This is a genomic window from Nocardia brevicatena NBRC 12119, assembly GCF_000308495.1.
GTDB lineage: Bacteria > Actinomycetota > Actinomycetes > Mycobacteriales > Mycobacteriaceae > Nocardia > Nocardia brevicatena.
The window spans coordinates 1-46,435 of the sequence record NZ_BAFU01000048.1; the positions used below are offsets into that span (position 1 = coordinate 1).

39 protein-coding genes, 2 pseudogenes and 1 riboswitch are annotated in these 46,435 nt (G+C 67.1%); of the genes and pseudogenes, 25 read left to right on the forward strand and 16 right to left on the reverse strand.

The window, feature by feature from the left end:
* The 5 genes and pseudogenes from ON20_RS10240 to ON20_RS10260 form a co-directional block, all read left to right on the forward strand.
* Positions 1-239, forward strand: a pseudogene (locus tag ON20_RS10240) (hydantoinase/oxoprolinase family protein); the annotation flags it as partial.
* Positions 240-274: 35 nt separating this feature from the next.
* Positions 275-2,593 (forward strand): hydantoinase B/oxoprolinase family protein, encoded by a 2,319-nt coding sequence (locus tag ON20_RS10245; RefSeq protein ID WP_040834908.1) that lies wholly within the window; start codon positions 275-277, stop codon positions 2,591-2,593.
* The gene (locus tag ON20_RS10250; protein ID WP_040834909.1) at positions 2,590-4,275 is read left to right on the forward strand and encodes a (2,3-dihydroxybenzoyl)adenylate synthase; all 1,686 of its coding nucleotides are present in this window, start codon (positions 2,590-2,592) and stop codon (positions 4,273-4,275) included. Before ON20_RS10245 ends, ON20_RS10250 begins: the two co-directional genes overlap by 4 nt.
* 28 nt (positions 4,276-4,303) lie before the next feature.
* On the forward strand, positions 4,304-5,884 hold the full coding sequence (locus ON20_RS10255) for an FAD-dependent monooxygenase (RefSeq protein WP_051162110.1): 1,581 nt from the start codon (positions 4,304-4,306) through the stop codon (positions 5,882-5,884).
* Between the two features lie 20 nt (positions 5,885-5,904).
* Positions 5,905-6,681: a TetR/AcrR family transcriptional regulator gene (locus ON20_RS10260; RefSeq protein ID WP_040834930.1), complete on the forward strand. Its 777-nt coding sequence runs from the start codon at positions 5,905-5,907 to the stop codon at positions 6,679-6,681.
* Between the two features lie 330 nt (positions 6,682-7,011).
* Here the strand turns inward: ON20_RS10260 and ON20_RS34260 are convergent, their stop codons facing one another.
* Positions 7,012-8,130: a dihydrofolate reductase family protein gene (locus tag ON20_RS34260; protein ID WP_083864813.1), complete on the reverse strand. Its 1,119-nt coding sequence runs from the start codon at positions 8,128-8,130 to the stop codon at positions 7,012-7,014.
* A 128-nt stretch (positions 8,131-8,258) separates the two neighbouring features.
* Here ON20_RS34260 and ON20_RS10270 point away from each other — a divergent pair, with 128 nt between their 5' ends.
* Together ON20_RS10270 and ON20_RS10280 are read left to right on the forward strand one after the other, a co-directional pair.
* Entirely contained in the window at positions 8,259-11,018 is a 2,760-nt protein-coding gene (locus ON20_RS10270) for a LuxR C-terminal-related transcriptional regulator (RefSeq protein ID WP_051162112.1), read from the forward strand.
* An 809-nt stretch (positions 11,019-11,827) separates the two neighbouring features.
* Complete coding sequence (locus tag ON20_RS10280) at positions 11,828-12,823, forward strand: WD40 repeat domain-containing protein (RefSeq protein ID WP_218002486.1); 996 nt, start codon at positions 11,828-11,830, stop codon at positions 12,821-12,823.
* Between the two features lie 379 nt (positions 12,824-13,202).
* On the opposite strand, the gene ON20_RS36245 is transcribed toward ON20_RS10280, so the two are convergent.
* The 9 genes from ON20_RS36245 to ON20_RS10325 form a co-directional block, all read right to left on the reverse strand.
* Positions 13,203-13,715 (reverse strand): hypothetical protein, encoded by a 513-nt coding sequence (locus ON20_RS36245; RefSeq protein WP_040834911.1) that lies wholly within the window; start codon positions 13,713-13,715, stop codon positions 13,203-13,205.
* 32 nt (positions 13,716-13,747) lie between these two features.
* Positions 13,748-13,927 (reverse strand): hypothetical protein, encoded by a 180-nt coding sequence (locus tag ON20_RS10290; RefSeq protein ID WP_040834912.1) that lies wholly within the window; start codon positions 13,925-13,927, stop codon positions 13,748-13,750.
* A 19-nt stretch (positions 13,928-13,946) separates the two neighbouring features.
* Positions 13,947-14,210 carry a hypothetical protein gene (locus ON20_RS10295; RefSeq protein WP_040834913.1) on the reverse strand — a complete coding sequence of 88 codons (264 nt, stop codon included), beginning with the start codon at positions 14,208-14,210 and terminating at the stop codon, positions 13,947-13,949.
* A complete protein-coding gene (locus ON20_RS10300) occupies positions 14,191-14,523 on the reverse strand; it encodes a hypothetical protein (RefSeq protein WP_040834914.1) in 333 nt (110 codons plus the stop codon). The genes ON20_RS10295 and ON20_RS10300 overlap by 20 nt, the downstream gene beginning before the upstream one ends.
* Before the next feature lie 272 nt (positions 14,524-14,795).
* A complete protein-coding gene (locus tag ON20_RS10305) occupies positions 14,796-15,899 on the reverse strand; it encodes an FAD-dependent monooxygenase (RefSeq protein ID WP_218002487.1) in 1,104 nt (367 codons plus the stop codon).
* 521 nt (positions 15,900-16,420) lie between these two features.
* Entirely contained in the window at positions 16,421-18,679 is a 2,259-nt protein-coding gene (locus tag ON20_RS33000) for an ABC transporter ATP-binding protein/permease (protein ID WP_051162113.1), read from the reverse strand.
* On the reverse strand, positions 18,676-19,650 hold the full coding sequence (locus ON20_RS10315) for an ABC transporter permease (protein WP_040834915.1): 975 nt from the start codon (positions 19,648-19,650) through the stop codon (positions 18,676-18,678). The genes ON20_RS33000 and ON20_RS10315 overlap by 4 nt, the downstream gene beginning before the upstream one ends.
* A 6-nt stretch (positions 19,651-19,656) precedes the next feature.
* Positions 19,657-21,258, reverse strand: a complete 1,602-nt coding sequence (locus ON20_RS10320) for an ABC transporter substrate-binding protein (protein ID WP_040834935.1) — start codon at positions 21,256-21,258, stop codon at positions 19,657-19,659.
* A gap of 17 nt (positions 21,259-21,275) precedes the next feature.
* Positions 21,276-21,446: riboswitch (cobalamin riboswitch) on the reverse strand.
* Between the two features lie 313 nt (positions 21,447-21,759).
* The gene (locus ON20_RS10325; RefSeq protein ID WP_040834916.1) at positions 21,760-22,533 is read right to left on the reverse strand and encodes an IclR family transcriptional regulator; all 774 of its coding nucleotides are present in this window, start codon (positions 22,531-22,533) and stop codon (positions 21,760-21,762) included.
* Between the two features lie 171 nt (positions 22,534-22,704).
* Between ON20_RS10325 and accB the strand changes: the two genes are divergently transcribed.
* The 11 genes from accB (at position 22,705) to ON20_RS10375 (ending at position 35,171) form a co-directional block, all read left to right on the forward strand.
* Positions 22,705-23,187, forward strand: coding sequence for an acetyl-CoA carboxylase biotin carboxyl carrier protein (accB, locus tag ON20_RS10330; RefSeq protein WP_040834917.1), 483 nt, complete (start codon positions 22,705-22,707; stop codon positions 23,185-23,187).
* Complete coding sequence (locus tag ON20_RS10335; RefSeq protein WP_040834918.1) at positions 23,184-24,536, forward strand: acetyl-CoA carboxylase biotin carboxylase subunit; 1,353 nt, start codon at positions 23,184-23,186, stop codon at positions 24,534-24,536. Before accB ends, ON20_RS10335 begins: the two co-directional genes overlap by 4 nt.
* Positions 24,533-26,005, forward strand: coding sequence for an acetyl-CoA carboxylase (locus tag ON20_RS10340; protein ID WP_040834919.1), 1,473 nt, complete (start codon positions 24,533-24,535; stop codon positions 26,003-26,005). The genes ON20_RS10335 and ON20_RS10340 overlap by 4 nt, the downstream gene beginning before the upstream one ends.
* Positions 26,002-26,868, forward strand: a complete 867-nt coding sequence (locus tag ON20_RS10345) for an HAD-IIA family hydrolase (protein WP_051162115.1) — start codon at positions 26,002-26,004, stop codon at positions 26,866-26,868. Before ON20_RS10340 ends, ON20_RS10345 begins: the two co-directional genes overlap by 4 nt.
* Positions 26,865-28,730: a PEP-utilizing enzyme gene (locus tag ON20_RS10350; protein WP_040834920.1), complete on the forward strand. Its 1,866-nt coding sequence runs from the start codon at positions 26,865-26,867 to the stop codon at positions 28,728-28,730. Before ON20_RS10345 ends, ON20_RS10350 begins: the two co-directional genes overlap by 4 nt.
* Before the next feature lie 49 nt (positions 28,731-28,779).
* Complete coding sequence (locus ON20_RS10355) at positions 28,780-29,820, forward strand: PEP/pyruvate-binding domain-containing protein (RefSeq protein WP_157228775.1); 1,041 nt, start codon at positions 28,780-28,782, stop codon at positions 29,818-29,820.
* A gap of 13 nt (positions 29,821-29,833) precedes the next feature.
* A complete protein-coding gene (locus tag ON20_RS10360; protein ID WP_051162118.1) occupies positions 29,834-31,843 on the forward strand; it encodes an acetoacetate--CoA ligase in 2,010 nt (669 codons plus the stop codon).
* A 106-nt stretch (positions 31,844-31,949) separates the two neighbouring features.
* Positions 31,950-32,837: a 4-hydroxyphenyl-beta-ketoacyl-CoA hydrolase gene (gene couO, locus ON20_RS10365; RefSeq protein ID WP_040834922.1), complete on the forward strand. Its 888-nt coding sequence runs from the start codon at positions 31,950-31,952 to the stop codon at positions 32,835-32,837.
* 678 nt (positions 32,838-33,515) lie between these two features.
* Complete coding sequence (locus tag ON20_RS10370; RefSeq protein WP_040834923.1) at positions 33,516-33,956, forward strand: hypothetical protein; 441 nt, start codon at positions 33,516-33,518, stop codon at positions 33,954-33,956.
* Positions 33,953-34,783, forward strand: coding sequence for a hypothetical protein (locus ON20_RS36250; protein ID WP_157228776.1), 831 nt, complete (start codon positions 33,953-33,955; stop codon positions 34,781-34,783). The genes ON20_RS10370 and ON20_RS36250 overlap by 4 nt, the downstream gene beginning before the upstream one ends.
* A gap of 100 nt (positions 34,784-34,883) precedes the next feature.
* Entirely contained in the window at positions 34,884-35,171 is a 288-nt protein-coding gene (locus ON20_RS10375) for a hypothetical protein (RefSeq protein ID WP_218002488.1), read from the forward strand.
* Positions 35,172-35,299: 128 nt separating this feature from the next.
* Here the strand turns inward: ON20_RS10375 and ON20_RS10380 are convergent, their stop codons facing one another.
* The 3 genes from ON20_RS10380 to ON20_RS10385 all read right to left on the reverse strand — a co-directional run bounded on the left by ON20_RS10380 (position 35,300) and on the right by ON20_RS10385 (position 38,735).
* A complete protein-coding gene (locus ON20_RS10380; protein WP_083864815.1) occupies positions 35,300-37,762 on the reverse strand; it encodes a phosphoketolase family protein in 2,463 nt (820 codons plus the stop codon).
* A 128-nt stretch (positions 37,763-37,890) separates the two neighbouring features.
* Positions 37,891-38,181, reverse strand: a complete 291-nt coding sequence (locus tag ON20_RS38695; protein WP_245547158.1) for a hypothetical protein — start codon at positions 38,179-38,181, stop codon at positions 37,891-37,893.
* On the reverse strand, positions 38,178-38,735 hold the full coding sequence (locus tag ON20_RS10385; protein WP_245547159.1) for a class I SAM-dependent methyltransferase: 558 nt from the start codon (positions 38,733-38,735) through the stop codon (positions 38,178-38,180). Before ON20_RS10385 ends, ON20_RS38695 begins: the two co-directional genes overlap by 4 nt.
* 64 nt (positions 38,736-38,799) lie before the next feature.
* On the opposite strand from ON20_RS10385, the gene ON20_RS10390 reads away from it, so the two are divergent.
* Together ON20_RS10390 and ON20_RS10395 are read left to right on the forward strand one after the other, a co-directional pair.
* Positions 38,800-39,402: a TetR/AcrR family transcriptional regulator gene (locus ON20_RS10390; protein ID WP_040834939.1), complete on the forward strand. Its 603-nt coding sequence runs from the start codon at positions 38,800-38,802 to the stop codon at positions 39,400-39,402.
* A gap of 65 nt (positions 39,403-39,467) precedes the next feature.
* A complete protein-coding gene (locus ON20_RS10395; protein WP_051162119.1) occupies positions 39,468-40,439 on the forward strand; it encodes a serine/threonine-protein kinase in 972 nt (323 codons plus the stop codon).
* A 274-nt stretch (positions 40,440-40,713) separates the two neighbouring features.
* Here ON20_RS10395 and ON20_RS10400 read toward each other — a convergent pair whose 3' ends face one another.
* Positions 40,714-41,193, reverse strand: a complete 480-nt coding sequence (locus ON20_RS10400; RefSeq protein WP_040834925.1) for a MarR family winged helix-turn-helix transcriptional regulator — start codon at positions 41,191-41,193, stop codon at positions 40,714-40,716.
* Between the two features lie 112 nt (positions 41,194-41,305).
* Between ON20_RS10400 and ON20_RS40495 the strand changes: the two are divergent.
* Together ON20_RS40495 and ON20_RS39840 are read left to right on the forward strand one after the other, a co-directional pair.
* Positions 41,306-41,602 (forward strand): annotated as a pseudogene (locus tag ON20_RS40495) (FAD-dependent monooxygenase); the annotation flags it as partial.
* Between the two features lie 8 nt (positions 41,603-41,610).
* On the forward strand, positions 41,611-42,018 hold the full coding sequence (locus ON20_RS39840) for an FAD-dependent monooxygenase (RefSeq protein WP_218002489.1): 408 nt from the start codon (positions 41,611-41,613) through the stop codon (positions 42,016-42,018).
* A gap of 346 nt (positions 42,019-42,364) precedes the next feature.
* On the opposite strand, the gene ON20_RS10410 is transcribed toward ON20_RS39840, so the two are convergent.
* Positions 42,365-43,348, reverse strand: coding sequence for a squalene/phytoene synthase family protein (locus ON20_RS10410; protein WP_157228779.1), 984 nt, complete (start codon positions 43,346-43,348; stop codon positions 42,365-42,367).
* A 29-nt stretch (positions 43,349-43,377) separates the two neighbouring features.
* On the opposite strand from ON20_RS10410, the gene ON20_RS10415 reads away from it, so the two are divergent.
* Positions 43,378-43,632 (forward strand): transposase, encoded by a 255-nt coding sequence (locus tag ON20_RS10415; RefSeq protein WP_218002490.1) that lies wholly within the window; start codon positions 43,378-43,380, stop codon positions 43,630-43,632.
* Between the two features lie 7 nt (positions 43,633-43,639).
* On the opposite strand, the gene ON20_RS10420 is transcribed toward ON20_RS10415, so the two are convergent.
* Positions 43,640-44,275 (reverse strand): TetR/AcrR family transcriptional regulator, encoded by a 636-nt coding sequence (locus ON20_RS10420; RefSeq protein ID WP_083864816.1) that lies wholly within the window; start codon positions 44,273-44,275, stop codon positions 43,640-43,642.
* A gap of 100 nt (positions 44,276-44,375) precedes the next feature.
* Between ON20_RS10420 and ON20_RS10425 the strand changes: the two genes are divergently transcribed.
* Both ON20_RS10425 and ON20_RS10430 read left to right on the forward strand, forming a co-directional pair.
* The gene (locus ON20_RS10425; protein WP_040834927.1) at positions 44,376-45,206 is read left to right on the forward strand and encodes an oxidoreductase; all 831 of its coding nucleotides are present in this window, start codon (positions 44,376-44,378) and stop codon (positions 45,204-45,206) included.
* A 90-nt stretch (positions 45,207-45,296) separates the two neighbouring features.
* A complete protein-coding gene (locus tag ON20_RS10430; RefSeq protein WP_040834928.1) occupies positions 45,297-45,632 on the forward strand; it encodes a hypothetical protein in 336 nt (111 codons plus the stop codon).
* The last annotated feature ends 803 nt before the right edge of the window (positions 45,633-46,435 follow it).

Here is a 46,435-nt window from a genome sequence, read left to right on the forward strand (position 1 = left end):
ACCTCGCGGCCGCCGACTCGACCGACCCGAGCCGGGCACGGCTGGGCACCCGGAAAGTGTGTCTCGACGGGCGCCGCGGCTACGTGGACACCGATATCTACGACTACACCATATTGCGGGCCGGCCATGTGCTGCGTGGCCCCGCGGTTATCGAGGTGCCCACCACAACGGTGGTGGTGCCACACGACACGACCGGAACCATCGACCGGCTCGGCAACCTGAAGATCACCGTCGACTAGCCCGTCCCGCAGAGCATCGCACCAGGAGAACCACCATGACCGCACCCATCCCCGGCTCCGAAGTATTCGCGAGTCGCCCGATCGACCCGGACACGCTGCAACGCTCACTGCCGCCGTCGGTGCCGATCCACACCGTGACCCAGGAGCAGATCGACGGCCTCGACCCGCTCACCTACGAGGTGATCCGCCATCGGCTCTGGTCGGTGACCGACGAAATGGGCGATGCCCTCAAGCGGATGTCGGGATCGCCGATCGTCACCGACGCCAACGACTTCGACTTCGCCATCAGCGACGAGTTGGGCCAAGAAGTGCAGGTCGGCCTGTACAACACGATGCTGGTCGGCGCTGTCGACATGGCCATCTACTGGACTCTGCGGAATCGTTCCACCAACCCCGGCATCGTCGAGGGGGACATGTTCCTGTGCAACGACCCCTGGGTCGGTGGGGGACTGCACCAAAGTGACGTCATCGTCTACCAGCCGGTCTTCCACGACGGCAAACTGTTCGCCTGGACGAGCGCCATCTGCCACGAGCCGGACCTCGGCGGCTCCGGCCTGGGCTCCTTCGACCCGGCAGCCAAGGACGTGTTCTCCGAATCGCTTCCGACACCGCCGATCAAGGTCGTCCGTGATTACGAACTGCAACGCGACGTCGCGGACGTATGGGTGCGCCGCTCGCGCGTCCCGATGCTGGTGGGGCTGGATCTGCGGGCCAAGATCGGCGCGAACACGGTCGGGCGCAACCGGTTGCTCGCGGTGATCGAGCAATACGGCGCCGATACCGTCAAGGCGGTCATGAAGCGCATGATGGCCGATGCCGAGGGACGGTTGCGCGCGAAGCTGGCCGATCTGCCCGACGGCACCTGGCGTGCCACCGGCTATCAGGACCAGGCGCATACCGGTGACCGCGCGGTACACAAGATCACCGTCGCGATGACCAAGAAACACGACCATCTCACCTTCGACTTCACCGGCACCGATCCCCAATGCGGCGTGATCAACTGCACCTATGCCGGTATGCGCGGAGGCGTGATGTTGGCGCTGCTCCCGATCCTGGCCGGCGACATCCCCTGGTCGGCGGGCGGTCTCATGCGGTGTTTCGACCTGATCTCGGAGGAGGGAACGATCAACAACGCCACCTTCCCCGCTGCCGTCAGCCGTGGCCCGATCGGGCCGGCCTGGCTGACCGGCAACCTGATCGCCGAATGCCTGGCCCAGATGCTGGATCAGCACATCGAACTGGGCAAGAACGTCCAGGCGTCGTGCTGCGGCACCTGGGACACCGCCGTCGTCGCCGGGCTCGACGAACGCTCGGAGCAACCCGTGCCGTTCCTCAACATCATGATGGAGCCGATGGCGGGAGGATACGGTGCGTGTCCGGTCGCCGACGGAATGGATACCGGCGGTCTGTTCTGTATTCCGATGGGCCGCATCCCCGACACCGAGATGACGGAATTCCTCTACCCGCTCCTCACCCTGTGGCGGCGAGAGGAACCCGACTCCGGCGGGCCGGGACGCCACCGCGGCGGCGTCAGTGCCTCGCTGGCCGTGACGCCCTACGGGACGAGCCTGCCGATGGGTCTGATCTTCGCCTCGGCGGGTAAGGCCGTCGCGCAGAACGGTGGTCTTGCCGGCGGGCTGCCGGGTAATACCGGACTGGAGATCCTTGCCCGCGAAGCCGGGGTGACAGCGATGCTGGCCGAGGGGAAGATCCCCGGCTCGCTCGACGAGCTGGCAGGTGCCCGGGAACTGGGCGCGTGCTATGCCGAAAGCCACCTTGCCCCTGGGGAAGTCCTGTACATGCATTGGCAGGGTGGTGGCGGCTACGGTGACCCGTTGCGCCGTGAGCCCGAGGCCGTGGCACTCGATGTCCGCAACGGCAAGGTCACCCCATCCGGCGCCGAGGCCGGATACGGCGTCGTCGTGGCCGACGGCGAGGTGGACCTCACGCGGACCGAAGCCCTTCGCGCCGCGGTGCTGGAGGAGCGGCGAACCCGATCGGTTCTCCCCACCGGTCGGGCCGCGACTCTCGACCTGACCAACGCCCGGCGGCTGGACGACAACCTCGTTGTGGTCACGATCGACGGCGCCCGGGTTATCGGGTGTGCGCACTGCGGCCGACTCTTGAGCGACAGCTCGACCGGCACAGTGGAGTTGGCGAGGTTCGAAGGCCCGTCGAGCCTCGCCGGACCGCAGGTCACGTCGGACCCGGGCGAGTACGTGGACACGCCGGTGGTGTTCCGGCAGCAATGCTGCCCAGGATGCTGGACAGCCGTCTACTCGGGCATCGTGCCTGCCGATCACCCGGATCATGTCTCGGAACTGGCGCAGCTGCTCCCGGCGGTGGGCCGGTGATCACGACTTCCCTGACCGGGCGAGCTCGATGGGGGGAACGGCTCGTCGCCTTCCCGAAAGATCGCGCCGAGCGCTACCGGCGTTCCGGGGCATGGACGGACAAGCCGCTGGGGGAGCAGCTGCACGATATCGCCGGCCGTTTTCCCGAGCGGACAGCCGTCGTCACCGCCGAGGCGTCGGTGTCCTTCACCGAACTCGATCGCCGAACCGACAGAATCGCCTACGGACTCGCCGAAATCGGGCTACAACCCGGCGACCCCGTCATCTTCCAGGTCACGAACCGCATCGAGACGGTGTACGCATGGTATGGATGCGTGAAGGCGGGTCTGATCCCGGTCGCGACGCTGGCCGCGCACCGTAGCCGTGAGATCGGATATATCAGTCGAAAGGTCGGCGCCGTCGCGCATCTGGTCGAGACAGGGACGCCGTTCGACCTCGTCGCGTTCGCTCGTGAACAGGCCGACGGACACCCCACGTTGCGCCATCTCGTGACGATCGGTGCGTCCGCCGGAAACGGAACGGTCTCCCTCGAGTCGCTCGGAGACGGGGTGCCGCCCGAGAAGGCACGTGCCCACGTCGAGCGGATCCAGGCCGAGATAGACCCGCTCGACGTAGCCGCCTTCCAGCTCTCGGGCGGGACGACCGGAGTCCCGAAAGTAATTCCCCGCATCCACGCGGAGTACTGGAACAACGCGCTGCTCTACGCGCGACGACTGACATGGACCGAAGAGAACCGCGTCGCGCACCTGATCCCGCTCATCCACAACGCGGGTATCACCTGCGGTCTGCACGGCGCGCACTCGGTGGGCGCGTGCCTGGTCCTGGCCACTTCGGACACCGCCGAGGCTTTCCCGCTGATGGCGCGGGCGCGCGCCACCGATGTCCTGATCGGGCACGGCCACTACCAGGCAGTGCTGACGCCGCACTTCGACCAGGCCCGGAAATTCCTCCGGAGGGTGATCCTGTCGGGGGCGAAACCCTCCGACGAACTGTTCGAACGCGCGGACGCCGGCGACGGACACTGGGCAGGACAACTGTTCGGCATGTCCGAGGGTCTCTTCACGGTGACGCCGCCGGCCGCCCCCGCCGCGGCTCGCGCAACGACGGTGGGCACCCCGATCGCCGAGGACGACGAGGTGCGGATCCTCGAACCAGGGACCGAAACCGAGCTCTCGGACGGGAGCATCGGCGAACTCTGCTGCCGTGGCCCGTACACGATCCCCGGGTATTTCGACGCGCTCGACCACAATCGGACGGCTTTCACCTCCGACGGGTTCTACCGCACCGGCGACTTGGCGAAGATCGTCGTGATCGAGGGCAGGCGGTACCTCTCGATCGAGGGACGGATAAAGGACTTGATCAACCGGGGCGGCGAGAAGATCAACGCCGGGGAATTGGAGCTCCTGTTGGTGAAGCATCCGAATATCGCGAACGCGGCCGTGGTGGCGATGCCCGATCTGCGACTGGGGGAGAAGACGTGCGCGTATCTCGTCGCCGAGAACGGGGTCCCGGTGACGTTGGCCGAAGTGCAGCACCATCTCGATGAGCTGGGTGTGGCGAAATTCAAGTGGCCCGAGCGTCTCGAATGGGTCGAGGCACTTCCCCAGACCAACGTGGGAAAGGTCGACAAGAAGCAACTGCGCAGCGACATCGGCCGGAAGGTGGCGTCGGAGTCGAAATGAACGTTTTTACCGGGAACCAGGAGCACTCATGAAGCTGCGAACAGTGGCGGTACTCGGGGGTGGCCCCGGTGGTCTGTACGCCGCCCGATTGTTGAAACGCAGCCATCCCGCCGCCGAGGTCACCGTCTACGAGCAGGGCTCTCCGGACAAGACCTTCGGATTCGGGGTGGGTCTCGCCTCGCGGACTCAGCGGAACCTGCGGGCCGCCGATACCGCCTCGCTCGAGGAGATCGTCGAGTGCGCACATCCCCACGGAATGTCGATGCGTGTCGGAGACGATGTCGCACGGCTCTCGCACGGAGGGCTTTTGGCCATCGCCCGGACAACCCTGTTGACGGTCCTGCAGCGACACGCCGAAGCAGCCGGAGCACGATTGCGTTTCGGTGAACGACGCTCTGTCGCAGAGCTCGACGCCGATCTCATCGTAGCGGCCGATGGCGTCAGCAGTGCCTCCCGTGCCGATCTCGCGGACGTCGTGAAACCGCGTATCGGCACCGGCTCCGGGCTGTACCTGTGGTGCGGTACCGATTTCGCATTGCCCAGCGCGGTGTTCACCCCCGTCACCACCGAGCACGGCACCTTTGTGGCCCACGCGTACCCGTACGCGGCCGATCGCAGCACATTTCTCATCGAGACCGACGAGCAGACCTGGGCCCGAGCAGGATTCGACCGGACGACCGAAAGCACAGCATCGGCGGAGACCGACCACGAGTCCCTGGCCTACCTCGAGAAGGCGTTCGGAGAGACTCTCGACGGACACCGCCTCATCGGCAACCGTACTCGTTGGCAGCGGTTCCGGACCGTCACCTGCCGGCAGTGGCATGCCGGCAATATCGTCCTGCTCGGCGACGCCGCGCATACGGCCCACTACTCCATCGGATCGGGTACCAAACTCGCGATGGAAGACGCCATCGCGCTCGATCGCGCGGTGAGCGAGGCGTCGTCCCTGGAAGGGGCGCTGACCGAATACGAGCGGACGCGTCGGCGCGACGTCGAACACCTGCAGACGATCGCCAGACGCAGCGAACTGTGGTGGGAGTCGTTCCCGTGGCGAGTCGGCCTTCCTGTGGATCAGCTCATGGTCAGCTATATGACGCGGGCCGGAAAAGTGAGCCTCGATCGATTCGCGGGGTCGGCGCCGGAAGTGTCGCGGCGTGGGCTCGCCGACTACGCGGGCGTGCGTCCCGAGGAGGTGCCCGACTCCGGTCTCGACGACTGGGTCTGCGCCCAGCCGTTGGAACGAGGTGGCCGAACGTTCCGGAGTCGGCTGGCGCTCGCCGGACTTCGCGATGACAGCTCGACCGTGGTGATCGACGTGGATGTCGACTCGGCCTGGGGCGGCCGGGCCGATACGCTCCTGGCCTCGCTGCCGAATTCCGGGATCCTGTGGTTGACCGGAAGCGGCGCCCGCGCGGATGCGCTGACCCGACTCGAGCTCGCCGAGCGTATGACCTGGCAGTCCGATGCGACTGTTGTCGTCGAGGTGCCGGGTGAATTCCGGGCCGATGCCGCGGCGGGACTCGCCGGCGGTCGAACGCACCTGGTGTATCTCACCGGAACCACGGAGGCCGTAGGGAGACCGGTGCACGTCGAGAGCGTGCCGGCATGACGGAGCATACGCTGTCGGAGATGACCACCAACGCACGCGACGAGTCTGCTTCCGCCGAGCCGCGCAGCGGCCGCAGCCGCGGACGCAGACGCGCGCCGTCCGATACCAACACCGGATCGCAGAGCACATCTCGGCGCGAGCTCGTCGAGCGCGAGATCATGGAGCAGGCCACCCGGTTGTTCGCGGAGAAGGGTTTCGCAGGCACTACGCTGCAGGACATCGCTGTGGCGACCGGGCTGACGCGTCCCGCGCTGTATCACTATGTCGCCAACAAGGACGAACTCCTGGCGCGTCTGGTGGCCGAGATCGCCGAACAGCCCGCGCAGTTGCTGCGCACGATCAATGAGCGCACCGATCTCGACCCCGTGCAAAAACTGCGTGAGATGGCCTTGTCCATCGCGCTGCACCAGATGCAGGCGCCCGATCGTTTCCGCCTGCTCATCAGATCCGAGGCCGAGCTCCCGGACTCGCTGGCCAACACGTATCGCAACAGTCGGCGGCGGGTGCTCAAGGAGTTCATCGCTGTCATCGACGACGGAATCCGGGCCGGGCAATTCTTCCCCGTCGATTCCCGCACCGCAGCCCTCGGTGTCATCGGCATGCTGAACTGGGTCGCGTGGTGGCACCACCCGGGCGACACCGGCGGACGCTCGGCGGCCACGCAGTTGGCCGATATGGCCGTCCGCACCGTGATCGACCCCGAGGCCGATACCGAGGGTGGGGCCGGCCCGCGCCGTATTCTCGAACGCCTCCGGCAGAACCTGGACTCGCTCGAACAAACACTCGGGACCATCTGACGCAACGGGGGCCGAATCGAGTCCGGTCGACGGTGAGCCGACCAACTGTCCTTGTCCATCACGGCGCGTCGCGTCGGGCAACGCGATCGGCGCACCCCACCGCGTGAGCGAGACCCAGAGCCGACCGGCACCCACGAGCACGACGAACCCGATTTCACGGCCGTCGACGCCACCGGTATCCCGGTCGTCCCGCCGGGTACCGAGCCGGGCGGGTACATCGGCGAAACGCTCTTCACCGACCGAGCAGAGACACGGGCACGGGCGGGGACCGTGACGCCGGAGAAGAGAACCCCGGGAGCGCTCGAACCATATGCGCTCCCGGGGTTCGCGCTATCGAATCGGCTGGACGATCTCGGTACGCCATTCGGTCGGTGCCGGCCACGACGCGGGGTCGGGTTCCCGCGTGAGATCGATCCACTCGTAGACCTCCCACGAAGCTCCATCCGGCCGGCCGGTCTCGGCCACCCGCGATTCGACCAGGCCATAGGTCTCCTGCAGGCGGTCGTGGGCACCGAGGTGTACGGCGACGACGGCCCGCCCTCCGGGCAGCTCGGTGCATTCGACGCGGCCGGCGGCTTCGACGCCACCGGTGATCGGCACACCGACCTCGACGTCGGTATCGGTTTCACTCATGGAGTGGTAGCGGACGAAGGGCGCCCCCGCGGGCGTGATACCGCGCTCCCGCAGGAACTGCCACAGTTCCCGCAGACTCTGCCCCTGTGCTCGGGTCAGCTCCGCGAGCGGCACCGTGGTGCGGACACCGACGGCCCGCTGTGGGGCCCGGTGGCGGATCTCGACAACGGTCATCGGTCGTTTCCCTTCTTGGTTCGGGCCGGCGGCCGGAACACGGTCGTAGATCAGATGGATGGCCCCGGACTCCGTGGTGGACAGGTCCGTCAGCGACCAGCTCGTACCGGGCAGGCCGTCCTCGAACAGCCGGTCACCACTACCCGCGATCTCCGGGCACAGCGTGATCGACAGTCGGTCGAGTTCACCACCGGCGAGCAGCGCCCGAATGACACTGCCACTGGCGAGCACCAGGATGTCGCCGCCGACCTGCTCACGCAGCTCCCGCACGGTCGTCACGGGGTCGCTATCGGTGATCCGGGCGTTCTGCCAGGTGGGTTCGGAGACGGTGCCGGAGAAAACGACCTTGTCCACGGCGTCGAGCCATCGGGCGAAGGCGCGGTCACGTGGGTCGGCGTTCTCGTCGGTGGCGACCGTGGGCCAGTAGCCGCCGAACCCCTCGTAGTTCTTGCGGCCGAGCAGCGCGGTCGTGGCCGGCTGGATCATCTGTACCATCCGGTCGCGGTTCACCTCGCCGACGGCGTGCGGGACCACCCAGCCCATATCGTATTCGCCGCCGGGTCCGTTGACCCGTCCATCGAGCGAGAGCGAGATATTGGCGACGACCCGGCGTCCGCGGGTCTCGGTGATGTTGTTCGTCATAGCGTCCTTTCGGCTGCGCCCCAATGGCTTCCTCGATTCGAAATACTTCCGCCGAACCGCGGTGAAAACATCTGCCACCTGGCAGATATCTCGCCCCGGGGTGGCGAATCTGCCACACTGCTGGGGCCATGCGAGAAACAGTCCGGTCCCTTCCATCGGAGCTGTCGTCGTTCGTCGGCAGGACCGAGGAGATCGCCGCGCTCACCGCGATGGTCGGCGCGGGCGCGGTGGTTACCGTGGTCGGGCCGGGCGGTTGCGGGAAGACGCGACTCGCGTCCCGGCTGTGCCGGGGCACGGCGGCGGAGTGGCCGGATGGGGTGGTCTGGGTCGATCTGGCCGACGAGCACGACGACGAGGCGGTGGCGTACCGGATCGCCGCCGTGCTCGACCTCGCGATACCCGAGGCATTCCAAGCGCTTCCCGCGTTGGTCGGAGCCCTCGCCGATCGCTCGCTGCTGCTTGTGCTGGACAACTGTGAGCAGGTTGTCCGTGGTGCGGCCGAGGCCGTTGCGGCGTTGTCGAGCGGTTGTCGTCGGCTGGGAATCCTGGCCACCGGTCGTGAACCCTTCGGTATAGAGGGCGAACGGGTGCGGCGGGTGCCGCCATTGGATCTCGCGGATGCGCTGGAGCTGTTTCTTCAGCGCGCCGATATCCACAACGCGGGGCCGGAGACACGGGCTGCGGCCAGACAGGTCTGCGACCGGCTGGATCGATTGCCGCTCGCTCTGGAACTGGCGGCCGGATGGGCGGGCACGTTATCGCTGCCGCAGTTGGCGGACTCGCTGCGCGAGCCGTACACGGTGCTCGGCGGGAGCGGCCGCGGGGGACCGTTCCGGCAGCGCACCCTCGCGGAATCGATGCACCGCAGCCATGAGCTGCTCGATGCCGACGAGCGGATGCTCTTCCGCCGCCTCGCGGTGTTCGAGCCGGGTTTCGCGATGGCGGCGCCGGCGGCGCTCGGAGGGGTATCCCCCGCCCGGTTGCTGCGGGCGCTGCGGGGTCTCGTCGACAAGTCCCTGGTCGCCGCGGACACCACCCTGGAGGTGGCGCGTTATCGGATGCTGGGGGTGGTGCGCGAGTACGCGCTGCTGCGGTTGGCAGAAGCAGGGGAGACCGAGTCCGTGCAGCGCGCGCATCTGCGCTACTACCTCGAATACGTCGAGCGTGCCAGACCCCTGCTGGATACCGACAAGGATTCCTGGCGGGCCGCCATCGGTGTCGAGTATCCGAACCTTCGGGCCGCGATCGAGCGAGGATTGACGCTCGAGCCCACGCTCGCCCGCCGCCTCACCGCCGGATTGGCCTGGTTCTGGCACCTGGGCTCGTACGGTCTTGAAGGGATGCGGCTCCTGCGTTCGGCGATCGAAGCGGGGCGTGAAGAACGCGACCGGTTACAGGCCGCGCTCCTCGTCGCATCGGCTCTGGTCGCCGATACCGCGCTGCCCGGCGGCGCCGGGTACGACGCGGCGCGTGCCGCGGCCGAGTTGGCCACCGAGACCGGGGCGCAGGATATCGGTCGATTGGCGCGGGTGTTGTGCGCGGTGGGGCGGCTCGGCAGCGACCTCGACGCGTCCTATGCCGAAGCATGCGCCGTACGCGATGACGCCGACCGCGCCGGAGACGGCTTCGTCGCCGACTCGGCGCGGGCGCTGTGCGGTCTGGTGCATCTGCTGCGCGACGGGCCGGTGGCGGCCGTCGAACGGCTGGAGCCCGCGGTGGATCGGCTGCTGCGCCGTGGTGAACGCGCGATCGCGTCGTCGGGTCTGGCCTGGCTTTCCGCCGCGACCGCGCAGACGGGTGAGCTCGACCGGGCCGCCGAGCTCGCCGAACGCGCGGTATCCACCGCCGAGCCGTTGCGCGATTTCCACCGGATCGGGGTCGCCCGGGCGTCCTCGGCCGAGGTGCTCGTACGCCGGGGACGTCTCACGGAGGCCGCGGCGGTCCTCGCGCCGATCGAAACCCTGATCGAGGGAATCCGACCCCGGCCGTTCGTACCCGGTTGGGAACGGGTACACGCCCTGCTCGCGCTCGCGCGAAGAGATCCGGACAGCGCGGTGGACTGGTGCCGCCGGGAAACGCGTGGCGCCGATCCCGACAAGGCGCCGACCCCGTGGACCGCCGTGGTCCTCGTGCGCGCGCTGCGCGCCCGGGCGGGGCGTCATGACCGGGCGACGGAAGCGCGGGACGGGCCGGTGCGGGCGGCCCGTCGGCCGGATGTCGCGGCAGGCCGCGACCTCGAGGCGGCCGCGGGAATACTGGCCGCGTTGGGACAGTCGCCGATGGTGCGGATCGTGCCCGCGTTGCAGGCCACCGTCATCGATGAACAGGCCCACCTACTGCGCGCCGACGATATCGAACAAGCGCTGCGCCTGCACCACGAGGCACTGCGCATTCGCGTCGACCACGGCCTGCTGCTCGACTGCGTGGACAGCCTCGAGGCGCTGGCGGCGGTACTGGCTGCTCGCGGCACCGCGGACAAGGCCGCGATCCTGCTCGGCGCCACGGAACGGGCACGGGTCGAGACCGGGACCGTACCGGGCCACGAGATCACCGACCTGCGTCCCCGCCTGGAAACCCGGTTGGGCGCGGCCTTTCCCGGACACCTCGAGGACGGACGGGCCATGCCGTTGCGGCGGGCGATCGACTACACCACCAAGACCAGGGGTCGGCGCGCCCGGCCGGAAACCGGATGGGAGAGTCTGACACCGACCGAGCGGTCCGTCGTCGAACTGGCCGCGTCGGGGCTGTCCAATCCCGACATCGCGGCCCGGTTGTTCATCGGCCGCGGTACCGTCAAAACACACCTGTCCCATATCTACACCAAGCTCGGCATCGCCAACCGCACCGAGTTGGCCCGGCTGAACGTCCTCGCCGAGGGTGACCGGTGAGCCCTGTGGCACCGGCCTGCCGATCGGTCGAACCGGTGCCCGGTCACGAGGCGGTTCGTACCGGCGCGCTTCGGTGTTCGTATCACCGGTCGAGCACCGTGCTGTCGGTGTTCTCGGTGACGGCCGTATCGGCTCGCGTGTCGATGCCGCACCCGCGGCAGGGCGGGGGCTTCCGCTCGCGCTGGTGTGCTGTCGAGGAACCGGTAGGCGGGGCAGAGGAATTCGGTTCCTCGGTGTCCCCGAAAAGCTTGCGGCGGGGGAATGCGGTTCCGATACCGATTCGGGTCGACAGTTCTTCGGGTGGGAGTCGAATATGTTGCGGTCCAACCGTTCGGGCCAGGTGGTGGTCGGCTTCGTTCCGGGTTCGCGGTTCTCGCGTTCGTTGTCGCGACGGGGGTCGTTTCTCTGGGTGCGCCGGTCGCGGCTCCGGGAGATGTCACCACCACTGTGACGTTGTCCGGTAAAGCGGCCAATGGGAGTTTTTATTCGCCGGCGCAACACGCCCGTGTTCCTGACATTTGAGAGACCCTTCCCAGGGATGATGAACAGGGCCATCCGACCGTCGAAGTGACGGCACCCAGGGTGTCGGGGTGGCTGTTGTCGAGACCATGGCACGTGTCCAAGTGGGCAGCGGTGTCGAACAGTTGGTGTGCCATCCACGACTTCCTCTGGTCGCCGGCTTGGATTCCGAGCGGCCGGCGGTTCACGTGTGGGATTGTCGGGAACTGCGGGACCTCGGGACCGTGGGTGCCGACTCGGCTGTCTACGGAAATGCGCCCGATTGGGAGCGGGCGTAGCGGAGACCCGTTGTGGCGTGGCATCCTGACGAGCCGTTGCTGCTGGTGGCGGGTGAAGGCCCAGCGGTGCGGTGGACTCCTGCGGGGCAATCCGCACTGGAAGGTCTTCCGGCCCTCGCCGACTACGGTCATCTCGCATTCAGTCCGAACGGTCAAGCCTTGTGGGCATCGCCCTCGTCCGTTGTCGACCTCGCTTCGGGAGCCCTCGGTATCGGCCCGGCATGGGACACGGGGGTTGCGGCGCATCCGGCCGGCGGTTTGGTGGCCACGCTCCGCAGCGATCAAGGCACGACGCTCATAGTGTTCGCACGGGTCGATCAAGAGGGCGCGCCCGCGATGCGAGTGCTTCGCCGGGCGCTGATCCTGGATGTCGATGGCTACGAGACGCCGATCTTCAGTGCGGACGGGCGCCACTTGGCGATTCGAGGCAACGCGTACGTGAACTCACTGGCCGTATTCGAGTTCCCCTCGCTCGAGCGCGTTCTGGAAACAACGCTGGGGGAACCCTATCCGGGCTACGACTCGCACGAGTGGCTCGAGCGAATGCGCTCGTGGTCGCGATACAACATCGCGTTCGGAGCCCAACCCGGAGTGCTCTGGATCGGAACGCCGACCGGGGCTCTGGTGGAAGTCGATCTGGACGATCAGAGCGCGGTCGAGCACGACGCGGTGGTTGGCTCCCCGGTGACCGCACTGACCGCCACGGCGACAGGCGAGCTCGTTGTCGCCACTGCCGGCGGCGATCTCGTGCTCTTGTCGGTGCATGCTGCCTCCGCAAAGATCGATCCCACGGACAGCGGCTCGTTGCGTGCCCTGGTTGCTGCATTCTTGGACTCCACCTGTGAGGTTCCCGACGACGGTGACCTCGAGACGGATCTGTTCCTCACCGATGGATCGCGGACCTGGGAGCCGGGCGACCTGGCGGCGGTAACCACCGCAACCTCGACGGATCCGACCTGGCTGCAACGTCAAGCGGCCATCAACAACACCCGCGATCGGGAAAAATGACGACAACTCGCCTCGAGCAGAGGAGCGGTCCTTTGTGGACCCGGTCGCAGGTGGTGAGGGTGTGGATGGCGGCAGGTCGATGTCGGGGTTGGTGGCGAAGAGGATCGTCTTCCGATGCCCGGCATCCTGTCGTGCGCTGATCCGCTCAACCAGCGACGAACCGATCCTCACTTTGCCGCAGAGACCGCTGCGGCTCGCGAACTCGGTGCGACCGTCGGGTTGATCGACCACGACCTGCTGTTGGCCGGTGATGCCGCGGCGGCGGTTCGGAATGTCCCCGCGACATCGGGCCCGCCTGGTATCGCGCTGGATGGTCCCCTCGACCTGGTGGCGGTGCGGACGGCGCCGGTCGGTCGGCCATGCGGAAGGCCTCGACCTGCTAATCACCGCGGGCAGGTCGGCCGGCGTCGACCCATTTCTGGTGTCGTTTGACGGCGCGATCGTAGATCCAAGAGATTTCTTTTCCGGAGCGTCGGTTGAAGGCCAGACCGATCATGTGTTGCAGGTCGTGGAATGCGGTCCACATAGGGGAGTCGATGACGGCCAGCGGTTCGGGGCGTTCGGGTGGGTTGGGGGGTAGCGCGACCCAGGTGCCGTCGAGAGCACGGCGGAATGTCTCTCCGATAGCGTAGAAGAAGCGCAGGCCGATCTCGAGGTTTCCCTCGGAGAACATGTCGTGCTCAGTGGGGTAGCGAAGCAGTATCTGCTGTTCGGCTATGACGAGGCCTTCGCGGGTGTAGAGGTGGCCGTCGAGTTCGGGGACATCGTGGCGGATGAACTCGGTCTCCATGGCCGCTTCCTGCATCTGCAGCCAGCTCTGGAAGTCTTCGTCGTGCCGGCTCGCCTGATACTCCGGGGGTTCCCTGAGCGGGTTCTGCTTGTTCGAGGTCATCCGTTCTCCCGGGTCCGCGCCGTGTGCTCGCGCTATTCGTAGTGGTAGTCGACGGTGAACTGGTCTCCGTCCTCGGCCTTCGATCGGTTCAGCTCGGCTTGCCGGCTGGGCGAAACAGGCGCTTTTAGGTTATAGATGATCTTGTCACCGAGGTCGAGGATCTGCTCGTCTTTCTCCGGTCGCTCACCGGCGAGGTGGTCTTCGCGCAACACCTGACCGGCGGACGAGCACTCAACCGACGCGGAGAAACCGCACCTTCTCACCGAGCACTCGGCGCGCACCGTCGAGATCGGCGAGCCGAGCGGAGACGGTCGCCGCGGCGAGATCCGGCGGGAGCACATCGGAGAACTTCAGCCCGCGCACAGCCCGCCCATCGGCGGCGGGCAGCTCGAGAGCGGGGAGCCCTGCGCGTACTGTCGCGAGGGCCCCTCGCCACATATCGGCGGTGAGATCGGGCCGTAGTGCGATGCCGAAATCATCCGGGGCCGAAATCATCCGGGCGACGCCCCGCGGCGACTGTCGACAGTGCGGCGGCCGTCGTGGCGTTGGCTCGATACCCCGCCCACGTCCACCACCGCGCCGCGCCGGGTGTGGTGTGGATGATTGTCGCCTCGGCGTCGACCGTGCTGCCGGTCCGGGTGGCGCGGAGTTCCGCCGGCCGGGCCGCTGCCCGGCGGGTGAGGTCGACGGGCGGATCGATTCCGCACAGCACATCGCGTAGTGCGCGGGTGAGCTCGAACGAGAGGCCACGGATTCCGAGATCGGCCCATTTCGCGATGCCCCCGCCGTCGGCGGGCTCGACGAACACCCGGCGCCGTGCCCAGTCGATATAGCCGACCCGCCGGCCGCGCCCCCGAGCAGCAGACGGCAGTGTGTCGGGGTGGAATCCGAAGATGAGGGCCGGCCCGCCGAATGCGCCGACGGATCGAACATCTTCAACCGCACCACACCGGGGTGCCGGAACTGGTTCAGTGCGGCCGCCTCCCGCTGGGCGGCATCCTCCACCGATTTGCGGGCATGTGGCTTTGAGGACACTCTCCAGCGCAGAAAGTCTCGCAGGCCGCGACGGCGATAGGATCGTCAGCCCGGAAGCAACCGCAGCGCGGTGTTCCGCACAGCGATACCCGCAGACGTGGCCGGGACCAGAAACGCCTTCGCCGCCCTGACACCCCGCTGCTTCCGTTCAACCACACGGCGGTGCCGCCGCTCGTACCGCAGCAATGCCGCCGCCGGATCATCGGGTGTGGTGGTGAGTTCCTCGGCCAGTGTGTGAGCCCCGACCATCGCGTTGGACGAACCATCACCGAACAACGACACACACGACGCCGCGTCGCCAACCAACGTCACCGGGCCCTGCGACCATTGCGGCAGCCGTACCCGGCTGACCGCGTCACAGTACAGATCACCGGCCTTGCGGACCTGGTCGACGGCGTCGGCGAAAACGCCCGAGTTCCCGGTGAATTCCGCGGTCACCAGTTGCTTGTGCAACGGTAGGTCCCGCGCACTGAACCCGGCCACCGCCGCGTGTCGGAACATGAACACCACCCCACCGGCAGGATGCGTGCCCACCACCCGACCCGGCGTGTTGTACAACACCACATCGCGATCGTCGCCGCCATAGGCCGCCAGCGGCAGTGTCGCCACATACATGCCCAAATGCCGGACGAATTGGCTTTCCGGCCCGAACACCAGCCGCCGCACCGTCGAATGCAAGCCGTCGGCTCCCACCACCAGATCGAATCGGCCCGCACTGCCGCCGGAGAAGGTCACGTCCACACCACCGGGGTCCGGGGCGAGCGCGGCGATGGAGTCGCCGAACCGGACCCGCGCATGCTCCCGCATGGCATCCAGCAATGCCGCCGCCAGCTCGGCACGTCCGATTTCCAGCTCTCGATCACCGGCCGACCCTTGAAACGCGGACAATCGCACCGTGGCCGCCGGCGCACCGCCGGCACCCACGAAAACCAGTCGCTGGGCACCGGTTGCGGCCTCGCGCAGCCGCGGCATGACCCCCATCTTCTCGGCCACATCCACCGCCGCGCCTCTCACATCGACCGGGCTGCCGCTGGAGCGCTGCTCGGTCGCGCGCTCGACAACCGTGACATCGAACCCTGCACGGCCCAACCAAAAGCCCAGCGTCGCCCCCGCGATCCCGGCCCCACTGACCAGCACCGACCTAGGCACGGACAACACCTACTCCGTCCGGAGCGCACGCCGGCCCTGCGGTAGGTCTTTCAGCAGCGCCGTATTCGATCGCCTGCTTGTATGGAACAGCGACGTCGGCTGTCGGCATCAGCGCTAGCACACCCACCACCGTCTTCCGAGCCGAGCCCAGGATCCCGCGGAATGCGGGCCTGCGCTGCCGACCAGACTTCCCGGCGCACCCACCCGTAAAGATGGCATACAGAACACGACCGAGGCAAACCCGGTACCAAGACGACCGGCCCTTCCGAGGCATGAAGTCGGCCACAGTGAACGTCAACCACCCTACGCAACCGAACCGGCAATGTCGGCATCGGCAGCCGCGAATTATGTTGGTGCAGAGAAGAAATACCGAGGCGGTAAGCACCGCGGAACCACGCACCCGGCCGGCGGAGATACGCATTGGTCGACACGTGGCATGGCCGAAACGGTGGTCGACCAGGTGTACGCAGGTGCCTTCGATGACGCCGGTGGCGATGGACCATCTCGGGGTGGTGTGTGGCTCATTGCGCGGGGATACCCGGGTCGGCGCCGGCGAGCGGCAGCGGGCGGGCCGTACGGTCGAGTTCGTCCAGGGCCAGCACCGAATCGGCGAGCCGTTCGATAACCGTGCTCTGATGGCTGATCAGCAACAGCGCCACACCCGTTCGGCGCAGCCGGTCGAGTAGTTCGAGGACGATCCGCTGCGATTCGGTGTCGAGCGAGGCGGTGATCTCGTCACAGATCAGGACGCGCGGGCCGGCCGCGAGGGCGCGGGCGATCGCCACCCGCTGCTGCTGCCCGCCCGAGAGCTCACCGGGCCTGCGCGCGGCAAGCGTCGGATCGAGCCGGACCGCGGTCAGCAACCGCTCGGTCTCGCGGGCCGCCGTGGCCTCGTCCATACCGCGAAGAAGACGCAACGGCCGACCGATCTGGGTGCCGATCCGGTGGGCCGGATTGAGCGAGCCGGCCGGGTTCTGGAAGATCAGCTGCACGGCGCGGCGCTGGTCGACGGCGCGTCGATCGACGGTCGGGTGCAGGGGCGCGCCGTCGAGCCGGATCGTCCCGCGCGCCGGCGGATGCAGCCCCGCCAGCGCGCGGGCCACGGTTGTCTTGCCCGCTCCGGACCGGCCGGTGAGGGCGAGGCAGACGCCGGGGCGCAGGGTGAACGAGATGCCGTCGACGACCGGACGGGAGCGGTGGGCGACGGCGAGTTCGTCCACGCGCAGGATCGGCTCGGTGGCGGATACCGCGGACCGGGTGGGTGGCGCCGGGGCGGTCTTCGTGGTCGAGGTGCGCAGCGGAGCGTAGGAAACGACCCGGCCCTCGGCTAGTTCGAGCACCTCGTCGATCAGCGGCGCCACAGTGGTCAGGTCGTGGGTGATGATCAGCAGCGTGGTCGCGGACTCGCGACGCAGCGCGGAGAGAGTGTCGACGAGTTCTTCCCGGGCGCGGGCGTCGAGCCCGGTGGTCGGCTCGTCGAGGACGACCACCGCCGGGTCGCCGAGCAACGCCATTGCCAGCAGCACGCGTTGTTGCTGGCCGCCGGACAGTTCGTGCGGGAAGCGCCGCCGAAAGGAGCGGTCGTCGGGTAGGCCGACCCGACGAAGTGCCGCGGTGACCTGCGCCGTGACGTCGGGTCCGCCGCGCAGCCGGGCGATCTCGGCGATCGCGGTGCCGATTCGCAGCGCCGGATTGAGGCCGGTGGCCGGGTCCTGGGGGACGAAACCCACGGCGCGGCGACTCCCGGTTGCACCGATGGTGACGGTGCCCCGAGCGATCAACCCGGCCGGCAGCGCACCGAGGACGGCCGAGACGAAGGTCGTCTTACCGGCACCGGACGGGCCGAGGATCGCCAGACTCCGACCGGGAGCCACCCGCACCGACACATCCTCGAGCACCGGATGACTCTCCGCGGTGCGCACGGTCAAATGCTCGACCCGCACGCCGCCCGCGTCGGCTCCGAGTGTCGGCGCGGTCCCTCCGATGCCGGCCCGGCGAGGTACCAGTGTCCGGTCGGCGACCATATTCACCGAGACAACCAGGGCCGTGATCAGCAGTGCCGGGGCGAGTACCGCCCAGGGCTGGAGCCCGAACCCCGGTCGGTTCTCCGTGATCATCAATGCCCAGTCGGGGGAGGGCGGGCGCAGCCCCAAACCGAGGAAACCACCGACCGCGACGATCGAGATCACCCCCGACAACCGGACCCCGGCGTCGGCCTGCACCACCGCGCGGAGATTGGGCAATACCTCGACAAGCGCGAGCCGCCACAGCGGTTCGCCCCGAGCCCGCGCCGATTCCACGAACCCGGCGCCGGCGATCTCGTGCACCGCGGTGCGGACGATCCGCGCGATCCACGGCACCGAAGTCAGCGAGGCCGTCAGCACGATCGCGCCCGGACCGGCGCCGAGAGCCGTCGCGATCACGGCGAGCAGCAGAAACCATGGGATGACGACGATCGTGTCGACCGGTCGCATGATCCAGCGGTCGGCGCCGCGCCGCAGTCCCGCGAGCAGGCCGAGTCCCATACCTGCCAGGTAGGCGACGGCCAACGACAATCCGGTGATCACCAGCAGGGGTAGCCCACCGTGCAGAACCCGGCTGAGCACATCGCGACCGACGACATCGGTCCCCAGCGGATGGTCCGGGCTCGGCGGCCGGAACGGCGGACCGCTGGGGGCGGTCGGCGCGTACGGCGCGAATACCGGGCCGAGCACCACGACGAGCAGCACCGATATCAGAACCAGCAGCCAGCCCGTCCGGAGCCGGGCGCCGCGCCTCACCGCTGTACCTCGGCGACCAGGGTGCGTGCCCGAGGGCTGACCAGGAGGGCGAACAGATCCGCGGCCAGGTAGGCGCCGATCCCGAACGCGGCCAGCAGCACCGAGGTGGACTGGACGAACGGGTAGTCGCGGGCCGCGATGGCGCTCAACAGCTCCTGGGACAGACCCGGATAGACGAACAGTGTCTCCACGACGGCGATACCGCCGACCAGACCCACCACCGCCCCCGCAAGCGGATGAATAGATGCGGACACCGCGTTGGGTGCGACGTGCCGCAGGAACAGCCGCACCCCGCCGACCCCGTTCAGCCGGGCGGTTCGGATGTACTCGGTGGCCACGACCTCGGCGGTCCGGGCCCGTACCATCCGCACCGGATGCGGCAGCAACCCCAGCAACAGGCAGGTCACCGGCAGGACCAGGACCTGTGGACGGCTCCACACGCCGGCACCCGCGGGCACCAGCGATACCGCGGGCAGCAGGCGCAGGGACAGCGAGACGATCGCGACGAGCAGCACGCCGACGATGAACGACGGCATCGATTCGATGGCCAACGCGGCAACACTGACCACCCGATCGGTACGCGATCCCGGGCGGGCCCCGGCCAGCAGGCCGAGCCCGATGGCCAGTGGGATCAACACGGCGGCGGTGATGAGCGCCAGCGCGACGCTGTTGGCGAGCCGAGCCGCCAGGACGTCACCGACCGGGCGGCCCGAGATCAACGAGTGACCGAGATCGCCGCGCAGGAAACCGACGACCCACTCGGCGAACCGGATCGGGGCGGGCCGGTCCAGCCCCAGTTCACCGCGCAGGGCGGCCAACTGCTCCGGCGAGGGATCACCGGCCCCCTGCCGGGACAGGATCACCACCGCCGCATCCGAATCCAGCATTTCGAACAGGCCGAATACGATCAACGCGACCGCGAACAGCACGCCGGCCGCCGCACCGACGCGCCGCAGGAGATAACGGAGCACGCCCGCTCACCCCTCGGTGGCCAGCCAGGTGGTGGCGTAGTTCGCCCAATCGTCGGTACCTGGTACACCGCTGCGCACACCCCGGATATGGGCCCGGGCCGCGTCGGGTCGTTTCGCGAAACTGTGCAGGATGTAGCCCCCTCCCTGCCACAGCTCCTCCTGCAGTTCGGCATACAGCTCGCGACGGCGTTCCGGGTTCATCGCGGCCCGCGCCTGCGCGAACTTCATATCCCAGCCTGGGCGGCGCCAGCCGGTGCCGTTGCTCGGCGACGAACTGGTCATGGTCTGGCCGTAGAAATAGTCGAGGCTGTAGTTCCACCACCCGATATGGGAGAGTGCTGCCTTACCGCTGACCTGGGAGAAATAGGTGTCGGCCGGCACCGATTCGAGTTCGATGGTGATTCCCGCCGCCCTGGCCTGCTCGGCGTACAGCGTGGCCGACTCGACCATCCCCGGCATACCGTCGGCGGTGGGCAGCGTGACCACCGGATTCTCCTTGCCTGCCGCGCGCAACAGTTCCCGGGCCCGCTGCGGATCGTAGCCGCGCTGGGGGAGGGTGTCGTTGTAGAACGGCGCTCCCTTGCCGTAGAGATCGTTGCCGACCTCGCCGTATCCGTAGTAGACGGAATCGACCATCGCCTGCCGGTCCACGGCCAGCCGCATCGCCTGCCGGACACGCACATCGTCGAACGGCGGCAGGTCGACGCGCATCTGGAAGGCGCCCATGAGACCCGCCGGCGGCACGATCACCGTGACGCTCGGGTCGCGCTCCAACTCGCGGGCCTGCAGATGGCTCATCTCGTGGACGACATCCGCCTCACCGGACAGGAAGGCGTTCATCCGTGCCGCGGTTTCGGCGATCTGGATGATCTCCACCTCGTCCAGAAGCGCCGGTCCGTCCCAGTGCCGGTCGTTTCGCCGCAGCAGGGCGCGATCGCCGGGCGACCACTCCGCCAGGGCGAAGGGCCCGGTACCCACCGGCAGGGTGTGTTCGTCGAAGGTGGTGGTGCCGTCCTTGACGACGTAGCAGTACCAGCCCGCCAGCACGGAACCGAAATCGGCGATCGGCGTGTTCATCGCCACCACGACGTCCAGGTCTCCGTCCGCGTGGGTGCGGGACATATCGATCATCGCCAGATCGCCCGACGACGGTTTCGCCGGATCGAGCATCCGCTCGAAGCTCCACAGCACGTCACGCGAGGTCAGGGGCGTGCCATCGCTGAAGACCACTCCCGGGCGGAGCCGGATCCGCCATTCGCTCCCGTCGGCATCGGGTTCGAGGGAGCGGGCGAGCCGGTAGCGCGGTGTCAGGTCGTTGTTATAGGCGACCAGTCTGTCCCAGACGTTCTTCGCCACCGCTCCACCCGCCGAGCTGCCCGCCACATGCGGGTCGAGCACATCGGCGCTCCCGGACCGGCCCGCGATCACAGAGCGCAGCCGGCCGCCCGGTCGTGGCGGTCCGTCCGGCGCGCCGGACGGACCGATATCGGTGCCGCAACCGGCCAGGGACGGGACACCGCCCAGGGCCGCGAGCCCGAAGAGCGCCGCGGTCCCGGTCATGACTCGTCGCCGGCCGATGCCGGACCGGCCTGCTGTGGAGTTGTTCATCGCCATCCTCGTGGGTGTCATCCCGTCACGCCGGCGCAGGTGTCCTGGCTCCCGGATCGACGCATCTCCGCCGGCCTTCCAACCCGGGTAGGTCGTGGCCACGAAATCGGCGGATCGCTCCTCGGTGACAGTTGCGGGACAGCCCCGGATTCGCACCGGTGTTCCCCACGCCGGGAAAGACGTTACCGGGTGAGCCCGCCCCTCACCCGGCCGAGACCCGCTCCGGTCTCCTGCTCGAAGCGGGGCCGGCCGCGCACCTCGGCCGGAAAGGTTCCGGAGGGGGACCCACGAGAGCCGACCGGGAGCAGTACCTCAATGTCCACGTCTCGCGCGAGCCCGCCGCCGGCGAGGCCCCGCGATCGCCGTTGAACCGGCCGACTACGAAGGATTTCCGGAATACCCGACGGGTGGTGGGCTTGGCGCTCGAGCGCGGGTTCGATGTGGTGTTCGGGCTCCGTCGCCCGGGTGGGCGGCCTGCCGATCGGTCGGGTGCTCGGCGAATTATCGGAGCCGAATCCGGTATCCGTCTCGGCTCAGGTTGTCTTCGACCGTATGCGCGGCGGAGCGAAGGCTGTCGACGTAGCGGCGGAGATCGTTCCGATCGAAGCGGGTGCTGGGGAGGGCGATGGTCAGTGCGGCGACGGGGCGGCGCTTCCCGTCCCGTACACAGACGCCGATTCCGCAGACGCCGCTTTCGGTTTCATCGATGTTCACGCCGTAGCCGGCCTTGCGGACACTGGCGAGATGGGTTTTGAGCGCATCGAGATCGGTGATACGGGCCGTGCGCCAGGGCGGTAGCCCATTGTGATAGATGGTGTCGACCTCGTCGTCGCCGACCTCGGCCAGAAGTGCCTTGCCGCCAGCGGAACAGTATGCGGGCATCTGGTCGCCGATTCGCGCTGCCACCCGCAGGACGCCCCCGGCCTCGGCGCCGTCGACGAACTCGATGTTCTGTCCCTTCAGAACCATGAGCTGGGCGGTTTCGTCCACCGTGTCGGTCAGCCATTCCAGGGCCGGCCGGGCGGCCCTGCGGAGCGTCGCCTGTTGGATCTCCCCGCCGATGGTGGCGATCAGTTCGGGGCCGGCGCGATAGAGGCGGTCCCGGGTTTGTACCGCGAACCCCCGATAGCAGAGGGCCCCGAGTAGGCGGTGGGCGGTGGAGGGGACCACGCCGAGGTGGTCGGCCGCGGTGGTGACGCTCATGGGCTCGCCATCGCGCAACAACAGGATCAACTGGAGGGCTCGGTCTACCGATTCCAGACGAGCTACCGGCATGCTATTCCGCACAGAAGAATTGTTGCACAATTTATTGCCTAGTGGAGAACTTCTGGGTACGTTCACTGACGGTGACCAGTACCACATCGGCCAATGGCCGTGGTCTGTACCTCCGGGTTCCGGCGTCAGCGTCCTGCCCCGGGTATCTGCATATCAGGAAGGTCTCCCCTCATGGATTTCGACCTCGAGGAACTCGCGGCCATCATCGAGCAACTCGATAAAACCGAGTTCACCGAGTTCCGTTTCGAGAAAGGTGATACGCGTCTACTGGTTCGCCGCGGGCCCGTTACCGCCCGCGAAGCGGAGGAGCGCCGCCCCGCCCCGACTCATACGCAGCAGCCGAGCTCCCCGGTGGTCGCCGAGGTCGAACACACCGACCCGGCGCGGACGCCGATAACGCCGGCCGCCGAGGATGTCGTGATCACCGCTCCCATGCTGGGCACGTTCTACCGCGCCCCGAAGCCGGGCGAGCCGGCCTTCGTGCAGGTGGGTGACAAGGTCGCTGCCGACTCGGTGCTGTGCATCGTCGAAGTGATGAAACTGATGAACTCGGTACCGGCCGGTGTGCGGAGAGAGGTCACAGCCGTCTACGCCTCCGATGGCGAGCTCGTCGAATTCGGCCAGGCACTGTTCGCGATCAGGCCGATCGCATGAGCTCCCGGATCTTCGTCGCGAACCGGGGTGAGATCGCGGTGCGGATCATCGAGGCCTGTGACCGTCTGGGGTTCGACACTGTCTTGGGGGTATCGTCCGCCGATCGGACCACCCTGGCCGCCCGGCGCGCCGGACGGATCGTCACAGTGGGAGGCCCGCGAGCCACCGACAGCTATCTCGATGCCGACGCCATCGTGCACGCCGCACTGTCGACGGGATGCACCGCTGTGCACCCCGGCTATGGTTTCCTGTCCGAGCGACCCGCCTTTGCCCGCCTGTGCGCCGACAACGGTCTGACATTCATCGGACCGCAACCGGAGGCGCTCGAGGCTCTCGGGGACAAGCTCAGCGCTCGGGCGCTGGCCGAATCGGTCGATGTCCCGGTATCGGCCGGCGGGACCGCCGATACCCTCGAGGAAGTGACGCGGCTCGCCGAGTCGATCGGCTATCCCCTGCTGATCAAGGCCGCGCACGGTGGCGGTGGGCGCGGGATGAAGCGGGTGGGGCACGCCGCCGAACTCGCCGACGCCTGGCGGGTGGCGTCCGCGGAGGCCGCGGCATCGTTCGGTGACGGCACGGTCTTCCTCGAGCGCTATGTCGAGGACGCCAAACACGTCGAGGTCCAAATCCTCGGTGACCGGCACGGTCACCGGGTCCACTTGGGGGAGCGGGAATGCTCGGTGCAGTACCGCTACCAGAAGGTCGTCGAGGAATCGCCCTGCGCCGCCTTGCCGGAGGCGAGCCGCGCCCTGCTGCACGCCGCCGCGTTGAAGATCGCCGACGCTCTCGACTACGTGGGACTGGGGACCGTGGAATTCCTCTACGATGTCGACCGCGACCGCCTGGCCTTCCTCGAGGTCAACCCGCGGCTGCAGGTCGAACATCCGGTCACCGAAGCCGTCACCGGTATCGACCTGGTGCGCGAGCAGATTCTGGTCGCCCTGGGCGAGCCGCTGTCGTTCACTCAGTCCGACATCACCGTGGCCGGCCACGCCGTCGAATGTCGGATCACCGCCCAGGATCCCACTCGCGGACTGGCCCCCTCGCCCGGCCACGTCGAGCGGTGGCGACCACCGGTCGGTGGGGGTATCCGACTCGATTCCCATATCTACGAGGGCTACCGGTTCCCGCCGTTCTATGACGCGTTGATGGGCAAGCTCATCACCTGGGGGCAGAGCCGTTCGGCGGCGATCACCCGGATGCGGCAGGCACTGGACGGTTTCGAGATCGGTGGGGTGACCACGTCACTGCCGCTGCTGAGCCGTATCACCGCACATCCGGACTATCTGGCCAACTCGGTCACCACCAGATGGCTGGAACACACCCTGGAGGAAGGACAGCCGCGATGACCCACGTCGAACTGGTCGATGTCTCCCTGCGGGACGGCAACCAGAGCATCTGGGGCGCGACCGGAATCACCACCCGGATGGTCGAAGGTGTCACCCCATTAATGGACCGGGTCGGCTACCGTGCGCTGGAACTGGCCTCGAGCACCCTGATGGCCACGGCCGTGCGCTACCACCGCGAGAACCCGTGGGAGCGTATCCGCGCCGCCCGCGACCGCACTCCGAACACCCCCCTGGGCTTCCTGACCACCGGCAAGCGGTTCATCACCTTCCACCGCACACCCGACGCGGTATTCGAGCTGGCATTCACCCTGCTCGCCCGCAACGGTGTCAGCCGGCTGTGGGTGATCGATCCGATGCACGATATGGCCGGCGCCGCCCGCACCGCCGAGATGGCCAAGCGGGTGGGCTTCGAGGAGGTCATCGGGGGAATCTGCTACACCACCAGTCCGGTGCACACCGACGAACATTTCGCCGAGCGTATCGCCGAACTCGACGACTGCGCCGCGATCGATTCGATCTATCTCAAGGACCCCTCCGGCCTGCTCACCCCGGATCGGCTACGCACCCTGGTGCCGCTGCTGCAGTCGCGGCTGCGCTCCAAGAAACTCGACGAAATCCACTCGCACAGCACCACGGGAGTATCGCCGCTCACCGTTCTCGACGCCGCGGACCTGGGTATCGGCACCATCCACTGTGCGCTGCCGCCGCTGGCGAACGGCGCCTCGCACCCCGAAGCCCAACGCCTGGTCGCCAATCTGCGCGCCCGCGGCCACACCGTCGACGTGGACCTGGACGCGATGGCCGAGGCCTCGGCATATCTGCGCCGCCAGGCGAAGATGAAGAACCTGCCGGTGGCCACGGTCAACGAATATGACGAGGCGTACTACCGGCACACCATTCCCGGTGGCGTACAGTCCACCACTCGACGCCAGCTCGCCGAAATTCGCCGCCCGGAGCTGTTCGATGCCGTCATCGAGGAAGCCGTGCAGGTTCGCGAGGACCTGGGCTGGCCGATCGTGATGACGCCGTTCGCCCAGTACATCGTCGCTCAGGCCACGCTCAACGTCATTACCGGCAAGCGCTACGAACAGATGTCCGACGAGGTGATCGACCTGCTCCGCGGCGACTTCGGGCCGCTTCCGGGGCCGGTGAACCACGATGTGCTCGACCGGGCCATGTCCACTGCCCGCGGACAACAGGACAACTCCGCCGGCGCCGATATCACCGTCGCCGACCTGCGTCGCCGATTCGGCCACACCCTCTCCGACGAGGAGCTGCTGTTGCGTGCGGTGATGCCGGCCGAACAGGTCGATGCCATGGTGGCCGCCGAGACCACCTCGCCGGCCAGGACCGTCACACGGCTACTCGGCGCGATCGGGGACCGCTCGACCGTCGCCCATATCGAAATGAGTACGAAAGATATGCACTTCTCCCTCCGCCGCACTGCCACCGGGGTGGCCCCGCGATGACCGACGCATTCTTGACGACAACCCGCGCATGGGTGCTCGACGTCGACGGATGCCTGATGCGCACCGCCCGCGCCGGCGGCGCCGGGGGAACCGCCATGCCGAACGCAGGCCGATTCGTCGCGGCGTTACGCGCGGCCGGACATGCCGTGATCATCTGCACCAATGCCTCCCAGCGGCCCCCCGCATACTATGCGCAGCACCTGCGTGACAACGGGATCGATGTGGCCGACCGCGATTTCGTCACCGCCGGCAGCGCCGCGGCGGACTACCTCGCCGAGCACCATCCCGGCACTCGGGTCCTGGCCGTCGGCGATCTGGGATTGACCGAGCCGCTGATCGCGCGCGGTGTCGAACTCGTCGACCCGGCCGATACCGCCACGATCGCCGAGGTGGTGGTAGTCGGTGCCGCCGACAACTATCACACGACCGCGATCAATGCCGCCGCGCTGGCGGTAGACGCCGGTGCCCCCTTCTACACCACGGTCGGGTCGCCATGGTTCCACGGCGGCCTGGGTAAATCCGTGGCGATCTCGGCAGCGGTGGCACACGCCGTCGCGTGGGCCACCGGTACCACTCCCGTCGTCCTCGGCAAACCGTCCTCGGCGCTGGGCGAGACTCTCCTGCGTCGACTGGCCACCGACCCCGATCACGTCACCGTGGTCGGTGATGCCACCGCCGAGATCGATCTGGCCCGAGCCATGGGCGCTCACAACGTATCGGTGCTCTCCGGCGCCATCGACGCCGCGGTCCTGGACTCTCTGCCACCGCAGCGTCGACCCGACCTCGTCGCCACCGACGTGGCGGAACTTTTCACCCGACTGTCTCCCTATCTTCCCATCGCCTCCGAAGGAACTCGGGCATGACCGTTACCCAGCCCCAGAACCCGACCACCCCCGCCACCCGCTTCGCGTTCTTCGACGAAGCAGTCACCCCGGCGGGCGCCGAAGGGTGGCAATCGATGTACCCGTACTTCCTCGTCCCCAGCGAGGAAACCGCGGAGGTCGAGAACTCGCGCTTCTGGTTCGCCGACACCATGCACTGGTCGCGTGGCTGTCATCCGTTCGACAGCATCGTGGCCGAGGCCGTCTATCTCGGTGCCGGACAGAACAGCACCCGGATCTTCGCTCTCCCCGTCTCCCTCGGACTCGATGTGCGCGTGGTCAACGGCTATGTCTACATCTCTCCGATCGCTGTCGACGATCCGGCCAGGATCGCCGAGCGCACCCAACATTTCCAGCAGCGCGCCGGCCACTACTACACCCACTGGGACGAGCTGTACGCCAAGTGGAAGACCAAGATGGAAGCGGCCATCGCCTCCCTGCGGGAGATCTCCTTCCCGCCATTGGCGGAGTACGATCCGCTCGAGGTCGTTACCGAGGCCCGGGGCCGCTCCACCTCGTGGAACATCATCGAGAACTACCACCGCCTGATCGACGAGTTCTTTCTGGTGTGGCAGTACCATTTCGAGTTCCTCAACCTCGGCTACGGCGGCTACATCACCTTCTTCCAATTCTGCAAGCAGGCATTCCCACTGATCAGCGAGCAGACGATCGCCCGGATGGTGGCGGGTATCGACGTGCTCGCCTTCCGCCCCGACGACGAGTTACGCGCACTCGCGAAGGCCGCGCACGACCTCGGCGTTGTCGACATCCTCACCTCGGGCCGATCACCGGAGCAGGTGTTCGCGGCGATGGCCGAGACGGACAACGGTCGGGCCTGGCTGTCCCGGTACGATGCGGCCGAGAGCCCCTGGTTCGACTATTTCGCCGAGTACGGCTTCACGCACGATCAGGACACGTGGGCGTCGAATCCGGCGATCCCCCTGCAGGGTATCGCCCGATATGCCGCCAAAATCGCGGCCGGGGAGGATATTTCCCGCCCTGTGGAGCAATTGCGGGCCGACCGCGACGAAATCGTCACCGGCTACCGCGACCTGTTGCAGCCGCGCGAGGCCGCGCAATTCGATGAACTCCTCGCGCTGGCGCGCAAAGTGTTCCCCTTTATCGAAGAGCACAATATCTATGTCGAGCACTGGAGCCACAATGTGTTCTGGCAGAAGGTGTGGGAGCTCGGTGACTTCCTGCTCGCCGCGGGCTTCACCACCGAGCGTGATGATGTGTTCTACCTCAACCGGTTCGAGCTCGACCAAGTGCTGTTCGATGTGGTCGAATCCTGGGCGATCGGGGTCGAACCACGTGGCCGCCGGCGTTGGCAGGCCGAGATCGCCAAGCGTCGCGGTATCGTCGCCGCGCTCCGGGCGCACGGCGCACCGCCCGCGTACGGTATCCCACCCGAGCAGGTCACCGACCCGTTCGCGGTCATGAACTACGGGGTCACCACCGAGCGGGTCGCCGACTGGCTCGGTTCGAGTTCCGGATCCGACCGGCTCAGCGGCGTGCCCGGCTCTCTCGGTGTGGTCGAAGGCCCGGTGCGGGTCCTGCGCAACGAAGCGGATCTGGCTCTGCTGCAGCCCGGCGAGATCCTCGTGGCGCCGATCACCGCACCCTCATGGGCCGCGGCGTTCGCCGTCGCGGCCGGTGTGATCACCGATATCGGCGGCATGATGAGCCACGCGGCGATCGTATGCCGCGAATACGGCATCCCCGCGGTCGTGGGGACCGGGTTCGCCACCGCCCGCCTGACCACCGGAGAGCGGGTACGCATCGACGGCAAGGCGGGCACCGTCACCGTACTGAGCGAACTCGGCACTTCTTCCATCGACTGAGGGAACAACCATGTACACCTGTGATTTCGGGACCTCGGACTGTCGCGATGTGCGCCGGACCGGAGGCAAGGCGGCGAGTCTTGCCGATATGACCGCCGCCGGCCTGCCCGTCGCCCCGGGCTTCGCCGTCACCGCCCAGGCCTACCGCGCCTTCCTCGACCAGGGCACGGTACGCGCGCAGTTGACGGCGATCCTCGACGAACTCGGCGGTAGCCGGAACCAGGACGCGTTCGACGAGGCCGACCGCAAGATCGCCGCATTGTTCGAATCGGTGTCCCTGCCCGCCGATGTCGCCGCCGCCGTGCGCGGCGCCTACGCGGATCTGTGCGCCACCACCGCAGTGGACGGTATCGCCGTGGCCGTGCGCTCGAGCGCCACGGCCGAAGACTCGGTCGGCGCCAGCTTCGCCGGTGAGTTCGAAACCTGGATCGACATCGTCGGCGCCGACGCGGTACTCGCGCATGTGCACAAGTGCTATGTCAGTGTCTATTCCGGGCGCGTGTTGTCCTACCTGGCCGAGAAGAGCATCGACCCGAACGATATCGAGATGGCCGTGGTGGTGCAGAAAACCGTCCGTGCCCGTTCGGCCGGGGTCATGTTCACCATCAGCCCGACCACCGGGGACCGTTCCACCATCGTGCTCGAGGCCGGGTGGGGCCTCGGGTTGGCCGTCGTCGGCGGCGAGATCACCCCGGACCGGTTCCTCGTCGACAAGATCGGTATGACCGTCGTCGAGCGAGTGGTGGGGGACAAACGCATCGAATACCGACGGGGCGACGCCCCTCGAAAGGTGCCGGACGACCGGATCGGCGCACTGTGTCTCGACGACGACGAGGTGCTCGCCCTCGCCGAACTGGGCCGCAGGCTCGAAACCATGCACGGTGCCCCGCAGGATATCGAGTTCGCCATCGACGAGGAACTCGAACCCGGCCGCAACCTATTGCTGCTGCAGTGCCGTCCGGAAACCGTGTGGTCCGGTGTCGAACGCGCGCCCGCATTCGACACCGCGGCCGGGCTGATGGGGTGGATCACCCACAGCGTCTCCGGTGCCGCGCCGGTCGGCGCCCACGACACCTCGCACAAGCACTGAGGACGGGCGTTCGATGAAGCCTGCTACCACCGCTGGTACCCTGCTGCGGCACGCCCCACCGAAAACCGACTGGCCGCGAAGCCGTATCGGTCGCTTTCTGCTCGATCTCGAACACCGGACCGGCACCGTCTTCACGTCCTACCACGACGCATGGCAGTGGTCGGTCGATCACCTCGACGAATTCTGGGCCGCGGTATGGGACGAATTCGCCATCCGATCCCATAGTCCCTACCAAACCGTCCTCGGTTCCCGCACCATGCCGGGTGCGCAATGGTTCCCCGGTGCCCGGCTGAACTACGCGGAACACGCCGTCCGTGAACTGAGCACACGCCCGGACCGGATCGCCGTCTACTCCCGCAGCCAGACCACCGGTAGTACCGACTGGAGTGGGGAACGGCTGCTCGAGGAGATCGGCCGCATCCAACGCGGGCTCATCCGGTTGGGGGTGGACCGCGGTGATCGAGTCGCCGGGTACCTGCCCAGTATTCCGGAAACCGTCGCGGCCTACCTCGCCACCGTCGGTCTCGGTGCCATCTGGTGTTCGGTCCCGCCGGAGATGGGGGCGACCGCCGTGCTCGAACGAATCGGACAGCTCGACCCCGCCGTCGTGCTGGCCGTCGATGGCTACCGGTGGGGCACGAAAACCATCTCCCGCGGTGCCGAACTCGCCGAACTGCGCCGGTCGCTGCCATCGGCCCGGTTCGTCCTTCTCGGCTACCTCGACCCGACGCCCGTGTGCCCGGACGGGGTGCTCGCATATGGCGAGTTCGTCGGCGAGGCGGGACCGATCGTCACCGAATCGGTGCCCTTCGACCACCCTCTCGTGGTCCTGTTCTCCTCCGGAACCACCGGTCGTCCCAAGGCCATCGTGCACTGTCACGGTGGCCTGCTGCTCGAACACTGCAAGTCCGTGGGTCTGCATCAGGACCTGGGGCGCGACGATATCGCGTTCTACCACACCACCACCGGATGGATGGTGTGGAACCTGATGGTCTCGTCGCTCCTGGTCGGGACCGCGATCGTCGTGATGGACGGAGATCCGTCCTGGCCGACGCTCGACGGAGCGTGGTCACAGTGGGCGATCGTGGCCGAAACCGGCGCCACCTTCCTGGGTACCAGCGCCGGCTACCTCGCCTCGTGCGCCCACGCGCAGTTGACCCCGGGCCACCGATGGGATCTGAGCCGTTTGCGGGAGATCACCTCGTCCGGTTCCTCACTGGCACCGGATGTCGCGGGCTGGGTCTACGACGCCGTCGGCCGGTCGCTGTTGCTGGCCTCCACCTCCGGGGGCACGGATGTGTGCACCGCCTTCCTCGGTGGTTCACCGCTCGTCGCCGTCCACGCCGGCGAAATGTCGTCTCGCCCGCTCGGAGTCGACGTCGAAGCACTCGATCCGCACGGTGAGCCCGTCCACGGTGTCCCTGGCGAACTCGTCGTGCGCCGGCCGATGCCGTCCATGCCCGTCTTCTTTTGGGGCGACCCCCGGTTCGAACGCTACCGGGCGAGCTACTTCGACATGTACGACCGGATGTGGCGACACGGCGACTGGCTGATCCACACCGAGCGCGACACCTGGGTGATCACCGGCCGCTCCGATGCGACCCTCAACCGCGGCGGTGTCCGTATCGGCACCGCCGAGTTCTACGCCGTGCTCGACGCCTCGCCCGATATCGCCGACAGCCTGGTACTGCATTTCGAGGACGACAGCGGTATGGGCCGACTCGTACTGGCACTGGCATTGGCGCGCCCCGATCTCGTGCCCGAGGAGGTCGAGGCCGAGGTACGACGTACCCTGCGTGCCCGGCTGTCGCCGCGGCACGTTCCCGATCACGTCGTGATCGTTCCGTCGGTGCCGCGCAACCGCACCGGGAAACGCCTCGAGGTCCCCGTCAAGCGAATCGTCAAAGGCGAACCTGTCGCCGATGTCCTCGACCTGAGCGTGGTCGTGGACCCCGACGGTGTCACCGAAACCGCCGCCCGTATCGCGGCAGCATTGGACGCCGTCGCGGTGCGGGCAGGGTGAACGTGGACGCGCCGCACCCGATGATCCGTTCTCGGGAGTGGTATCCACCGTCGACGGCGGACGCCCGGTGCACCGAGTACATCCACAACGAAAAGGCAATCCGACAATGACCCGCTACGAATACGGAATCGATTTCGATGCGCTCGACGCCATCGATATCCACACCCACGTCGAGATCGACGGTTGCGGACACCGCTCGCTCGACGACGACCTGATGGCCGCCTCGGAGAAGTACTTCAAATCCGGCGAGGAACGTACCCCCACTATCACCTCGATCGCCGAGCATTACCGGCAGCGGAACATGGCTGCCGTTGTGTTCACCATCGACGCCCGGTCGGCCACCGGACACGACCCGAATTCGGTGGAGGAGATCGCCGAACTGGCAACCGAGAACAACGATGTGCTCATTCCCTTCGGCTCGGTCGACCCGTTGCAGGGCAAGGCCGCGGTGAAACGGCTGCGCCGACTGGTCGACGAATACGGCGTCAAGGGGTTCAAGTTCCACCCCAGTTTGCAGGGCTTCGAACCGAACGACCGGCGCTACTACCCCCTGTACGAGGCGCTCACCGAGGCCGGTGTGCCGGCGCTGTTCCACACCGGGCAGACCGGTATCGGCGCGGGACTGCCCGGTGGACACGGCATCAAGTTGCGCTACTCGGATCCCATGCTGCTCGACGATGTCGCCGCCGACTTCCCCGATCTGACCATCATCATGGCCCACCCCGCCATACCGTGGGTCGATGCGCAGATCTCCATCGCCACCCATAAGGCGAACGTCTACCTCGATCTGTCCGGGTGGTCACCGAAGTACTTCCCATCGCAGCTGGTCAAGGCCGCGAATACGATATTGCGGCGGAAAGTCCTGTTCGGATCGGACTTCCCCGTCATCCAAGTAGACCGTTGGATGGCAGATTTCTGGAAGCTCGACATCAAACCCGAGGTCGAGCCGCTGATCTTCAAACAGAACGCGCTGCGGGTGCTCGGTATCGGGTAGCGCCGGCAGCCGGGTCATCCCGGCCAGGTCCGGTTCGCCACCTCGGGTATGTCCTCTCCGTTCTCTGAGCGCCGCGAAGCTGCGCCGGCATGAGCGCGATCAGTATGTCCCAGAGTTCTTGGACTGGCCGGCCGCCATGGACAGTGAGTTGGAGCGGTTTCGCCGACGATGCTCCGGACATCGCTGCACTGGATGACCCGTTCCGCTGGGGCGGTTCGATTTGCCTCATTCGCGGTGCGCCACCCTCGGTCTTTTCGGCGCTGGGAAGTGGCCCAGTCTGGAAGTTCGCTGTTCTGCGGAACAGTAGGTACCCTGGCGCGAGGCAGAATGTCGGAATGGCGGGGCTATGAGGTCATGGGGGCAATACACGAGGATCAGCGAGAATCGCGTGCGTGAACTGCAGTCGCCCGGCGATACTGGTTCCTCTCGCGGGAGACGCCCCGCGGTGCCAGGGCCACCGATCTTCAGTGCCCTGTATGTCCGTTCCGGGAGCAAGGTGGACTTGGTGGTCGAGGCTTTTGTAGGTGTCGGTCTCCGATATGGCATCGCTACCACCGGTTCCTTGAAGATCGTGTGTCCGATCGCGAGCGATGTCGGATTATTCCGTTTGCCTTCGCGTGCGCTTGCGCTGTCAGGGGTGAGTGAACGGGCTTTGCCGGCCGCTCGTCGAGGCGCCTCATGACGCCGGGGCCTGTCGGCGAGGTCCGTCGGATCGTCGATCGGATTCTGGCAGTGCCGGACCGGTTCACGCCGGAGTCCGTCTCCGAGGCGTGCGCGGTCACGCTGTTCGAGGTGGCCTGCGGCAATCCTTATATGCGGGAGTTCGCGGCGTATCCGGAGGCGGGCTCGTTTTCTGCAATCACCTTCCGCGGACCCGCGGTATCGGCGGATCGCCCGCCGGGCTTGGTGATCACGGATGCCTCGGCGGGGTGCCGGATCGCCCAGGCCGATCTCGCGAGCTGTTTCCGCCTTTCCTCCGAACAGGTCGGCGTCAATCCTCGGATACCGCCCGAGGGAGTCGTCTCGTTTTGGGAATCACACGGTCCCAGGACGCTGTATCTGCAGTTCACCGCCGGATCCAGAATGCTTCGCGCGATCAGCGTGCACGAGACGTCATGAGTTGGATCGCGCATCTCGCCAGGGAAATGACCCGCCATACCAGCAACCTGCTGGGGCGGGCCGGCGCGAGCGTCGCAACCCGCTACAGGGCCGACCGTGACAAGCTGCGCGGTGTGGCTTCCGGGGCGATCAATGCCGATCACCAGGATGCTTCGAGGATCCTGTGGAAGCGTGTTTCGAGGATCGTGTGGCCGATAACTGCCGCAGCGTGGGGCGACTTCCTCCTGGTAAGCGACAGTACCGAAGGTCAGTTGCCTGAATTATATGAGGGACCGGTCGAGGAAGTAGCGGCGCTTGTCGGAATGTCTCCCACGCTGACGGAAAACTTGCGTGAGCTCGACGCGGATGGATGGATCATTCGATGGGGACCGAAAGACAGCCTTTCTTCCACCGACGGAGAGGGAAAAGTGATCAATATCGACATCGGCGTGAGAGGAAATGACAAAGAGCTGGCAGCTATTCTCGCACATGAAACCGGACATGCACGCAAGAGTTCCGAAACGGTATATCATCCGGGAATGCCTCCACAAAAAGGAATGTCACGCGTGCAGTGGATCAAAGAACAAATATACTTTTCATTTTTGAATGAAGCCGCGGCTCAGATGGTATCCGCTCAGGTACGACAGGAGATTCTGGACAATGACGGCCCGGATATTCCGCTTGATGATGCTGCCAAGGGTGCCTACAATAGTTATATTGCCGGAGAAATATCTCGGCAAGAAGCCCGCATCAAAATCGCAGACAGCATGAACAACCCGCGGAACGGCTGGTATCTATACTACTATGGTTTTTATCAAGAAAAATCGAAAGAATACTTCGGTGGCTAGTGTCCCGAGTCGTCAGTTCTTCGGATGTGAGTCGAATATGTTGCGGTCCAACCGTTTCGGATCAGGCGGTGGTCGGCTTCGCGCCGGGTGCGCAGTGCAGGTGAAGGCCACGGTGGCGGGCAGTTCCGCGCTCGGTCTGGGCCGTGATATTCCGCCAGTGGAGTTCTGGGACGACCGGCACTTCCTCGGCACCATCACCCCGACGGTGAACCGCGCGACGCCGACGACCGGACCCTCCCTCACCGCAACTGTCGACTGGACGCCCGCCACCACCGGACAACATGTGGTGCGGGCCAGGTACGTCGGTGGCAATTACACGCCCGTATCGGAGGGTTCCACCACGGTGAACGTCGGTACCGGCATCAATCTCGGATCAGCCTGCCTGTAGAGGCCGGCCGGCCCTCGGGATCGGTTGCCCCGTCACAAGCGCAGCGCCATATCCACGGTGCGGCGCAGCCGTGCGAGTTTTGCGTCTGCGATACGTCCGCATCGGGCCGACCGGCGTATCGAGCCGCATCACCCCGGCCAGGTCCAGTTCGCCACCTCGGGGATGTCCTCGCCGTGCTCCCGGGTCCAGGTGCGGGCCCGTCTGCGGGCGTCCACCATCTCCTGGCGTAATCCCGCGGCCTGCTCCCGCAGTGCGGGCACCCGGTCGATGACATCCATCACCAGGTGGTAGCGGTCCAGGTCGTTGAGCATGACCATATCGAACGGTGTCGTCGTGGTGCCGCGTTCCTTGTATCCGCGCACGTGCAGGCCCTCGTGGTTGGTCCGCCGGTAGGTGAGTCGGTGGATCAACCAGGGATAGCCGTGGAAGGCGAAGATCACCGGCGCGGTGCGGGTGAACAGGGTGTCGAACTCGCTGTCGGGTAGCCCGTGCGGGTGCTCCTCGCTCGGCAGCAGCCGCATCAGATCGACGACATTGACCACCCGGATGCGCAACCACGGCAGCCGTTCCCGCAGAATCGCGGCGGCGGCGAGGGTTTCCAGCGTCGGGACATCACCGGCGCAGGCCAGTACGACATCGGGGGTGGTCGCCGTTTCGTCGTTGTGCCCGGCCCACTCCCAGATACCGGCCCCCCGCGCGCAGTGCAGCTCGGCGTCGGCCACCGAAAGCCAGTCGGCCTGTGGCTGTTTGCCGGCCACGACCACATTGACATAGTGGCGCGAGCGTAGGCAGTGGTCGAACGTGGACAGCAGGGTATTGGCGTCCGGCGGCAGGTATACCCGCACGATCTCGGCTTTCTTGTTGAGCACCACGTCGAGGAAACCGGGATCCTGGTGGGTGAACCCATTGTGGTCCTGGCGCCAGACATGCGACGACAGCAGATAGTTCAGGCTCGCGATGGGCCGCCGCCACGGTACCGCCGCGCTGGCGTCCAGCCATTTGGCGTGCTGGTTGAACATCGCGTCCACGATATGGATGAACGCTTCGTAGCAGGTGAAAACGCCGTGCCGCCCGGTGAGCAGGTAACCTTCCAGTAGCCCCTGGCACATATGCTCGGACAGCACCTCGATTACCCGTCCGGTGCGGTCGAGTCCCACGTCGAATTCGCCGATCTCGGCCTGCCAGTTGCGGCCGGTGACCTCGAGAATGGCCTGGAGTCGGTTGCTGGCCAGTTCGTCGGGGGCGAAGGTCAGGAAATTGTGCGGATTGCGTGCTGTCACCTCGCGCAGCCAGCCGCCGAGCACTCGGGTCGCCTCGTGGTGGCTCGCGCCCGGTGCGGGCACCGCCACCCCGAATTCGCGCCAGTCCGGCAGTCGCAGATCGCGAACCAGCGCGCCGCCGTTGCTCACCGGATTGGCGCTCATCCGTCGCTCGCCCACCGGAACGAGGCGGGCCAGCTCCGATACCGGGGCGCCCGTCTCGTCGAACAGCTCCTCGGGCCGATACGACTTCAACCACTGTTCCAACACCGCACGGTGTTCGGCGTCGGTGCGTGCGGCGGGCAGCGGCACCTGATGGGCACGGAACGTTCCTTCCACCGGATCACCGTCGACCTGTGGCGGACAGGTCCATCCCTTGGGCGTGCGCAGCACGATCATCGGCCAGTGCGGGCGGTCGTGGTCACCATCCTCGCCGCGGGCGGCGCGCTGGATCTGCCCGATCCGTTCCAGGCAGGTGTCCATCGCGGCCGCGAATTGTTGGTGGACCGTCGCCGGGTCACGCCCCGCCACCAGGATGGGTTCGTACCCGTATCCGCGTAGCAGGGAATCCAATTCGGACTGCGGAATGCGGGCGAGCAGCGTGGGGTTGGCGATCTTGTATTCGTTGAGCGCCAGGATCGGCAGTACCGCGCCGTCACGGGCGGGGTTGAGGAACTTGTTCGCATGCCAGCTGGTCGCCAGCGGTCCGGTCTCGGCTTCGCCGTCGCCGACGACGCAGAACACCGTCAGATCCGGATTGTCCAGTGCGGCGCCGAAGGCGTGCAGCAGCGAATATCCCAGCTCACCACCTTCGTGGAACGAACCGGGCGTCTCCGGAGCACAGTGGCTGGGGACACCGCCGGGGTAGGAGAATTGGGCGAACAGCGCGCGCATGCCCTCGTAGTCCTGGGAGACGTGGCTGTAGAGCTCGGAGTAGGTGCCTTCCAGCCAGGCGCAGGCGTTCGGCCCCGGGCCGCCGTGCCCGGGACCGGCGACGAACACCGCGTGCAGGTCCCGCGCCACGATCGCACGGTTGGCGTGTACCCATACCAGGTTGAGGCCGGGCACCGTGCCGAAATGGCCGAGCAGCCGGGGTTTTATGTGCTCGGGCGCGAGTGGTTCGCGGACCATCGGGTTCGCCGTCAGATAGATCTGCCCGACCGCTAGATAGTTGGCCGCGCGCCACCACGCGTCGAGGTTTTCGAGTTCGTCCCTTTCCAACGGTCCGGGCACGTCGGAGAGGCGATACGGCCGCGGCGCGACCGAAATGCCACCCCGGCTGCCGACATTGTCGGCCGAAGTGTCGCCACCGGAACTCGCCAACTGGGTCATACGCCGACTCTCCTCGGATTCGGGTTACCGACGGATGGAGAATTCCCCGCAAGGCTACCGGCATTCACGGACTCGTCGTCGGAGTCCGGGCCGACGGCCCTGCCGTGATGGGGGACCGTTACGCCGGCTCAGGCGTTATCGGCCCGCGCCGCGGTGGCCGCCAGTGTGGTGTACGGCAGGGTGAAACCGCCCCCGACCTTGTCGACGGCGGCCCCGACGGCGTCCAGGACCTCTGCCAGCTTGTCCGGCGGGAGCTGGGTGAGGGCGCCGGTGGTGGGGAGATGATCCAGCCATTCGTCGCGGGTGTAGGACTGCTCCCAGTCGAACCGCCACTGCTCCGGATCCCCGAATCCACCCGCCTGTCGGATCCTGTCGGCGGCCTTGGCGAACATCGCCTGGTAGATCTGCATGGCGGTCATGGATTTCCGGTCACCGCCCGTCGCCGGGAGGCGCAACGGCGAGTCGGGCACCGCTCGCCGGTAGGCCGCGGCGAGGGCTTCCGTGACCTCGGCCGGGGCGTCGAATACATGCCCGAACACCGCCAGGCGGCCGCCGGGTCGCAGAATCCGCGCCGCTTTGGCCACCCCTTCGACCGGGTCGACCCAGTGCCATGCTGCCCCGCGACGACGGCGTCGAACATGCGGTTCGCGGGATCCCACGCTTCGAAGGTGGACACCTCCACCTCGATGCCGGTCCGTCGAGCGAACTCGGCCATTCGCGCGTCGGGGTCCACGCCGAGCACCGTACAGCCGGCCGCCTGGAACTGACGGGCCTCGATACCGGTGCCGCAGCCGACGTCGAGTACGTCGAGGCCGGGTGCGGCGGCGATGATCCGTTCCACCAGTGCGTCGGGATAGCGGGGCCGGGCCCGGTCGTAACGCTCGGGGTCCACCCCGAACGATTCGGCCATCCGCCGGTGCTCGTGCGGTTCCCGATAGGGAGGACGGGAGCGGCCATGGGATAGAGTGGGCATGCGCCCACCATAGTGGGCGCATGCCCACTCGGCAAGGGATCCGAGAGATATGAAAGGAGGCGCGGTGCCTACCGGGGTGCACATCCGCGACGCGCGCCAACAGTTGTTCGCCGCCGCCGAACGTGTCCTGCTGCGCGAGGGGCCGAGCGCGCTGACCAGCCGGGCGGTCACCACCGAGTCGGGTGTCGCCAAAGGAGTCCTGCACCGGCACTTCGCCGACTTCGATGCCTTCCTCGTCGAACTCGTACAAGACCGCATCGCCCGGCTCGAGGACCAGGCCGTCGCCCTGCGTCGATCCGCCGGGACCGGCACCGTCGCCACCAACCTCACCGACGCGCTGATGAACCTGTTCGACGCGGTCGCCGTGGCGATCGTCGGGCTCGTCGTCTTCCGGGACGAGCTGCGTGCCCGGCTGAGAAAGACCGGTCCGGCCCGAGGGATCCCGGTCCTGGCCGAGGCCGGCACCATGCTCGCCCGCTATCTGGCCGACGAGCGTGAGCTGGGGCGCATCGCCGCCGACGCCGATGTCGACTCGCTGGCACTCTCGCTGATCGGGGTCGGACACCTGCTGTTCGCGGATCGGCAGGGCGCCCCGCCGGATACCGATGCCGTTGGCAATGTCGTCACCACGGTTATCGCGGATGTCGTGCAGAGACGGCTGCTGTAGCGCCGAGTGGCCGGCCACTCCAGGGAAGGTGGCGAACAGGCCCGCTCGATTATGGTGAGGCGGTGATGGCACTCGAGCCGGGGGAGCAGTTCGCGGGCTTCGTCGTGCGGGCCCGGCTGGGGCATGGCGGCAGCAGCGAGGTGTATCTGGCCGAGGACCCGCAACGATCACTGCCCGTGTCGCTGAAGATCCTGGGTCCGGTCGACAGCCGGTCACCCGAGGCGCGGGCACGGTTCATGCACGAGTTCGACATCCTGTCCGCGCTGCGGCATCCCGCCATCGTGCGGATGTACGCGCACGGTGAAACCGACGGCAGGCTGTGGTCGGCGCGCGAGTACGTGGCGGGTACGACGGGATCCATGGTGGTGCGGATGCCGTGGCAGCGCCCGGATCTGCGACGCGCGCTCCACATGTTGACCCAGGTCGCCGCGGGTCTGGACTTCGCGCACGCCAACGGCGTGGTCCATCTCGATATCAAACCGGCGAATGTGTTGGTGGGCGCCGACGAACCCGCGACGGTGAAGATCTCGGACTTCGATCAGGCCCGATGGTTACACCGGCCCGAACCACCTCTGGCCACCAACGGTTTCATCGTCGTATCGGTGCCGTATGCCGCGCCGGAACTGCTGCGGGCGGACACGGTATCGCCGGCGACGGACCAATACGCACTGGCCTGTTCGGCCATCGAGCTGCTCACCGGCCGCCCACCCTTCCCCCGCGCGAATCTCATGGCCACCGCGCAGGCCCACCTGCACGATCGGCCGCCCGAGATCTCCGAGCGCCAACACTGGATTCCATCCGAGGTCGACGAGATCCTGCACCGGTCACTCGCCAAGGACCCCCATACCCGCTACGACTCGTGCGCCGAACCCATACGCCTGCTCGTCGAGGCGCTCCATGACATCGACCTCCGCGCCCTCGCCCCGTTACGGAACCGGCTGAAAGCGGCATTCACTCGATCGCGCCTCCCGAAAGCCGTCTTCGGCGGGCCCGGAGAGGAGACGACCGGGACACGGGCGAGGTCCGGCACGCAATAGGAGGCTCACCGGCGGGCGGATACGGCTCACACGTAGTATCGCCGCCAGTTCCGCCGCGAATCGGCCCCGGGCCTGTGCCGGATGCGGGCGACGGTGGCGGTCGCTCTCCCGCCGGGCGCGTTGTGCGGCAGCGCACCGCGCGGTGCGCTGCCGTTTCCTCGAACATTCCATAATGTCGATGGGGGACCGGCGTGTTCGAATGCCGCTCGCTCGCGCGATTTGCGGATATGCCTGCGGCGGTGGTCGGCGCAGCACGTCGGCAATGACATCCGGGTCACTCGCGGGAATGCGGAGTGGCTTCTGCGCCTGTGCCGGATCCGGCCTTCCCTCGGTCGAGGTTGTTGTTGAGCCGGGTCAGCAGTCCTTCGAGGGTTCGGATTTCGGCGGCGCTGAATCCGGCGACAGCCCGCCTGTTGAGTTCGTCCAGCTGCCGGCGGGCCGCGGTCGAATGCGCAGCGGCTTCGTCGGTGAGCGTGATCATCCGGCTGCGTGCGTCGCGGGGATTCGGTGTGCGGTGGATCAGCCTGTCCCGGTGCATCCGGGTGAGTAGTTGGGCCATGGAGGGCTGCTCGATGCCGGTGGCCTCGGCCAGCTCCTTCTGGGTCAGTTCGGCGCCGTCACGCAGCAAGGCCAGGACCGGGACCTGAGCGTACCGCAACCCCAGGGGCCGGAGCGCGGCGTCTCCGTCGCGTGCGAGCGTGCGCGCTGCGCGGTTGATCAGCCGGACCGTGCCGGGCATCGATGTGGTGTCCATGACACTATTTTGCATAGGACCCTATATAAAGTTACATGGGATCCTATTCAACTCTGATATTTCGACATCACAGGCTCGAGTCGTCATTGCGGGCGCCGGCCCGACCGGCCTTATGCTCGCCGCCGAATTGCGACTCGCAGGAATCGAAGTCGTCGTGGTGGAGCGGCGCCCGACAGGCACCATCGGCGAGTCGCGCGCACCCGGCATCAACGCTCGTAGCGCCGAGATCTTCGCCCAACGCGGGCTGATCGAAGAGTTCCTCGGCCGCGGCAAGAACCTGACCGCCGTCCTGTTCTCCGGCATCCCGATGAACCCGCACCAGTTCGATCCGGACCGGCCCGCCGCGCTGATCCTGCCGCAGCACGAAACCGAGCGAATCCTCACCGCACGCGCGGCCGAACTCGGCGCCAGTATCGTGTGGTCGACCGCCGTGGTGAGCCTGCGCCAGGACGACGACGGGGTCGCGGTCCTGCTCGATGGGCCGGCCCGGCTTCGATCCGCGCCGACTACCTCTTCGGCTGCGACGGTGGGCACAGCGCCGTGCGCAAGACCTGCGACATTCCGTTCCCCGGCGACGAGCCGGTCTCGTTCTGGGTGGTCGGCGACGTGCGGTTGGACTCCCCGCCCGACGGCAACGGTGTCTTCGGCCGCAACGAACGCATCGGCACCTACCAGATCTCGCGGGTCGAACCGGGGTGGTTCCGTCTGAGCCCGATGCGCGCGACACCCCCGGCCGGCCGCTCCGCACCGGTCACCCCGGACGAATTGCGTGAGGCCATGCGCGACGGACTGGGCACCGATTACGGCCTGCGCGAAGCGCGGTGACCGCCGCGCTCACCCGATGGCTCGGCGTGGCCGAGACATTCGTCGGCACACCGACATCCGACGCCACCGTGCGGTGATCGAGCCGCCAAGGCTCTAAGCCCGCGCCCTACTCGACATCGCCACCGCTACAGGCGGCCCAGGCGCCGGGGCAGCCCCTCGTCGGACATCCGCGTGTACTTGGCCAAGCTGCACACCGACGCATGTCCCGAAAGCTTCGCCAACGCCGGTGTCGACGCACCCACTTCCGCGGCGTGTGTCAACTCGGAGTGCCACAATCGGTGCAGCGTGTATGGGCCGTCGCCGAGGCGCTGGTTGCGGAGCAGCAGCCGTGGTGACCGGCCGCTGCTCAGGACGGCTGCAGCGCCGGGCCGTCGGGTTCCGGGTGGCCAGAGCGGGCTTTCGTCGATGCACCCATACGCCGGCAACGGGCCACCAACGCCACCGACCTCACCACCGCATCGTGGTAGGGGTGGCGGAAGATAGCCGCCCCACGAGTCCCGACGTCATCCAGGCGCTGGTGGAACACGCCAATCGCAAAACGAAAAAATGCGCGGTATTCCGGGGCTATTTCACCGAGGATTCGTTCACCGGCCACGAGAGAGCCGCGTGCCGAACTCGCCGTGGCCGATATCAACGCCTTCACCCCAGGGGTGTCGCGTCCCTGCTCCAGGTCCGCCCGCGACACGCCGTACCGGTCGAGGTCGGAAACCGGCAGGCACAGCCGCCCGTCCCGCAGATCATCGAACATGTCGGTGAGAAAGTCCGCCCGCTGCCCGCCGTCGACCAGTGAACGGGCCAAGGATATGAAGTTTTGGCCTGGGACCAGGCCGGGCATGGCCTCGGAGAGGAGCATCACGGCCGGGAGCGCAACCGTGTCGATATAGCGCTGGTAGTCCGCCTCTTCCGCGAATCCGGGGAAGTCCAGGTCGATACGAGTACCCGCCAGATACGCGTCGATCCACGTGCGTGACGGGTTCGACAAAGCAGCGGAGTGCAGATACGGACGCAACAGTCGATGCCCTGAACTGCCGGTATCCAACCCGGTCGCTACGTGGGCGGCCCATTCCTCGAATCGCTGTGTCCGCCCTTCGACGGGGCCGCGGTCGCTGAGGTCGTCGGTGTAGCGCAGCAATGCCACCGCCGCGACCAGGTGCGGCCGGCTCTCCGGCGGAGACAACACCCACACCGACCCCCAGACAGCGAAATCTCTGCGGCACAGATACCGCGCTGCCGCCGAATAGTCGGTACGCGCCGCGCGGTCGCGCACCCCTGCCGCATCCAGACAATGTTGCCACGATCGCACGAGCACTCCCATCAAACTGGCAGCCACACAAAGGTTTTCGAGTATATCGATCACCTGTGCACGGCGTGGGCGATTGCGTCAGGGAGGTCCGGTCTCAGGGTCGCGCCAAGGGTTCGACCACTGAGTACGGCATCGAGATCGGTGGTGATGTGGTGGTCGGTTCCGGCGACGAGGTCCTGGCCCATATCTCCCCGGCGCACAGCGAGAACATCAACTTCTTCGGCGCCATCGAGGTCGACATCGACGCCGAGCTCGCCCAGCTCGGCCCGGCCGGGTACCGGCCTCTGCGGGTGTACGACACGCTGTCCTGACCGGGGATCACGCCCGGCCGCCATGGTTCGGACCGCAGTCCGTTGGGTAGATGCTCGGACAAAACTCAGGCCGCGCCGGGGGTGGGGCGTGGGTGGTCAGCCCGGGCAACACCAGGGCCAGCCAGCGGGCGCGTGCGGATTTCGGCCGGTCGGTGGGGGCTGTGGAGAACAGCAGATAGATATCGCTGACGGTGACATCGGGGTGGATGTCACCGTCGGCCTGCCCGGCCCGTATGAGTGCGGCCATCGCTGTGCCGGCACGTTGTTCCTCGACGCCGGCCGCGGTGTCGGCACCCAGAGTGCCGGCGGCGACTTTGGCGGCCTGATCGGTGGCGGTCAACTCCACGACCCGGGCCAGGAATCCGGCCAGCTCGTCGAGCGCCGAGGCACCGGATTCCACGCGCGCACGCGTAGCTTCGGCGTCGTCGGCGACCTGGGTGACGTATTCGATCACGACGGCTGCGACCAGGTCGGTCTTGGTCGGGAAGTGCCTGTACAGGGTGCCGACCGCCACTCCCGCCGCCGCGGCGATCCGATCCATTCCCGTGTCGGGTCCGTGGACGGTGATCTGCTCGCGGGCGGCAGCGAGGATCTTGGTGCGGTTGCGGACCGCGTCGGCGCGCGGTGTCCGGGGCCGGCTCATGAAACTTCTCTCACAATGGTCGATCGATACCTGCCAATAACATGAACTATAGTTCACCATATAACATGAACCATAATTCATTCTATTGCGAGGAGACGACATGACCACCAAGACCGCGCTCGTCACCGGTGCCTCCTCGGGTATCGGTGAGGCCACCGCCCGCACACTCGCCGGCCTCGGCTACACCGTCTACGGCGCCGCCCGGCGCACCGACCGGCTGCAGAAACTCGCTGCCGACGGCATCAGGCCGCTGGCGATGGACGTCACCGACGACGCGTCGATGACCGTCGGTATCGCTCAGGTCGTCAGTGAGACCGGCGGGATCGACGTGCTGGTCAACAACGCCGGATACGGTTCCTATGGTGCGATCGAGGACGTGCCGCTGAACGAGGCGCGCTACCAGTTCGAGGTCAACGTGTTCGGCGCGGCGCGGCTGGCCCAGCTGGTGTTGCCGCACATGCGCGAACGGCGCAGCGGCACGATCGTCAACATCACCTCTATGGGCGGCAAGATCTACACCCCCCTCGGTGGCTGGTACCACGGCACCAAGTTCGCCCTGGAAGGGCTCAGTGACTGCCTGCGCCTGGAGGCGAAGCCGTTCGGCGTGAACGTCGTGGTGATCGAACCCGGCGGCATCGCCACCGAATGGGGTGACATCGCCGCCGACCACCTGCGTAAGGTCTCCGGCGACACCGCCTACGCCGGCCAGGCCCAAGCCGTGGCCGCCTCGCTCGGCTCGGAAGCCAGTGCCCGGCGCAACTCCTCGCCCCAGGTGATCGCCGACGCGATCGGCAAGGCCGTCACCGCCCGCCGCCCCAAGACCCGCTACATCGTCGGGTTCGGCGCCAAGCCGTTGATCTTCGTGAAATGGCTGCTGCCCGATCGCGCATTCGACGCACTCATCAAACGCGCCACCGGCGTCCGCAACTGAACAATCCAACTCGCGCGGCGCGATACCGTCCGCGGACCGGGCTTACCCGGACAATGGGCTGTCGTCCGGGCAACCGGGGAAGGCCGGCCGATGGCGGCGATGGTGGCCCGGATCCTGACCGCCGCACCCCGCACCCTGCGCGGGTCGGCCGAAGAGTTCCTGGACACGATCCGCTCGCCGAACACCCGCCGCGCCTACAGCATCGCCGGCGTCGAGACCGTCGACCAGTTCGACGGTCGCGGCCCCGACGCCGAGATCGGTGCCGCTCCGGAAACCAGTAGGGCACAGCGGTTGTCAACACCTGGAACGCCCGCTGTGCTGCAGTCGGGAACCGGCCGCAAACTGTGTCCTCATGGCGGATGCGCGGTACCGGGTCGGATGGCTCCGCGGCGGGTTCTGGGCTGCGCAGCGTTTCGGCGTGTGTGAGTTCCCACCATAATGTCAGTTGCTGATTCCTACCTCGATATCAGTGGCGCAGACCGGCTGATTGGGCTGAAATTCGCTGTTCTGCCGGCTGGTTCGGGGTCCAATGCTCTCGTTCCGGTCGGCAGGGTGGCGGGAGGTCGGCAGATAGCTGATGTAGCCGCTCATGCCTGCCTATACGCCGCATTTGAAGGGCAGCGTGGAGTCGGCCAACGGTGCGGTCGATCGGATGCTCTTCCGGACAACCCGGCTCGAACCCAGCGCCAAACTCCTCATCGGCGGGATAGGAGCACTCGGCCAGACCCTGTGCGAGACGCTCACCGCAGCAGAACTGCTCACTCCCGCACGCCATGCCCGGCATTACGGCCGACTCCGGCAGACCGGAACACTCTGGTGCGGGCGGCGGCCCATCCCGCCGAAGCGCAAACACCAGTTCCGCCGAAACGAACCCACATTCCAACGAGAACGGCGAATGCACAGACCAAACGCCCATTTCGGATCCCGTATCCGAGGCCGAGATGCGCCTGACAGGTCCAGCGTTGTCCGCCACCGCGGGTCCAGCTGTGGCAAATCGTTGTGCCTGGTCTCAACCCACTCCACACATGCCGGCCTGCGGCCGGTCAGGACGTACTCCTCGATAGCGGGTCGCCCAACGCGGTCCGCGTGGATGCGGCCGGCGGAGCGATGTCGGTCATGCGTCCAACCATACGATCGGCCTCCGACAGAAAGTATCCGGAAAGCTCGACTTCTCGGCGGTCGGGAATCGCACGCATATTCGATAACTACATCGCCCGTGCTCGGTGGCT

Bases quoted from the DNA above. Each gene is read 5' to 3' on its own strand.
- ON20_RS10245 (WP_040834908.1), top strand. From the start codon at position 275: ATGACCGCACCCATCCCCGGCTCCGAAGTATTCGCGAGTCGCCCGATC.
- ON20_RS10255 (WP_051162110.1), top strand. From the start codon at position 4,304: ATGAAGCTGCGAACAGTGGCGGTACTCGGGGGTGGCCCCGGTGGTCTG.
- ON20_RS10260 (WP_040834930.1), top strand. From the start codon at position 5,905: ATGACCACCAACGCACGCGACGAGTCTGCTTCCGCCGAGCCGCGCAGC.
- ON20_RS34260 (WP_083864813.1), bottom strand. From the start codon at position 8,130: ATGACGAACAACATCACCGAGACCCGCGGACGCCGGGTCGTCGCCAAT.
- ON20_RS10270 (WP_051162112.1), top strand. From the start codon at position 8,259: ATGCGAGAAACAGTCCGGTCCCTTCCATCGGAGCTGTCGTCGTTCGTC.
- ON20_RS36245 (WP_040834911.1), bottom strand. From the start codon at position 13,715: ATGACCTCGAACAAGCAGAACCCGCTCAGGGAACCCCCGGAGTATCAG.
- ON20_RS10295 (WP_040834913.1), bottom strand. From the start codon at position 14,210: ATGATTTCGGCCCCGGATGATTTCGGCATCGCACTACGGCCCGATCTC.
- ON20_RS10320 (WP_040834935.1), bottom strand. From the start codon at position 21,258: ATGAACAACTCCACAGCAGGCCGGTCCGGCATCGGCCGGCGACGAGTC.
- ON20_RS10325 (WP_040834916.1), bottom strand. From the start codon at position 22,533: ATGCCGGTAGCTCGTCTGGAATCGGTAGACCGAGCCCTCCAGTTGATC.
- accB (WP_040834917.1), top strand. From the start codon at position 22,705: ATGGATTTCGACCTCGAGGAACTCGCGGCCATCATCGAGCAACTCGAT.
- ON20_RS10335 (WP_040834918.1), top strand. From the start codon at position 23,184: ATGAGCTCCCGGATCTTCGTCGCGAACCGGGGTGAGATCGCGGTGCGG.
- ON20_RS10340 (WP_040834919.1), top strand. From the start codon at position 24,533: ATGACCCACGTCGAACTGGTCGATGTCTCCCTGCGGGACGGCAACCAG.
- ON20_RS10345 (WP_051162115.1), top strand. From the start codon at position 26,002: ATGACCGACGCATTCTTGACGACAACCCGCGCATGGGTGCTCGACGTC.
- ON20_RS10350 (WP_040834920.1), top strand. From the start codon at position 26,865: ATGACCGTTACCCAGCCCCAGAACCCGACCACCCCCGCCACCCGCTTC.
- ON20_RS10360 (WP_051162118.1), top strand. From the start codon at position 29,834: ATGAAGCCTGCTACCACCGCTGGTACCCTGCTGCGGCACGCCCCACCG.
- couO (WP_040834922.1), top strand. From the start codon at position 31,950: ATGACCCGCTACGAATACGGAATCGATTTCGATGCGCTCGACGCCATC.
- ON20_RS10370 (WP_040834923.1), top strand. From the start codon at position 33,516: ATGACGCCGGGGCCTGTCGGCGAGGTCCGTCGGATCGTCGATCGGATT.
- ON20_RS36250 (WP_157228776.1), top strand. From the start codon at position 33,953: ATGAGTTGGATCGCGCATCTCGCCAGGGAAATGACCCGCCATACCAGC.
- ON20_RS10380 (WP_083864815.1), bottom strand. From the start codon at position 37,762: ATGACCCAGTTGGCGAGTTCCGGTGGCGACACTTCGGCCGACAATGTC.
- ON20_RS38695 (WP_245547158.1), bottom strand. From the start codon at position 38,181: ATGACCGCCATGCAGATCTACCAGGCGATGTTCGCCAAGGCCGCCGAC.
- ON20_RS10385 (WP_245547159.1), bottom strand. From the start codon at position 38,735: ATGCCCACTCTATCCCATGGCCGCTCCCGTCCTCCCTATCGGGAACCG.
- ON20_RS10395 (WP_051162119.1), top strand. From the start codon at position 39,468: ATGGCACTCGAGCCGGGGGAGCAGTTCGCGGGCTTCGTCGTGCGGGCC.
- ON20_RS10400 (WP_040834925.1), bottom strand. From the start codon at position 41,193: ATGGACACCACATCGATGCCCGGCACGGTCCGGCTGATCAACCGCGCA.
- ON20_RS10420 (WP_083864816.1), bottom strand. From the start codon at position 44,275: ATGAGCCGGCCCCGGACACCGCGCGCCGACGCGGTCCGCAACCGCACC.
- ON20_RS10425 (WP_040834927.1), top strand. From the start codon at position 44,376: ATGACCACCAAGACCGCGCTCGTCACCGGTGCCTCCTCGGGTATCGGT.
- ON20_RS10430 (WP_040834928.1), top strand. From the start codon at position 45,297: ATGGCGGCGATGGTGGCCCGGATCCTGACCGCCGCACCCCGCACCCTG.